Annotated in this window: 60 protein-coding genes and 6 tRNA genes (1 of these 66 running past the window's edge); 36 read left to right on the forward strand and 30 right to left on the reverse strand. The window is 67.3% G+C overall.

Features of this window, described 5'->3' with window-relative positions:
* Window positions 1-125 precede the first annotated feature (125 nt).
* Together B3611_RS01850 and B3611_RS01855 are read left to right on the forward strand one after the other, a co-directional pair.
* Window positions 126-890: an ABC transporter ATP-binding protein gene (locus B3611_RS01850; RefSeq protein WP_291313382.1), complete on the forward strand. Its 765-nt coding sequence runs from the start codon at window positions 126-128 to the stop codon at window positions 888-890.
* Window positions 891-903: 13 nt separating this feature from the next.
* The gene (locus tag B3611_RS01855; protein WP_414646285.1) at window positions 904-3,447 is read left to right on the forward strand and encodes an ABC transporter permease; all 2,544 of its coding nucleotides are present in this window, start codon (window positions 904-906) and stop codon (window positions 3,445-3,447) included.
* Window positions 3,448-3,472: 25 nt separating this feature from the next.
* Here the strand turns inward: B3611_RS01855 and B3611_RS01860 are convergent, their stop codons facing one another.
* Together B3611_RS01860 and B3611_RS01865 are read right to left on the reverse strand one after the other, a co-directional pair.
* Window positions 3,473-3,835 carry a FluC/FEX family fluoride channel gene (locus tag B3611_RS01860; protein WP_291313384.1) on the reverse strand — a complete coding sequence of 121 codons (363 nt, stop codon included), beginning with the start codon at window positions 3,833-3,835 and terminating at the stop codon, window positions 3,473-3,475.
* Entirely contained in the window at window positions 3,832-4,170 is a 339-nt protein-coding gene (locus tag B3611_RS01865) for a CrcB family protein (RefSeq protein ID WP_291313385.1), read from the reverse strand. Before B3611_RS01865 ends, B3611_RS01860 begins: the two co-directional genes overlap by 4 nt.
* A gap of 126 nt (window positions 4,171-4,296) precedes the next feature.
* Here B3611_RS01865 and pgm point away from each other — a divergent pair, with 126 nt between their 5' ends.
* From pgm to B3611_RS01900, 7 genes are all read left to right on the forward strand, one after another.
* The gene (gene pgm, locus B3611_RS01870) at window positions 4,297-5,955 is read left to right on the forward strand and encodes a phosphoglucomutase (alpha-D-glucose-1,6-bisphosphate-dependent) (protein ID WP_291313386.1); all 1,659 of its coding nucleotides are present in this window, start codon (window positions 4,297-4,299) and stop codon (window positions 5,953-5,955) included.
* 82 nt (window positions 5,956-6,037) lie between these two features.
* Window positions 6,038-6,535 carry a MauE/DoxX family redox-associated membrane protein gene (locus B3611_RS01875; protein ID WP_291313387.1) on the forward strand — a complete coding sequence of 166 codons (498 nt, stop codon included), beginning with the start codon at window positions 6,038-6,040 and terminating at the stop codon, window positions 6,533-6,535.
* A gap of 72 nt (window positions 6,536-6,607) precedes the next feature.
* Complete coding sequence (locus B3611_RS01880; RefSeq protein WP_291313388.1) at window positions 6,608-7,357, forward strand: DsbA family protein; 750 nt, start codon at window positions 6,608-6,610, stop codon at window positions 7,355-7,357.
* Window positions 7,358-7,456: 99 nt separating this feature from the next.
* Window positions 7,457-7,529: transfer RNA gene (locus B3611_RS01885), tRNA-Ala, on the forward strand.
* Window positions 7,530-7,553: 24 nt separating this feature from the next.
* A tRNA-Ala gene (locus tag B3611_RS01890) sits at window positions 7,554-7,629 on the forward strand.
* A gap of 68 nt (window positions 7,630-7,697) precedes the next feature.
* Complete coding sequence (locus tag B3611_RS01895; protein ID WP_291313389.1) at window positions 7,698-8,186, forward strand: methylated-DNA--[protein]-cysteine S-methyltransferase; 489 nt, start codon at window positions 7,698-7,700, stop codon at window positions 8,184-8,186.
* Window positions 8,179-8,937 (forward strand): fructosamine kinase family protein, encoded by a 759-nt coding sequence (locus B3611_RS01900; RefSeq protein WP_291313390.1) that lies wholly within the window; start codon window positions 8,179-8,181, stop codon window positions 8,935-8,937. The genes B3611_RS01895 and B3611_RS01900 overlap by 8 nt, the downstream gene beginning before the upstream one ends.
* Here the strand turns inward: B3611_RS01900 and nadE are convergent.
* A complete protein-coding gene (gene nadE / locus B3611_RS01905) occupies window positions 8,934-9,779 on the reverse strand; it encodes an ammonia-dependent NAD(+) synthetase (protein WP_291313391.1) in 846 nt (281 codons plus the stop codon). The genes B3611_RS01900 and nadE overlap by 4 nt on opposite strands.
* Window positions 9,780-9,942: 163 nt before the next feature.
* On the opposite strand from nadE, the gene ykgO reads away from it, so the two are divergent.
* From ykgO to B3611_RS01945, 8 genes are all read left to right on the forward strand, one after another.
* Window positions 9,943-10,065 (forward strand): type B 50S ribosomal protein L36, encoded by a 123-nt coding sequence (ykgO, locus tag B3611_RS01910; RefSeq protein WP_012732041.1) that lies wholly within the window; start codon window positions 9,943-9,945, stop codon window positions 10,063-10,065.
* Between the two features lie 348 nt (window positions 10,066-10,413).
* Window positions 10,414-10,644: a glutaredoxin-like protein NrdH gene (gene nrdH, locus B3611_RS01915; RefSeq protein ID WP_115685923.1), complete on the forward strand. Its 231-nt coding sequence runs from the start codon at window positions 10,414-10,416 to the stop codon at window positions 10,642-10,644.
* 93 nt (window positions 10,645-10,737) lie between these two features.
* Window positions 10,738-11,280, forward strand: coding sequence for a class Ib ribonucleoside-diphosphate reductase assembly flavoprotein NrdI (gene nrdI, locus B3611_RS01920; RefSeq protein ID WP_291313392.1), 543 nt, complete (start codon window positions 10,738-10,740; stop codon window positions 11,278-11,280).
* A 13-nt stretch (window positions 11,281-11,293) separates the two neighbouring features.
* Window positions 11,294-13,468 carry a class 1b ribonucleoside-diphosphate reductase subunit alpha gene (gene nrdE / locus B3611_RS01925; protein WP_291313393.1) on the forward strand — a complete coding sequence of 725 codons (2,175 nt, stop codon included), beginning with the start codon at window positions 11,294-11,296 and terminating at the stop codon, window positions 13,466-13,468.
* 165 nt (window positions 13,469-13,633) lie between these two features.
* Window positions 13,634-14,626 (forward strand): class 1b ribonucleoside-diphosphate reductase subunit beta, encoded by a 993-nt coding sequence (gene nrdF / locus B3611_RS01930; protein ID WP_414646282.1) that lies wholly within the window; start codon window positions 13,634-13,636, stop codon window positions 14,624-14,626.
* A gap of 329 nt (window positions 14,627-14,955) precedes the next feature.
* The gene (ctaD, locus tag B3611_RS01935) at window positions 14,956-16,806 is read left to right on the forward strand and encodes a cytochrome c oxidase subunit I (RefSeq protein ID WP_291313395.1); all 1,851 of its coding nucleotides are present in this window, start codon (window positions 14,956-14,958) and stop codon (window positions 16,804-16,806) included.
* 146 nt (window positions 16,807-16,952) lie between these two features.
* A complete protein-coding gene (gene serB, locus B3611_RS01940) occupies window positions 16,953-18,206 on the forward strand; it encodes a phosphoserine phosphatase SerB (protein ID WP_291313396.1) in 1,254 nt (417 codons plus the stop codon).
* Window positions 18,203-18,928 (forward strand): aminoacyl-tRNA hydrolase, encoded by a 726-nt coding sequence (locus tag B3611_RS01945; protein WP_291313397.1) that lies wholly within the window; start codon window positions 18,203-18,205, stop codon window positions 18,926-18,928. Before serB ends, B3611_RS01945 begins: the two co-directional genes overlap by 4 nt.
* Here B3611_RS01945 and B3611_RS01950 read toward each other — a convergent pair.
* Window positions 18,925-20,886: an ATP-dependent DNA helicase gene (locus B3611_RS01950; RefSeq protein WP_291313398.1), complete on the reverse strand. Its 1,962-nt coding sequence runs from the start codon at window positions 20,884-20,886 to the stop codon at window positions 18,925-18,927. The genes B3611_RS01945 and B3611_RS01950 overlap by 4 nt on opposite strands.
* Window positions 20,887-21,197: 311 nt before the next feature.
* The gene (locus B3611_RS01955; RefSeq protein ID WP_291313399.1) at window positions 21,198-22,535 is read right to left on the reverse strand and encodes a nicotinate phosphoribosyltransferase; all 1,338 of its coding nucleotides are present in this window, start codon (window positions 22,533-22,535) and stop codon (window positions 21,198-21,200) included.
* A 198-nt stretch (window positions 22,536-22,733) separates the two neighbouring features.
* On the opposite strand from B3611_RS01955, the gene clpS reads away from it, so the two are divergent.
* From clpS to B3611_RS02000, 9 genes are all read left to right on the forward strand, one after another.
* Complete coding sequence (gene clpS, locus B3611_RS01960; RefSeq protein WP_291313440.1) at window positions 22,734-23,021, forward strand: ATP-dependent Clp protease adapter ClpS; 288 nt, start codon at window positions 22,734-22,736, stop codon at window positions 23,019-23,021.
* 44 nt (window positions 23,022-23,065) lie between these two features.
* On the forward strand, window positions 23,066-23,605 hold the full coding sequence (locus tag B3611_RS01965) for a DUF2017 domain-containing protein (RefSeq protein WP_291313400.1): 540 nt from the start codon (window positions 23,066-23,068) through the stop codon (window positions 23,603-23,605).
* Between the two features lie 3 nt (window positions 23,606-23,608).
* Window positions 23,609-24,556, forward strand: a complete 948-nt coding sequence (locus B3611_RS01970; protein ID WP_291313401.1) for a P1 family peptidase — start codon at window positions 23,609-23,611, stop codon at window positions 24,554-24,556.
* A gap of 139 nt (window positions 24,557-24,695) precedes the next feature.
* A complete protein-coding gene (locus B3611_RS01975) occupies window positions 24,696-25,316 on the forward strand; it encodes a rhomboid family intramembrane serine protease (RefSeq protein WP_291313441.1) in 621 nt (206 codons plus the stop codon).
* 58 nt (window positions 25,317-25,374) lie between these two features.
* The gene (gene murI, locus B3611_RS01980) at window positions 25,375-26,208 is read left to right on the forward strand and encodes a glutamate racemase (protein ID WP_291313402.1); all 834 of its coding nucleotides are present in this window, start codon (window positions 25,375-25,377) and stop codon (window positions 26,206-26,208) included.
* Window positions 26,209-26,279: 71 nt separating this feature from the next.
* Window positions 26,280-27,059 carry an MBL fold metallo-hydrolase gene (locus tag B3611_RS01985; protein ID WP_291313403.1) on the forward strand — a complete coding sequence of 260 codons (780 nt, stop codon included), beginning with the start codon at window positions 26,280-26,282 and terminating at the stop codon, window positions 27,057-27,059.
* Window positions 27,060-27,074: 15 nt separating this feature from the next.
* On the forward strand, window positions 27,075-27,809 hold the full coding sequence (rph, locus tag B3611_RS01990) for a ribonuclease PH (RefSeq protein WP_291313404.1): 735 nt from the start codon (window positions 27,075-27,077) through the stop codon (window positions 27,807-27,809).
* Entirely contained in the window at window positions 27,803-28,408 is a 606-nt protein-coding gene (rdgB, locus tag B3611_RS01995) for an RdgB/HAM1 family non-canonical purine NTP pyrophosphatase (protein ID WP_291313405.1), read from the forward strand. Before rph ends, rdgB begins: the two co-directional genes overlap by 7 nt.
* A 21-nt stretch (window positions 28,409-28,429) precedes the next feature.
* Window positions 28,430-28,807 carry a hypothetical protein gene (locus B3611_RS02000; protein WP_291313406.1) on the forward strand — a complete coding sequence of 126 codons (378 nt, stop codon included), beginning with the start codon at window positions 28,430-28,432 and terminating at the stop codon, window positions 28,805-28,807.
* A gap of 92 nt (window positions 28,808-28,899) precedes the next feature.
* Here B3611_RS02000 and B3611_RS02005 read toward each other — a convergent pair whose 3' ends face one another.
* Entirely contained in the window at window positions 28,900-29,268 is a 369-nt protein-coding gene (locus tag B3611_RS02005; protein WP_291313407.1) for a DUF3817 domain-containing protein, read from the reverse strand.
* Window positions 29,265-29,768, reverse strand: coding sequence for a hypothetical protein (locus tag B3611_RS02010; RefSeq protein WP_414646283.1), 504 nt, complete (start codon window positions 29,766-29,768; stop codon window positions 29,265-29,267). Before B3611_RS02010 ends, B3611_RS02005 begins: the two co-directional genes overlap by 4 nt.
* Before the next feature lie 136 nt (window positions 29,769-29,904).
* On the opposite strand from B3611_RS02010, the gene B3611_RS02015 reads away from it, so the two are divergent.
* Window positions 29,905-29,989: transfer RNA gene (locus tag B3611_RS02015), tRNA-Leu, on the forward strand.
* A gap of 27 nt (window positions 29,990-30,016) precedes the next feature.
* Here B3611_RS02015 and bcp read toward each other — a convergent pair.
* The gene (bcp, locus tag B3611_RS02020) at window positions 30,017-30,490 is read right to left on the reverse strand and encodes a thioredoxin-dependent thiol peroxidase (RefSeq protein ID WP_291313408.1); all 474 of its coding nucleotides are present in this window, start codon (window positions 30,488-30,490) and stop codon (window positions 30,017-30,019) included.
* 70 nt (window positions 30,491-30,560) lie between these two features.
* Between bcp and B3611_RS02025 the strand changes: the two genes are divergently transcribed.
* On the forward strand, window positions 30,561-30,836 hold the full coding sequence (locus B3611_RS02025; RefSeq protein WP_291313409.1) for a DUF3618 domain-containing protein: 276 nt from the start codon (window positions 30,561-30,563) through the stop codon (window positions 30,834-30,836).
* Window positions 30,837-30,897: 61 nt separating this feature from the next.
* Here the strand turns inward: B3611_RS02025 and B3611_RS02030 are convergent, their stop codons facing one another.
* Both B3611_RS02030 and B3611_RS02035 read right to left on the reverse strand, forming a co-directional pair.
* Entirely contained in the window at window positions 30,898-31,455 is a 558-nt protein-coding gene (locus B3611_RS02030) for an isochorismatase family protein (protein ID WP_291313410.1), read from the reverse strand.
* Window positions 31,456-31,540: 85 nt separating this feature from the next.
* Window positions 31,541-31,613 (reverse strand) — tRNA-Lys (locus B3611_RS02035).
* 231 nt (window positions 31,614-31,844) lie between these two features.
* Between B3611_RS02035 and B3611_RS02040 the strand changes: the two genes are divergently transcribed.
* Window positions 31,845-33,020: a L,D-transpeptidase gene (locus B3611_RS02040; RefSeq protein ID WP_291313443.1), complete on the forward strand. Its 1,176-nt coding sequence runs from the start codon at window positions 31,845-31,847 to the stop codon at window positions 33,018-33,020.
* 77 nt (window positions 33,021-33,097) lie between these two features.
* Here B3611_RS02040 and B3611_RS02045 read toward each other — a convergent pair whose 3' ends face one another.
* The 14 genes from B3611_RS02045 to B3611_RS02110 all read right to left on the reverse strand — a co-directional run bounded on the left by B3611_RS02045 (window position 33,098) and on the right by B3611_RS02110 (window position 40,842).
* Window positions 33,098-33,424: a hypothetical protein gene (locus tag B3611_RS02045; protein ID WP_291313411.1), complete on the reverse strand. Its 327-nt coding sequence runs from the start codon at window positions 33,422-33,424 to the stop codon at window positions 33,098-33,100.
* Window positions 33,425-33,650: 226 nt separating this feature from the next.
* A tRNA-His gene (locus B3611_RS02050) sits at window positions 33,651-33,726 on the reverse strand.
* Between the two features lie 49 nt (window positions 33,727-33,775).
* Complete coding sequence (orn, locus tag B3611_RS02055; RefSeq protein ID WP_291313412.1) at window positions 33,776-34,405, reverse strand: oligoribonuclease; 630 nt, start codon at window positions 34,403-34,405, stop codon at window positions 33,776-33,778.
* Complete coding sequence (gene cmrA / locus B3611_RS02060; protein ID WP_291313413.1) at window positions 34,406-35,212, reverse strand: mycolate reductase; 807 nt, start codon at window positions 35,210-35,212, stop codon at window positions 34,406-34,408.
* A gap of 13 nt (window positions 35,213-35,225) precedes the next feature.
* Window positions 35,226-35,459 (reverse strand): helix-turn-helix domain-containing protein, encoded by a 234-nt coding sequence (locus B3611_RS02065; protein WP_414646284.1) that lies wholly within the window; start codon window positions 35,457-35,459, stop codon window positions 35,226-35,228.
* The gene (locus B3611_RS02070; protein WP_291313414.1) at window positions 35,452-36,003 is read right to left on the reverse strand and encodes a hypothetical protein; all 552 of its coding nucleotides are present in this window, start codon (window positions 36,001-36,003) and stop codon (window positions 35,452-35,454) included. Before B3611_RS02070 ends, B3611_RS02065 begins: the two co-directional genes overlap by 8 nt.
* A 193-nt stretch (window positions 36,004-36,196) precedes the next feature.
* Window positions 36,197-37,261 (reverse strand): NAD(P)-dependent alcohol dehydrogenase, encoded by a 1,065-nt coding sequence (locus B3611_RS02075; protein WP_291313415.1) that lies wholly within the window; start codon window positions 37,259-37,261, stop codon window positions 36,197-36,199.
* 48 nt (window positions 37,262-37,309) lie between these two features.
* Entirely contained in the window at window positions 37,310-37,624 is a 315-nt protein-coding gene (locus B3611_RS02080; protein ID WP_291313416.1) for a transcriptional regulator, read from the reverse strand.
* Window positions 37,625-37,627: 3 nt separating this feature from the next.
* The gene (locus B3611_RS02085) at window positions 37,628-38,044 is read right to left on the reverse strand and encodes a hypothetical protein (RefSeq protein WP_291313417.1); all 417 of its coding nucleotides are present in this window, start codon (window positions 38,042-38,044) and stop codon (window positions 37,628-37,630) included.
* Window positions 38,045-38,083: 39 nt separating this feature from the next.
* Window positions 38,084-39,472 carry an MFS transporter gene (locus B3611_RS02090; protein ID WP_291313418.1) on the reverse strand — a complete coding sequence of 463 codons (1,389 nt, stop codon included), beginning with the start codon at window positions 39,470-39,472 and terminating at the stop codon, window positions 38,084-38,086.
* A 149-nt stretch (window positions 39,473-39,621) separates the two neighbouring features.
* The gene (locus B3611_RS02095) at window positions 39,622-40,053 is read right to left on the reverse strand and encodes a hypothetical protein (RefSeq protein ID WP_291313419.1); all 432 of its coding nucleotides are present in this window, start codon (window positions 40,051-40,053) and stop codon (window positions 39,622-39,624) included.
* Window positions 40,054-40,055: 2 nt separating this feature from the next.
* Window positions 40,056-40,211, reverse strand: coding sequence for a hypothetical protein (locus tag B3611_RS02100; RefSeq protein WP_291313420.1), 156 nt, complete (start codon window positions 40,209-40,211; stop codon window positions 40,056-40,058).
* Between the two features lie 71 nt (window positions 40,212-40,282).
* Window positions 40,283-40,549: a hypothetical protein gene (locus tag B3611_RS02105; protein ID WP_291313421.1), complete on the reverse strand. Its 267-nt coding sequence runs from the start codon at window positions 40,547-40,549 to the stop codon at window positions 40,283-40,285.
* A gap of 219 nt (window positions 40,550-40,768) precedes the next feature.
* Window positions 40,769-40,842 (reverse strand) — tRNA-Arg (locus B3611_RS02110).
* Window positions 40,843-40,975: 133 nt separating this feature from the next.
* Here B3611_RS02110 and B3611_RS02115 point away from each other — a divergent pair.
* The 5 genes from B3611_RS02115 to B3611_RS02135 all read left to right on the forward strand — a co-directional run bounded on the left by B3611_RS02115 (window position 40,976) and on the right by B3611_RS02135 (window position 46,678).
* A complete protein-coding gene (locus B3611_RS02115) occupies window positions 40,976-43,021 on the forward strand; it encodes a cytochrome c oxidase assembly protein (RefSeq protein ID WP_291313422.1) in 2,046 nt (681 codons plus the stop codon).
* 164 nt (window positions 43,022-43,185) lie between these two features.
* Window positions 43,186-43,746, forward strand: a complete 561-nt coding sequence (locus tag B3611_RS02120) for a single-stranded DNA-binding protein (protein ID WP_291313423.1) — start codon at window positions 43,186-43,188, stop codon at window positions 43,744-43,746.
* Between the two features lie 100 nt (window positions 43,747-43,846).
* Window positions 43,847-45,517, forward strand: coding sequence for an energy-dependent translational throttle protein EttA (gene ettA, locus B3611_RS02125; protein ID WP_291313424.1), 1,671 nt, complete (start codon window positions 43,847-43,849; stop codon window positions 45,515-45,517).
* Window positions 45,518-45,578: 61 nt separating this feature from the next.
* A complete protein-coding gene (locus B3611_RS02130) occupies window positions 45,579-46,049 on the forward strand; it encodes an acyl-CoA thioesterase (protein WP_291313425.1) in 471 nt (156 codons plus the stop codon).
* Window positions 46,046-46,678 carry a hypothetical protein gene (locus B3611_RS02135; protein WP_291313426.1) on the forward strand — a complete coding sequence of 211 codons (633 nt, stop codon included), beginning with the start codon at window positions 46,046-46,048 and terminating at the stop codon, window positions 46,676-46,678. The genes B3611_RS02130 and B3611_RS02135 overlap by 4 nt, the downstream gene beginning before the upstream one ends.
* Here the strand turns inward: B3611_RS02135 and B3611_RS02140 are convergent.
* From B3611_RS02140 to pepN, 4 genes are all read right to left on the reverse strand, one after another.
* Window positions 46,675-48,015, reverse strand: a complete 1,341-nt coding sequence (locus B3611_RS02140; protein WP_291313427.1) for a D-arabinono-1,4-lactone oxidase — start codon at window positions 48,013-48,015, stop codon at window positions 46,675-46,677. The two genes, B3611_RS02135 and B3611_RS02140, sit on opposite strands and share 4 nt — an antisense overlap.
* Window positions 48,012-49,217 carry an alanine racemase gene (locus B3611_RS02145; RefSeq protein ID WP_291313428.1) on the reverse strand — a complete coding sequence of 402 codons (1,206 nt, stop codon included), beginning with the start codon at window positions 49,215-49,217 and terminating at the stop codon, window positions 48,012-48,014. The genes B3611_RS02140 and B3611_RS02145 overlap by 4 nt, the downstream gene beginning before the upstream one ends.
* A 72-nt stretch (window positions 49,218-49,289) precedes the next feature.
* Window positions 49,290-49,712 (reverse strand): globin, encoded by a 423-nt coding sequence (locus B3611_RS02150; RefSeq protein ID WP_291313429.1) that lies wholly within the window; start codon window positions 49,710-49,712, stop codon window positions 49,290-49,292.
* A 17-nt stretch (window positions 49,713-49,729) separates the two neighbouring features.
* Complete coding sequence (pepN, locus tag B3611_RS02155) at window positions 49,730-52,144, reverse strand: aminopeptidase N (RefSeq protein ID WP_291313430.1); 2,415 nt, start codon at window positions 52,142-52,144, stop codon at window positions 49,730-49,732.
* A gap of 45 nt (window positions 52,145-52,189) precedes the next feature.
* Here pepN and B3611_RS02160 point away from each other — a divergent pair, with 45 nt between their 5' ends.
* Both B3611_RS02160 and B3611_RS02165 read left to right on the forward strand, forming a co-directional pair.
* Window positions 52,190-52,804 carry a DsbA family protein gene (locus B3611_RS02160; protein WP_291313431.1) on the forward strand — a complete coding sequence of 205 codons (615 nt, stop codon included), beginning with the start codon at window positions 52,190-52,192 and terminating at the stop codon, window positions 52,802-52,804.
* Between the two features lie 40 nt (window positions 52,805-52,844).
* Entirely contained in the window at window positions 52,845-53,318 is a 474-nt protein-coding gene (locus tag B3611_RS02165) for a ribose-5-phosphate isomerase (RefSeq protein ID WP_291313432.1), read from the forward strand.
* Window positions 53,319-53,321: 3 nt separating this feature from the next.
* Here B3611_RS02165 and B3611_RS02170 read toward each other — a convergent pair whose 3' ends face one another.
* Window positions 53,322-54,440 carry a glycosyltransferase gene (locus B3611_RS02170; protein WP_291313433.1) on the reverse strand — a complete coding sequence of 373 codons (1,119 nt, stop codon included), beginning with the start codon at window positions 54,438-54,440 and terminating at the stop codon, window positions 53,322-53,324.
* A protein-coding gene (locus tag B3611_RS02175; protein WP_291313434.1) for a glycosyltransferase family 1 protein crosses the window boundary here: on the reverse strand, window positions 54,425-54,920 show its 3' portion. Its footprint extends 416 nt past the window's final position; 496 of the gene's 912 nt are visible here — the last part of the coding sequence; the start codon falls outside the window, past its right edge — the gene reads right to left on this strand; its stop codon occupies window positions 54,425-54,427. The genes B3611_RS02170 and B3611_RS02175 overlap by 16 nt, the downstream gene beginning before the upstream one ends.

A 54,920-nucleotide genomic window follows, 5' to 3' on the forward strand; every position in this document is an offset into this window, starting at 1 on the left:
GAACACGGAGGGTGCGTTTTTTACGTTTTTATCCAGTCTTTATCCGCCCAGTGAATGCGGCTGGCCCCGGCAAGGTAGCGTGTATTGAGCATCTGTTTAATCGACACGGCCTGGGAGAAAAAAGTATGGGAAGTCACGCCTTGCGCGAGCCTGAGGAAGAGCAGCTCGAGCCCGCAGCGCGCGCCGTTGATCTCGTGAAGACGTACGGGGAGGGGGACACCAAGGTTGTCGCCTTGGACGGCGTCAACGTTGACTTCGCAGCTAACAGGTTCACCGCCATCATGGGTCCTTCCGGCTCCGGCAAATCGACCCTCATGCACTCCATGGCGGGGCTCGACTCTTTCACGTCCGGGTCTGCCTACATCGGCGGCACCGACCTCGCCGGCTTGAATGACAAGGCGCTCACCGCTCTGAGACGTGACCGGCTCGGTTTCATCTTCCAGTCCTTCAACCTGGTCCCGACGCTCACAGCGGCGGAGAACATAACGCTCCCGACGGACATCGCGGGGAAGAAGGTCGACGATGACTGGTTTGAGGAAGTCACCCGTCGTTTAGGGCTCGCGGACCGTCTGAAGCACCGGCCGAGCGAGCTCTCGGGTGGCCAGCAGCAACGGGTTGCGTGCGCCCGTGCCCTGGTGAGCCGTCCCGAGATTATCTTCGGCGACGAGCCCACCGGCAATCTCGACTCCAACGCCAGCGCCGAGGTGCTGAAAATCCTGCGCGATGCAGTGGACCATGACAACCAGACGGTCGTCATCGTCACCCACGACGCCCGCGCCGCATCCTACGCCGACCGTGTGATTTTTCTGCGCGACGGGCAAATCGTCGACGAGCTGTACGAACCGACGATGGAGGCCATCCTTCAGGTGATGTCCGGGATTGAGGGATAACGTGGCTTCAACCATGACGCGGGTGTCGCTGCGCAACATCGCCGCCCACAAGCTCCGCCTTGCCCTGACCGTTCTCGCGGTTGTTCTCGGCACCGCGTTCATCGCGGGTTCCCTCATGTTCACAAACATGCTCGGCAACACCTTCGACTCCGCGGTCAGCTCGCAGTTCCAGGATGTCGATGCCGTCGTGCAGACGGGGGAGGGCGGTGAGCCGATCACCCCGGAACTCGTCGAGACCCTTGAGGAGGATCCGCAGGTTGCCCGGGTCAATCAGGGCGGTTCGGCCACCGTCGTCGCGGCCACTGAGGACGAGACGGCCATTCAAACGGGCCAGGGAAGCGCCTCCACCCAGATTTATTACAGCCCCGACAAGTCGGTGAGCGAGGCGCCCTCCATCGTGGAGGGCCACGAGCCCAGCGCAGTCGGCGAGGCGATCCTGAACAAGAACGCCGCCGAGAAGTACGGCATCTCCCTGGACCAGAAGCTGATCGTGGTGGACCCGGCGGGACGGCACGACTACACGATCGTGGGTTTGTACGAAAACGAGCTGGCCCATGCCGCGTCCCTTTTGTTCCTGGTCACCCCGGAGATGTACAACGAGTTCTACACGGACGGCAGGACCATCCCGCAGCTCACCCTGACCGCGAAGGACGGGGTGTCCGCCGAGCAGCTTGTCGACGCCCTGCGCGCCGCCCACCCCGAGTACAAGGTCGACACCGGCGCCTCCCTCGCCGACGAGACCTCCAAGGCGATCAAGGAGGGCCTGAGCTTCGTCAGCTACTTCCTCATTGCCTTTGGGCTAGTCGGCCTCCTCGTGGGCACCTTCCTCATCGCCAACACGTTCTCCATGATCGTCGCCCAGCGCGCGAAGGAGTTCGCCCTCCTTCGCGCCCTGGGGTCCTCGCGGAGGCAGATCACCCGCTCCGTCACGGTGGAGGCGTTCATTGTCGGCCTCCTCGGGTCGCTCGCGGGCATCGTCGCCGGTGCCCTCCTCGTCGCCGCGATCAAGGCGGTCATGGGGGCAAACGGCATGGAGCTTCCCGACGGTGGGCTCGGGCTTTCCTTCAGGGCGGTCGCCGTACCCATCGTTGTCGGTGTCATTGTCACGATGTTCTCCGCGTGGGCGCCCGCCCGCCGCGCAGGGCGCGTTCGCCCCGTGGAAGCGATGCGTTCCAGCGAGTCCTCCACCCCGCAGCCCCTGCGCGGGCGCACCATCGCCGGTGCGATCCTCATCGCGGCGGGTATCGCGTGCGCCGTCGCCGGGATGCAGTGGGATGACGGGAGCACGTCACGCCGCGCCATCCTCGTGGGCGTGGCGGCGGTGGCCGTCATCGCCGGTCTCTTCCTCGCTGGCCCGGCGCTCAGCCTGCCCATCGTTCCCCCGCTGGGGAGGGTCATCGGCGCGCCCTTCGGGACCGTAGGAAAGCTGGCGTCCACCAACACCCGGCGCAACCCCCGCCGGACCAGCGCAACGGCGTTCGCCCTCATGCTCGGCATTGCTCTGGTGACGGTGATCGGGATGCTCGGTGCGACCATGAAGCAGTCTGTGGAGAAGGTCTCGGACAACGAGGTCACGGCGAACTACGTCCTCTCCGGCCCCTCGATGGGCGCGTTCCCCGTGCCCGCCGACGTCCCGGCGAAGGTGAAGGACACCAAGGGCGTGAAAGAGGTTGTAGCCTACAGCGAGGCCCCGATCACCGTCGACGGCGAGTACGCCTACAAGATGGGCCCGGTGGGCACGACGCCGGTCTTCGCGGGTGACCCCGCGGACCTGACGACCCTGACGATGGTGGAGGGTGAATCCTCCGTGGATGGGGACAAGATCATCGCGCCACGCGACTACGCTGAGAGCCGCGGCTGGCACGTGGGGGACAAGGTGACCATCGCCGCCCCGGGGATCTCCCAGGACACCGCCGAAGCGACACTGGGGGGCATTTTCGACCACTCCAACGTGATAAATGGAGTCGCGGTCGGCCACGACACCGCCGTGAAGGTCGTTCCGGAGAACACCCTGCAAATTCAGATGGCGGGTGTGAACGGCGACGGGTCCGTCTCCTCCGAGGAGCTGCGCAAGAACCTCGAGGACAGCGTGAAGTCGAACATCATCGTCCAGGTGCGTTCCACCGAGGACATGCGCGGCGAGGTCAGCGGAATGATCGACCAGATGCTCTTCATCCTCTACGCGCTCCTATCGCTGGCGGTGGTGATTGCCGTCCTCGGCATCATCAACACGCTGACCCTGTCGGTGATCGAACGCCGGCAGGAGATCGGCATGCTGCGTGCCGTCGGTACGCAGCGCGGGCAGATCCGCACGATGATCATCCTCGAATCGGTGCAGATGGCGGTTTTCGGAGCCCTGGCGGGCATCGCGATGGGGCTGGGCCTGGGGTGGGCCTTCCTCAAGGTCCTCAGCGGCCAGGGCCTGGACAACATCGAGATCCCGTGGCAGCTGATCGGAATCATGCTCGGCGGCTCCATCGTGGTCGGCGTGCTGGCGGCTCTCTGGCCCGCACAGCGGGCGACGGCGACTCCGCCTCTCGACGCCATCGCGGACTAGCCGGACGAAGCGGCCGGCGGGTGCCTCAGCCGAACACCCGCCGGCCGTAGCTCATGCCGACATAGGCGGCAACCACAGTCACCGCGGCGGTAATCAGCGCGGAGCCGGCCGCCTGCCGCCAGCGCCGGGCCTGGAGGTGCTGGCCGAGCTCCCTGGCCAGCGTGGACCACGTGGACAGGGCGCCCGCGAAGCCCGCACCCGCTGCGAGCGGCCACATTCCGGGCATGGCCAGCGAGAACCCGAGCACCGCGGAACCAACGACGTTCGCGGCCCACGTACCCGGGTGGCGGGTTCCGCTGTTCAGGTGGCTCAGCGCCCAGCGGCACACCCCGCCAACGAATCCCCCAGCAGCCACGGCGGCCAGGGTGAACACAGCGGCCGCGCTCACGCCCGCCCCCGCGCGGCGGATCGGGCTGCGTCGCCGGCGAACCACGCCCCGAGGCACGTCACCAGGCTGACTCCGAGGGTGGCGGCCGCACCGGCCGGGGTGGACTGCGCCGCGGCGAGGGAGACTGCCGAGAGCGTCGAAAAGCCTCCCAGCACCCCGGTACCCCAGAACCTGCCCGGCGCGAACGCGCCCATGGCGAAGCATGCGAGCGCGTTTACCACGGCGGTCAGCACGTGAACCTCGATGCCCGCGAGGGGAGCACCGAGGAACACCAGGTAGCGGGCGGAGGCGCCGAGGGAGGCGCCCAGGCCGACGAGGACGGGGTCTTTCCACACGGGAATCAACCCTAGACCCGGTCTGGCGCACGGCGCGTCGCGCCCCGGGCGGATTTCCGTGGCGGAAACGCCCCGGGGCGGGGAAGATGGGGGAGTAGACCGACAAGAACCACGAAGGAGCTACCCATGGCCCACGAACGCGCAGGCCAGCCTGCCCGCCCCGAAGACCTCATCGACGTCGCCGAGGTGGTCACCGCCTACTACACCCGAGACATCGACCCGCACGACCCGGCGCAGCAGGTGGTCTTCGGCACCTCCGGCCACCGCGGGTCCTCGCTCGACAACGCCTTCAACCAGCAGCACATCTGGGCCACCACCCAGGCGATCGTGGATTACCGGCGGGAGAACAGCATCGGCGGGCCCGTCTACATCGGGCGGGACACCCACGCGCTTTCGGAGCCCGCGATGGTGTCGGCGCTCGAGGTGCTCATCGGCAACGGGATCACGGTGCTGGTCGACGCCGCCGGGCGCTACACGCCGACCCCGGCCGTCTCCCACGCGATCCTGCGGCACAACGCCGCCCTCGCCGGAGGGGTGACGGGCAGCGCCCCGGAGCGGGCCGACGGAATCGTGGTCACGCCCTCCCACAACCCGCCGCGCGACGGCGGCTTCAAGTACAACCCGCCCAGCGGCGGGCCGGCGGATGCCGACGCGACGGACTGGATCGCCGAGCGGGCCAACCGCTACATCGCGAGTGGTCTGAAGGGCGTGCAGAGGACGTCGGTAAGCGGGGTGCTCGATGAGCGGGCGGAGAAGTTCGACTTCATGGGCTCGTATGTCGCGGATCTTCCCAACGTGGTCGACATCGGGGCCATCCGCTCCTCCGGCATCCGCGTCGGTGCTGACCCGATGGGCGGGGCGAGCGTGGACTACTGGGGCGCGATCGCCGATGCCCACGGGCTGGACCTCACGGTGGTCAACCCCGAGGTGGACGCGACCTGGCGGTTCATGACCCTCGACACCGACGGCAAGATTCGGATGGACTGCTCCTCGCCGAACTCCATGGCCTCGCTGGTGCACAACCGGGACAAGTACGACATCTCCACCGGTAACGACGCGGACGCGGACCGCCACGGCATCGTCACCCCGGATGCCGGACTGATGAACCCGAACCACTACCTCGCCGTCGCGATCGACTACCTGTTCTCGCACCGGACCGGCTGGGCCGATTCCACCGCGGTGGGCAAGACGCTCGTGTCCTCCTCCATGATCGACCGCGTGGTTTCCTCCCTCGGCCGCGAACTCGTCGAGGTGCCGGTGGGCTTCAAATGGTTCGTGCCCGGGCTCATCGACGGCACCATCGGCTTCGGCGGGGAAGAGTCCGCCGGCGCCTCCTTCCTGCGCACCGACGGAACCGTCTGGTCCACCGATAAGGACGGCCTGATCATGGATCTGCTGGCCGCCGAGATCACCGCCGTCACGGGTCAGACTCCCTCCCAGCGCTACGCCGAACTGGCGGAAAAGTTCGGTGCGCCCGCCTACGCACGTACCGACGCCCCCGCCACCCGCGAGCAGAAGGCGGTGCTGAAGAAGCTCTCGGCGGACCAGGTCAGCGCCACCGAGCTGGCGGGGGAGACGATCACCGCCAAGCTCACCGAGGCGCCCGGCAACGGCGCGGCCATCGGCGGGTTGAAGGTTGTCACCGAGAACGCGTGGTTCGCCGCCCGGCCCTCCGGCACCGAGGACAAGTACAAGATCTACGCCGAGTCCTTCCTCGGTGAGGACCACCTGCACAAGGTGCAGTCGGAGGCGCAGGAGCTCGTCTCCGGCGTGCTCGGGGAGTAAACCCGCAGGCGATAGTGAGGCAGACCCCAGCCCGGTGCGGTTCTCCCCCGCGCCGGGCTGGACTATCGTCTGGTAGGTGACGATGAAACGAAACGCTACGACTCGGGCCGCCTCGCCCGCCGCCCGCGCGGACGGCACGCGCGAAGTGGTGCTGGACGTCCTCTCCGCGGCGGCCCGCTTCTTCATGGCCTACATCTGGATCTCCGCCGGGATCTCCAAGATCGGCGTGCACATGGATGTCTCGCGGACCATCGCCGCCTACGAAATCTTCACCCCCGAGTGGTCGGACATGCTGGCCAACATCATCGGCCCGCTGGAGATCGCGGGCGGCCTGCTCCTGTTGCTCGGAATCAAACTGCGCCCCGCGGGGTGGGTGTCGATCGGGGTGCTGGCGCTTTTCATCATCGGCCTGACATCGGCGTGGGCCCGGGGACTCGGAATCGACTGCGGCTGCTTCAATCCCGGGCAGGAGGCTTCGGCGACGAACCTTCTGCGCACGATCGGCCGGGACGTCTTCTACGTCGCCATCACCCTGTTCATGATTTACCGCCCGTTTAAGAAATTCGCGCTCTACCCATAAAATCTGTTCATCCCGGTTTCCACCGCGGGAGGACACCCGCACGGAACACACCCAGAGAAAAGGTGCAGAAACGTGACCACACGCAAGGTGCAGAACCCCAACGCCAAGGGCGGCTCCGGATTCATCTTGGCGCTGCTGGCCATCATCGCCATCGCGGCCATCGTGATCGGCCTGGTCGTCTACAACGGCCGGACCCAGCGCAGCGAAGCCATCGCGGAAAAGATGATCCCGGTGGAGAAGCTCAAGGTGGATTACAACGAGGGTGACCCCTACTTCACGCTCTCCTCCACCGAGGGCGGGGACAACGCGCCGTCGGCGAGCCTCTTCGAGGACTTCTCCTGCTCGCACTGCGCGGATCTGGCGAAGAAGACCGACCAGGAGATGCTGGACAAGATCCAGTCCGGTGACATCTCCGTCAAGCTGCACCCGATGACCTTCCTCGACGGGCAGGGCGACAAGTACCAGCAGGGCCACTCCACCCGCGCCCTCGCCGCCGAGATCGCGCTGGTGGACCACCAGGACATTCCGGCGATGTGGAACCTGCGCACCATGCTCTTCGAGAAGCAGCAGAGCGTCTACAACAAGCTCGACAACAACGGCCTGGCAGACCAAGCCCGCGATTTCGGCGCGAGCAAGGAGGCCGTCCAGGACATCCGGGACGGCAAGTACCTGCCCGTTGCCGAGAAGATGGGCAAGGAGAACCTCGACTACCAGACCGAGAAGACCGGCGAGGCCTACTCCCCGCGCGTGATGCGCGATGACAAGGACCTCATCGAGGGCGGCGGGGACCTTTCCGGCTGGATGGACCAGCTGACCAAGTAGGTCGCGTTCACACCCGCACCGCCCGTGGAGGCGATTTGGTCGCGCCTGCGGGCGGTGTGTATATTTATCGGAGTTGCGGGGCCCCGCGGGGCCCACAACGGGGCTATGGCGCAGCTGGTAGCGCACCACACTGGCAGTGTGGGGGTCAGGGGTTCGAATCCCCTTAGCTCCACTCGCACAACTACATACCAATCACGGGGCTATGGCGCAGCTGGTAGCGCACCACACTGGCAGTGTGGGGGTCAGGGGTTCGAATCCCCTTAGCTCCACCATCACGGGCGGTAGGTCGACCTTCGGGTCGGTCCGCCGCCTTTTTTCGCGCCCGCCTACACTCGGCCGCATGGAGAGTTACACATGGTGCGAACTCGACTCGCCCGTCGGCAAACTCCTGGCCGTGAGATCCGACCGGGGCCTGGTGCGGGTGGTCTTCGAGCGCGAGGGCTTCGCGGAGGAGCTTGCCAAGCTGAGCGGGGAGCAACGCGAAGCCCTCGACGCCGAAGCGGCCGCGCAGTTCGCCGGGTACTTCGCCGGCGCGCGCAAGGAGTTCACCCTGCCGCTCGATTGGAGCCTCACCGGGGGATTCCGGGAAGAGGTTCAGCGCGCGATGCTGGGCATCCCCTACGGGTCTACCGTCTCCTACGGGGAGCTCGCGCGGCACCTGGGCCACCCGGGCGCCAACCGGGCCGTGGGCACCGGTTGCGCCCGGAACCCGCTGCCCATCGTTGTTCCCTGCCACCGCGTCACCCGTTCCGGCGGTGCCCCGGGCAACTACCTGGCCGGGCCCGACGTGAAGAAACACCTGCTCAACCTGGAGGCGGCACATGCCTGAGACGTTCACGAAGAAGGGCAGCGCGCCTCAGGCGGCTGCCGCCGAGGCCGCCTACCTGCGGTGGCTGCGCGAGGGCAGCGAGGCGGTGGTGGAGGTCTATTCACTTGACGACGCCTCCAACACCCTCACCATCGAGCGGGTGGACACCACCCGCCCCACGCCCGGGGCGGCCAGGCGCGCCGGCCGGGAGCTCGCGGCGATCCACCGGATGGGCGCGCGTGCCTTCGGCGCGCCGGCCGACGGGTGGGACGGGCCGAACTTCATCGGCCGTGCCCGGCAGGAGTGCACGCCCACCGCGCGGTGGGCCGACTTCTACGTCCACCAGAGGGTGCTCCCCTTCGCGGAAAAGGCCCGGGAGGCGGGGAACCTCGGAGGCGCGGAGTGGGACGTCGTCAAGCGGGCGTGTGACGCCCTCCTCGCCGAGGATGAGGATGCCCCGCTGGCGCGCATCCACGGCGACCTGTGGTCCGGAAACCTGCTCTTCTCAGCTGAGGGCCCGCGGTTCATCGACCCGGCAGCGCACGGCGGCCACCCCCTGACGGATATCGCGATGCTGGAGCTGTTCGGTGCCCCGCACCTCCGGTCCATCGTGGAGGGATACGGGGAAGTAGGTGATCTCGGGCAGGGCTGGGAGCGGCGGATCCCCATCCACCAGCTGCACCCGCTCGCGGTGCACGCCTACACGCACGGGCCGTCCTACGGTTCTGCGCTCGCCCGCGCCGCGGAGGAGTCGCTGGAGGCCGTGGGTTAACGCCACCAGGTGTCGTTCGGGCCCGGGGGCAGGTGGCGCTTGTGCTCGCCCACCCGCCACAGGTGCTCGAGGCGGTCGCGCTCGGCGGGTTGGATCGCCCGGCCCTCGAGGTAGTCGTCGATGGCGCCGTAAGGGAGGCCGAGGGCGGTCTCGTCAGGAAGCGAGGGGCGGTTGTCCTCCAGGTCGGCGGTGGGGACCTTCTCCCACAGGCGGCGTTCCGCGCCCAGGTGGGCGAGCAGCGCCGCACCCTGGCGCTTGTCCAGACCGGCGAGGGGCAGGAGGTCAGCGGCGCCGTCGCCGAACTTGGTGAAGAACCCGGTGACGTTCTCTGCCGCGTGATCGGTGCCGATGACCAGCATGCCCCGCTCGCCCGCGATGGCGTACTGCGCGATCATGCGCATCCGCGCCTTCACGTTGCCCTTGTTGAAGTCACCCAGCGACTCCGTCCCGAGGGCACGGGAGACCTGCTCGGACAGCGCGGCGGTTGCCGGGGCGATGTCCACGGTGACGCGCTCGTCGGGGGCGATGAACTCCAGCGCGGCCTGCGCGTCCTCCTCGTCGGCCTGGACGCCGTGAGGCAGGCGGACCGCGATGAACGCCGCCTCGGCCCCCTCCGCGCGCCGCTTCTCCACGGCCAGCTGGGCCAGCCGGCCCGCCAGCGTGGAGTCCTGCCCGCCGGAGATGCCCAGGACGAACCCGTGCGCCCCGGAGTGTGCCAGGTAGTCCGCGAGGAAGGTTACGCGCCTGTCGATCTCGGCCTTCACGTCGATGGCGGGGGCCACGCCGAGAGCGCCGATGATGTGCTGCTGCAGGTCTTCGCTGTTGGTCGACATGGCTGCCATCGTAGCGCGGGGCGGGTGCGCGCCAACCGGGGTGAGTTCCGGGCAGGTTTTGAACGGGGCCCTTTATCAGGTAATATGAACCGCCGTGTCGCGACCCGGCCGGTTTCCGCGCCGGGGTCGGGTCGCCGTAAGAGATCAAACCCCACTAAGAAAGGAGCGCCCGATGAAGGTCCGCAAGTCGCTTCGGTCGCTGAAGAACAAGCCGGGCGCTCAGGTTGTGCGCCGCCACGGCAAGGTTTTCGTGATCAACAAGAAGGATCCGCGCTTCAAGGCCCGCCAGGGTTAGTCGCGTCCGGGCCGGTTCCGCCGGCCCGCCAGCACCCCGTCTCTCCCACCCGGAGGACGGGGTGTTCCGCATTTCCCTGGCATTCGCTGGCCCCTCTGAAGGGGCCGGGACGGTGGCGCCGGCCACGTTTTCCCGCGTTCCCTCCGGGCCGCGGGGAAGCGAGTGGTTATAGCGAACTACATGTGGGTGATTACGCTGGGTCATCCTGGGAATATCACCGCTGTAACTACTACATGTAGTATCAGTTGCCTAAATTGCCCACAAAGTATAGTGTTTACTGGTGTCGCCCCGGGAGGGAACGGGGGCCGCGAAAGAACACCCACGTCGGAGAGAAAGAGCCAACAGGTTATGTCCATCACCGTTTACACCAAGCCCGCCTGCGTCCAGTGCACCGCCACCAAGAAGGCCCTGGATAAGGCCGGACTCGAGTACAACCTCGTGGACATCTCCGTCGACGACGAGGCCCGTGACTATGTCATGGCCCTCGGCTACCTCCAGGCGCCCGTTGTCGAGGTCGACGGCGAGCACTGGTCCGGCTTCCGCCCCGACCGCATCCGCGGCCTCCAGGCCGCCGCCTAGGTCTGGCTCCCTACGCAACGGGTGCGCCCGCCGCACCCGAACCATCCCCAGCCGTCGCATCGCCGGCGGCTTTTTCAGTGAGGCACTACGTCGATGCTCATCGTGTACTTCTCATCCGCCACCGGAAACACGAGGCGGTTCGTGGAAAAGGTCGGCCTGCCCGCTCAGCGGATTCCGCTCCGCCGGGGTGAGGGGGAGCTCCGCGTGGAGGAGCCCTACGTCCTCATCTGTCCCACCTACGGCGGGGGAGCGTCCATCTCGCACCAGAACACCCGGCCCGTGCCCGCCCAGGTGATCCGGTTCCTCAACGACGAGCACAACCGCGGCCTGCTGCGGGGGGTCATCGCCGCCGGCAACTCCAACTTCGGCACGGACTTCTGTCGGGCCGGTGAAGTAATATCGGCCAAGTGCAACGTGCCCTACCTCTACCGCTTCGAGCTCATGGGGGCGGAGGGGGATGCCAGCCACGTCCGTGAGCAGCTCATCGCCCACGCCGGCCGGCTGGGCCTGTCCCCGCTGGCCGCGGAGGACGTCGAAAAGCTCGAGCAGCTCGACAACGAGGTCGAGCACGAAAGCGCCGACCGCCTCGCGCGGCTGCGTGACAAATACAGCAACAAATACAGCAGATCAGCATAGGAGCGTTTTGCCAGTGAGCACCCCCACCACCGAGAAGCGCGGCAGGAACGTCCCGGAACCCGCGAACCAGGCCGACCAGCTCGATTACCACGCGCTCAACGCACTGTTGAACCTGTACGACGAGCACGGTGAGATCCAGTTTGACAAGGACCGCGAGGCCGCGAACCAGTACTTCCTGCAGCACGTCAACCAGAACACCGTCTACTTCCACGACCTGGAAGAGAAGATGAAGTACCTGGTGGACAACAAGTACTACGAGCCGCACGTGCTGGACAGGTACGACTGGGACTTTGTCAAGGAAACCTTCAAGCGCGCCTACGCCTTCAAATTCCGCTTCCGGTCCTTCCTCGGTGCGTACAAGTACTACACCTCCTACACGCTGAAGACCTTCGACGGCCGCCGCTACCTCGAGCGTTTCGAGGACCGCGTCGCCATGACCGCCCTCTTCCTCGCCGACGGCAACGAGGATGTCGCGAGCGCGCTTGTCGACGAAATCATGACGGGCCGGTTCCAGCCGGCGACGCCGACCTTCCTCAACGCCGGAAAGGCCCAGCGCGGCGAGCTGGTGTCCTGCTTCCTGCTGCGCATCGAGGACAACATGGAGTCGATCGGCCGCGCCATCAACTCCTCGCTGCAGCTGTCCAAGCGCGGCGGCGGCGTGGCCCTGCTGCTGTCCAACATCCGCGAATCGGGCGCCCCCATCAAGCACATCGAGAACCAGTCCTCCGGCGTCATCCCCGTGATGAAGCTTCTCGAGGACTCCTTCTCCTACGCCAACCAGCTCGGTGCGCGCCAGGGCGCCGGCGCGGTATACCTCAACGCCCACCACCCCGACATCCTCAGCTTCCTGGACACGAAGCGGGAAAACGCGGACGAGAAGATCCGCATCAAGACGCTCTCCCTCGGTGTGGTCATCCCGGACATCACCTTCGAGCTGGCCAAGCGCAACGACGACATGTACCTCTTCTCGCCCTACGACGTCGAGCGCATCTACGGCCTGCCGTTCAGCGACATCTCCGTCACTGAAAAGTACGACGAGATGGTTGAGGATCCGCGCATCCGCAAGACAAAGATCAACGCGCGGCAGTTCTTCCAGACCATCGCCGAGATCCAGTTCGAGTCGGGCTACCCCTACATCATGTTCGAGGACACGGCGAACAGGGCGAACCCCGTCAAGACCGGCCGGATCAACATGTCCAACCTCTGCTCGGAGATCCTCCAGGTCAACTCGCCCTCCGTGCTCAACGAGGACCTGACCTACGCCGAGATCGGCCACGACATCTCCTGCAACCTCGGCTCGCTCAACATCGCGATGACGATGGACTCCGACAACTTCTCCCGCACCGTCGAGACGGCCATTCGCGGCCTGACCGCCGTGGCGGACAAGACCTCCATCGACTCCGTTCCCCCGGTCCGCGAGGGCAACGACGCCTCGCACGCCATCGGCCTGGGCCAGATGAACCTGCACGGCTTCCTCGGCCGCGAGCACATCGAGTACGGCTCCGAGGAGGGGCTGGACTTCACCAACGCCTACTTCGCCGCCGTCATGTACGAGGCCATCAGGGCCTCCCACAAGATCGCCGTGGAAAAGGGGACGGCCTTCGCGGACTTCGACAAGTCCGAGTACGCCAGCGGCGCATTCTTCGACCGCTACGATCCCGCGGATTTCCAGCCGAAGACGGAGAAGGTCAAGGCGCTCTTCGCCAACTCCTCCGCCGCGGTTCCGACAGCCGAGGAATGGGCGCAGCTCAAGGCGGACGTCGCCCGGGACGGCATCTACAACCGCTACCTGCAGGCGGTCCCCCCGACCGGTTCAATCTCCTACATCAACAACTCGACCTCGTCGATCCACCCGATCGCCTCGAAGATCGAGATCCGCAAGGAAGGCAAGATCGGCCGCGTCTACTACCCGGCGCCGCACATGAACAACGAGAACATCTCGTACTTCAAGGACGCCTACGAGATCGGCTACGAAAAGATCATCGACACCTACGCCGTGGCCACCAAGTACGTGGATCAAGGCCTGTCGCTCACGCTCTTCTTCAAGGACACCGTGACCACCCGCGATCTCAACCGCGCCCAGATCTACGCGTGGCGCAAGGGCATCAAGTCCCTCTACTACATCCGCCTGCGCCAGATGGCTCTCGAGGGCACCGAGGTTGAGGGCTGCGTGTCCTGCATGCTGTAGTGCCCCGCGGTGCCGCGCTTGACGCCGCCGGCCGCGTACCTCCACCACGGGGGCGCGCCGGCGGTGCAGCCGTTTTCGGGCGGGGCGGGGGAGGGGGCGTCGAGAAGCGAAGGGCGCACTCCCCGGGGGATAGACGAATTTTTGACGACGGATAGGATGGTTCGCGTGACCGACAACGATTATGACAAGTACCTCGACGAGCACCCCAGCTCGGTGAAGGCCATCAACTGGAACGACATTCCGGACGAGAAGGACCTCGAGGTCTGGGAACGGCTCACCGGCAACTTCTGGCTGCCGGAGAAGATCCCGGTGTCGAACGACATCCCCAGCTGGAAGACGCTGACGGAGGACGAGAAGCTCGCGACGATGCGCGTGTTCTCCAACCTCACACTCCTCGACACCCTGCAGAGCACCGTGGGCGCGGTCTCGCTGATCCCGGATTCGCGCACCATGCACGAGGAGGCCGTGTTCACCAACATCGCCTTCATGGAGTCGGTGCACGCGAAGAGCTACTCCAACATCTTCATGACGCTCGCGTCGACCCCGCAGATCAACGACGCCTTCCGCTGGACCGAGGAGAACGAGGAGGTGCAGCGCAAGGCAAAGATCGTCAAGAGCTACTACCGCGGCGGCGATCCCCTGAAGAAGAAGATCGCCTCGGTCATGCTGGAGTCCTTCCTTTTCTACTCCGGTTTCTACCTGCCGCTGAACTGGTCGGTGCACTCCAAGCTGACCAACACCGCTGACATCATCCGCCTCATCATCCGCGACGAGGCGGTCCACGGCTACTACATCGGCTACAAGTACCAGGTGGCGCTGCGCGACGAGCCGCAGGAGCGCAAGGACGAGCTGAAGGAATACACCTTCGACCTGCTCTACGACCTGTATGAAAACGAGATCCAGTACACCGAGGACATCTATGACCCGCTCGGCTGGTCCGAGGATGTGAAGCGCTTCCTGCGCTACAACGCCAACAAGGCGCTGAACAACCTCGGTTACGAGGGCCTCTTCCCGGCGGATGAGTCGCGTGTCTCGCCGGCCATCCTCGCGTCGCTGTCGCCGAACGCCGACGAGAACCACGACTTCTTCTCCGGATCGGGTTCGTCCTACGTCATCGGCAAGGCAGAGGAGACGCTGGACGACGACTGGGACTTCTGATCCCGGGGAGTTTCTTCGCGGCAGCTCGCCGAAGTGGGGGAGCCGCGCCGCGGCGGAACTAACCCAGTGGAGCCGGATCACCTCGAAAGGGGTAGTCCGGCTTTTGCCGTGTTGCCGGCACCCCGGGCCGTGGACTGGCACAACGCGGCGGCCCCCCACCAGCGCCCCCGGGGTCTAGTGTGATCGGTGTGGCAATTGCTTGTGCTCGCCTGTAATGGCTGGCAATTCCATGTACCGATCCCTTATGATGATTCGGTACCGGTTGTGGCACAAGTGACTTCTCTGACGGATTCAGTGAAGGGGCGAGTGCCGTAAGTCAGGAGGATCAAATGACCGCAGTGGCGCCAAGGCTGGACAGTTACGTCCCGCCAACACGTCCCGAGCCGACGGGCCACGCCCGTAAAGGCACCAAACTCTATTCCGTGCTGACGACGACTGACCACAAGACCCTGGGCATCTACTACATCATCATGTCCTTCGTCTGGTTCTTCGTCGGCGGCCTCATGGCACTTCTCATCCGTGCGGAGCTCTTCCACCCGGGTCTGCAGTTCCTGTCCAACGAGCAGTTCAACCAGCTCTTCACCCTGCACGGCACCGTGATGCTCCTCGCGTTCGGTACCCCTGTGGTGTGGGGCTTCGCCAACTTCATCCTGCCGCTGCAGATCGGCGCGCCGGATGTGTCCTTCCCCCGCCTGAACGCCTTCGGCTTCTGGATCACCCAGGTGGGCGTCCTTGCGATGCTCGCGGGCTTCCTCACCCCGGGCGGCGCGGCGGACTTCGGCTGGACCATGTACATGCCGCTGGCTGACGCGACGCACACCCCGTCCGTCTCCGCGAACCTGTGGATCGTCGGCGTCGGTGCCACCGGTGTCGGCACCGTGGCCTCCGCCATCAACATGATCACCACCGTGCTCACCCTGCGTGCGCCGGGCCTGACCATGTTCCGCATGCCGGTGTTCACCTGGACCGTCTTCGTCACCTCGATCATCGCCCTGATGATCTTCCCGCTGCTGCTCTCCGCGGCGATGGGTGTTCTGTACGACCGCCTGCTGGGCGGCCACATCTACGACACCGCCAACGGCGGTGCCATCCTGTGGCAGCACCTCTTCTGGTTCTTCGGCCACCCCGAGGTCTACGTGCTCGCGTTGCCGTTCTTCGGCATGATCTCGGAGATCATCCCGGTGTTCTCCCGCAAGCCGATCTTCGGTTACATCGGCCTCGTCTTCGCGACTCTCGCCATCGCCGGCCTGTCCATGGCCGTGTGGGCGCACCACATGTTCGCCACCGGCGCTGTCCTGCTGCCCTTCTTCTCCTTCATGACGTTCCTCATCTCCGTTCCGACGGGCGTGAAGTTCTTCAACTGGGTCGGCACCATGTGGAACGGCCACATCACCTTCGAGACCCCGATGCTCTGGGCGATGGGCTTCCTGTTCACCTTCCTCTTCGGCGGCCTCACCGGCATCATGCTGGCCTCCCCGCCGCTGGATTTCCACCTGCACGACTCCTACTTCGTCGTCGCGCACTTCCACTACACCCTCTTCGGCACCGTGGTTTTCTCCGCGATCGCCGGCGTGTACTTCTGGTTCCCGAAGATGACCGGCCGCATGCTCGACGAGCGCCTGGGCAAGATCCACTTCTGGTTCACCTTCATCGGCTTCAACATGACCTTCCTGGTCCAGCACTGGCTGGGCAACATGGGCATGCCGCGCCGCTACGCCGATTACCTCGACAGCGACGGCTTCACCCTCCTGAACCAGGTCTCCACCATCGGCGCCCTCATCCTGGGCATCGGTATGCTGCCGTTCATTTGGAACGTGTTCAAGTCCTGGCGCTACGGTGAGATCGTCACCGTCGACGATCCGTGGGGCTACGGCAACTCCCTCGAGTGGGCGACCTCCTGCCCGCCGCCGCGCCACAACTTCACCTCCCTGCCGCGCATCCGCTCCGAGCGCCCCGCGTTCGAGCTGCACTACCCGCACATGGTGGAGCGCCTCCGCCGCGAGGCCCACACCGGCCACAGCTCCGACACCCCGGCCACCTGGAAGGGCGACTCGCACGAGTTCGACGATTCCGGCGACCAGGCCGAGTCCCGCCGCAACGCGCGCGAGCTTGGCGGCCAGGAATCCGCATCCACGACCACCATGGTCAAGGAGCGTACCGAGTACCGCCAGAAGGACTAGAAGCTTCATCCGGGACCGGGCCTAGATAGCCCAGCCCCCTGATCCTCCTGACGAAGGAACCCCCCCACCGCAACGGTGGGGGGTTCCTTGCGCGTGGAGTAACATAACTGCCCGTTAAGCGCGCCACGGACGAAAGGACCCCCGCGATGGCTGTCTTCGAGGTCGAGCTCCAGGAGGGGCTGAAACACGCGGTAGTATCCACCACCGGCCCCGACCGTCCCGGCGTATCCGCGGCCTTTTTCAAGGTGCTCGCCAACCACGGGGTGCAGCTTCTCGACGTCTCACAGGTGGACTTCCGGGGTCGCCTCATGCTCGCTGCCTTCGTGGGGATGGACCCCCTGGCGCTGACGGATGTGGAACGCGAGCTGCGCGCGGGCCTGTGGGAGTACGGGCAGCGCGTCACCATCGAGACAGGGGCCGAGGTGCAGTCCGTCTCCCGCCCGCGTTCGACGCACGTTCTCGTCGCCCTGGGCAACCCTGTCACGGCCGACCAGGTCTCCCGCCTGGGCCAGGCTCTGGCCGGTTACGGGGCGAACATCGACCGTATCCGCGGCATCTCCAATTACCCCGTGACGGGACTCGAGTTCCGCGTGACGCTTCCCGACTACAGCCCCGGCGACGGGCGGGAGATCCGCAAGACTCTGGCGGAACTCTCGGCGGAAATGGGTGTCGACCTGGCCATCGAGCATGCCGGGCTGCACCGCCGGGCCAAACGCCTCGTCTGCTTCGACTGCGACTCCACGCTCATCACCGGTGAGGTGATCGAGATGCTGGCAGCCCACGCGGGAAGGGAGGCCGAGGTCGCGGCCGTCACCGAGCGTGCGATGCGCGGCGAGCTCGACTTCGAGCAGTCCCTCCGCGAGCGCGTCGCCACCTTGGAGGGCCTCGAGGCCTCCGTCATTGACGAGGTCGCCGCCAGCATTGAATTGACCCCGGGTGCGAGGACCACCATCCGCACCCTGAATTCCCTGGGATACCGCACCGCGGTGGTCTCGGGCGGGTTCATCCAGGTTCTCGAGGGCCTTGCGGAGGAGCTGGAGCTGGACTACGTGCGCGCCAACACCTTGGAGATCGCCGACGGGAGGTTGACGGGCCGCGTGGTGGGCAAGATCGTCGACAGGCGGGCCAAGGCGGAATTCCTCGGGGAATTCGCGGCGGACTCGGGGCTGGCGATGAGCCAGACGGTGGCGGTCGGTGACGGAGCGAACGACATCGACATGCTCTCCGCCGCCGGCCTCGGCATCGCCTTCAACGCCAAGCCGGCGCTGAAGGAGATCGCGGACGCCTCCGTGAACCACCCCTTCCTGGATTCCGTGCTGTACATGCTTGGCATTCCCCGCGAGGAGATCGATTCCGCCGACGAGGTAAACGGCCAGGGGCACAGGGTGGCGCTGGCGTGACGGATGCGCTGGCCAGCGCGCACGCGCTTCTGGCCGACCGGCTCGCCGACGGCGGCAGCGGAGGCGAGGACCCGGCCGACCCGTCGGCGGTTCAGGCGATGCAGATGGCGCTGAACATCCCCCGGGACAACCCGCCGGAGCGCCTCGAGTTGCTGGGTGACGCCGCGAGGGCCGTCGTCAAGCTGTGCCTCGACCCCCGCGCCGCCGAGGACGGGCCGTGGAGCGACGCGCTCGACCGGTGGTACTCGCACCGCATCCGCAAGGTCGCCCGCCGAGCCCGCAACAAGGCGTGGCTCGATGTCCAGGGGCTTCCGGGTGTGACGGAGTCGAGCGTGCGCGCGTTCGTTCCCTCCGCGGTGGGGGACGTGCCGCGGGAGATCCGCAAGCTCCAGGTCAGGGGCACCGAGGTGGAGCATAGCGGCCCCGCGCCGCTTATCGACGCCACCTGGCCCACCCTCCACATCAACGCGGGGCTGGGGATGTCCGCGGGCAAGGCCGCGGCCCAAGTGGGACACGCCTCGATGCTCCTGGCGGCGGCGCTTCCGCTTGAGTGGGTCAGGGTGTGGGCCGCTGGGGGCTACGGGGTGAACGTCCGCGAGGTCCCGGCGGGGGAGTTCGAGCGCCTCGCCGCCGTGCCGGGCGCGGTGGCCGTGCGCGACGCCGGTTTCACGGAGATCGCCCCGGGATCCCTGACCGTCGTGGCGGTGCGGGGGGCACCTTAACCCTGCGCGACGAGGCGCTTGAGCGCGCCGCGGACCACGGTGGGGTCGGTGGTCTCCCAGAAGGCGGGGAGTGACCTGCGCAGGAAGGAGCCGTAGCGTTTGGTGACCAGGCGATTGTCCAGGACCGCGACAACGCCCCTGTCGTTCACCGAGCGCAGGAGCCGACCTGCGCCCTGCGCCATGAGCAGCGCCGCGTGGGTCGCCGAGACCTCCATGAAACCGGAGCGCCCCGCGGCGTCGGCCGCCTTGGAGCGGGCCTGAAGCAGGGGGTCGTCTGGGCGGGGGAACGGGATCCTGTCAATGAGCACAAGGGACAGCGAGCGCCCCGGCACGTCGACGCCCTGCCAGAGGGTGAGGGTGCCGAAGAGGCAAACGTTTTCGCTGGCCGCGAATTTCTCCACGAGGGCACCTGTGGAGTCCTCCCCCTGGACGAGGATGTCGAAGGGGAGGCGCTTCTTCATCTCCTCGGCGGCCTGCTCCGCGGCGCGGCGCGACGAGAAGAGCCCCAGGGTGCGCCCGCCTGCTGCGGTGATGAGCTCCGCGATCTCATCAAGCGTTTCCGGGGCCAGGCCTTCGCGCCCCGGCGCGGGCAGGTGCCGGGCGGTGTAGAGGATGCCGGCGGCCCGCGGGTTGAACGGGGTGCCCGCGTCGAGGCTGTCCCACGTCTTGTCGGGCAGGCCCCACGCGGCGGCCATCGCGTTGAAGTTCCCGCCGATGGTGAGGGTGGCGGAGGTGAGGATGACGGTCTGCTCGGCGAAGAGACGCTCTCGCAGGAACCCGGAGACCGACAGAGGGGCAACGGCCACGGAGTCGCCGTTGCGCTCCGAGCGCGTCAGCCACACCACATCGGTGTGCTTGGACGGGTCATCCTCGTCGAAGACTCCGAGGATGCGCACGACGGCGTCGTGCAGGTCCTCGAGGTGGTTCTTCAGGTTTTCCCGCTCGGCGTAGGTCTCGGGCTGGTTGGCGGCCTCTCCCTCGGGGGCGCGGGCTATGGCCTCGCGGGTGCGCCACAGTGCGTCGCGCACGGCGATGAACGCCGCGCGGGCTGGCTGGGAAATGTTTTCCCAGCGGCCGGGCTCCTCCAGGTCGATGGCGGCGGTGAAGTCGTCGACGACGCCCTCGAGATCGCCCTTCTTCCCGCCGAGCTTGTCCGCGCGTCGCGACGCCAGCGTCAGCGCGCGGGCGGAAATTTCGCTGGTGGCCACGGAGGTGATGCGTCCGTCGAGCTCGTGGGCCTCGTCGATGACGGTGACGCTGTGCTCCGGGAGGATGTCGGCGTCGGAGAGGGCGTCGATGGCGAGGAGGGCGTGGTTGGTGACCACGATATCTACGTCGCGGGTGCGCTCGCGCGCAAGCTCGGCGAAACAGTCCTCGCCGTGCGGGCAGCGGTTCGCCCCCAGGCATTCGTTCGAGGTGACGGAAACCTGGCGCCAGGCGAGATCGGGCACACCGGGGTCGAGGTCGTCGCGGTCGCCTGTCCCCGTTTCCTGCGCCCACTCGTTGACCCGCTTGACGTGGCGCCCGAGCCAGGAGATGTCGTCCTCCTCGATCAGCGCCTCCGGGGTGGTCTCCGGCACGGAAAGCTTGTGCAGGCAGACGTAGTTGTTGCGGCCCTTCTGGATCGCGAAGGTCGGACGGCGTTCCAGGAGGGGCTCGAGGGCGTCGGCAAGCCGCGGGAGATCGCGCTCCACCAGCTGGCGCTGGAGCGCGATGGTGGCGGTGGAGACCACCACGCTAGAACCGGTGGCCTGCGCGTGGCGGATGGCGGGGACGAGGTAGGCGAGGGATTTACCCGTGCCCGTCCCAGCCTGCACGGCGAGGTGGCGCTCTGAGTCCATTGCCTTGGTCACGGCTTCCGCCATCGCCACCTGGCCCGGTCGCTCGGCACCGCCCAGGGCTTCGACGGCGGCCGAAAGGAGTTCGGTCGTGGACGGGCTCAGGGGTTGGTCACTCACGGGTGCCAAGTGTATGCGGTGGGGCGGGGAAAGCCGCAACGGAACGGGGACGCGGGGCTCCCGGGTCAGGGGGTGGCCGGGGCAGCTGGGTGCGATATCACGTTTCGGGCGGGGCCGCAGGGGGTGACCTGGGCGAACGCGGGGGCTCAAACCGCAAACCGTGATATCACGTTTCGGACGGTGCGGCGGTCGGCGACCTGGGCAAACGCGGGGGCCCAAACCGCAAACCGTGATATCACGCGCCGCCGCGACGGCCCGCCCCGCCACCCGGCAACGTCGGCCCGCCCCGCCACCCGGCGACGTCGGCCCGCCTACTCGGCCGGCTCCGGGAACCCGATGAAGCGCGTCGGGATCGCCGGCTCGTCACGGGAGAGGGCCAGGCCCTCCCACGGCAGCGTCTTGCGCGCCGCGGCCAGGTGGGCCCGGCTTTCCTCGAGGTCGTGCTGCCCGCCGACGACCTCCCCGTCGCGCATCAGGGGGACATCCATGCGCTGGTAGTCGAGCTTGGGGCTGCGGCGGATGTCCGCCTCGAAGGGGCACACGATCTCGCCGACGGCCACGCCCGAACCCCTGTACGCGCGCACGCCGCTCTTTGTCCCGCCGTAGGTGACCTTGCCGCTCGATCGCTTGGCGACGGGGTGCCCCTCCACCTCCACAAGCTTGTACACCATGCCGGCCGTGGGAGTGCCGGAGCCGGTGACCACCGAGGTCCCCACGCCGAAGCTGTCCACGGGGTCACCGCGCAGGCCGGCGATGGCAAATTCGTCGAGGTCCGAGGACACGACGATCTTGGTGTCAAAGGCCCCGGCGTCGTCAAGCTGCTTGCGCACCCGGCGGGAGACGATGCCGAGGTCTCCGGAGTCGATGCGCACCGCGCCGAGCTCGGTGCCGGCGACCTCGAGGGCGCTCTCCACGCCGCGGGTGATGTCGAAGGTGTCCACGAGCAGGGTGGTGCCCGGGCCGAGGGAATTGATCTGGGAGCGGAAGGCGGCCTTTTCGTCGGGCACCCCGTTTTCGTCGAGGTGGAGCAGCATCCACGCGTGCGCCGACGTGCCCGCGGCCGGGATGCCGTACTGCTTCGCGGCCTCCATGTTCGAGGTGGAGGCGAAGCCGGCGATGTAGGCGGCGCGCGCGGCGGACACCGCGGCGCGCTCGTTCGTGCGGCGCGAACCCATCTCCATGATCGGGCGGCCATCGGCGGCGGTGACCATGCGCGAGGCGGCGGAGGCGACGGCCGAGTCGGAGTTGAGGATGGAGAGAATGATCGTCTCCAGGATGACGCACTCGGCGAACGTGCCGCGTACGGTCATGATCGGCGAGTAGGGGAAGTAGAGCTCGCCCTCGCGGTACCCGTCGATCTGCCCGGAGAAGGAGTAGTTGCAGAGGTATTCCCTCGTCTCCTCGGAGAGGAAGTCCGCGACAGCGATCTGCTCCTTGGTGAAGCGGAAGCGGGAGATCGCGTCCAGCACACGGGCCGTTCCCGCCACCACGCCGTAGCGGCGTTCCCCGACGAGTTTGCGGGAAAACACCTCGAAGGAGCAGCGCCGGTGCGCGGTGCCGTCCTTGATCGCGGCGTCCAACATGGTCAGTTCGTACATGTCGGTGAGAAACGCCGTGGAGTGGTGCGGGTGTGCCTCGAAATCTGTCATGCCGTCCAAGAGTACCTGGGACACCGGTGAATCGGGGGCTGACGTGCACCGTAGCGCGCAGAGGCCCGGCCCGGCCCGGGCTGCGTTCCGGGGCGGGCAGTGGGTAGGGTGTAGGCCATGATGAGTTCAGCTAGTGGGCCCTGCCCGGGCCGTGGCGGTGCCGCCGCAGTGCGGGGCGCCAGCGTGATGGGTTCGCCCATGGCCACCCCGGAGCTCGACGAGCAGATCGATGTCGACGTGGTGGTCAGCGAAAACCTGCCGTGGTTGTGCATCGTGTGGGACGACCCGGTCAACCTCATGAGCTACGTCAGCTACGTCTTCCAGACGGTGCTGGGTTACGACAGGAAGCGCGCCACCGAGCTGATGATGCAGGTCCACACCGAGGGCAAGGCCGTCGTCTCCTCGGGTGAGAAGGACAAGGTCGAGGGCGACGTGAAGAAGCTGCACACCGCCGGCCTGTGGGCCACGATGCAGCAGGCCGGGTAAGCGGCCGGCAACCCCCAGCACACCCAGGAAAAGGGATCCAACATATGCAACCGTGGCGCCGCAAGAAGGGCATCATGCGCTCCAGCGCGAAGTTCACCACCCGCTTCGACCCGCTCGAGCGCGAGGTGATCGGGGACCTCACCGCGACCGTGTCCGAGGCGCTCATCGCGCGCGCCCAGTCGGCGCCGAAGGATGAGTTCGCCGAGATGATGGGCCTGGCCTCTGGTCACTCCGAGGCCCCTAAGGACCCGAAGCTGCGTCGGCTCCTGCCGGACTTCGAGATGGAGGGTGACGAGGAGTTTGACGGCGACGCCGGCCTGCTGCGCAGCCTGCACGAGAACGACATCATCAGGGCGAAGCTGCTCAACCTGCAGGTGGTCAACGAGGCGCTCGGCCCCACCGGTGGAGTGGATGTCGCGATTGAGGAGGAGGACGCGCAGCGCTTCGTTGCCGCCCTCAACGACATGCGCCTCTACGTTTCCGAGGATGACCGCGGCGGGGAGGCCGCCCAGCAGGACCGCGAGCGCCTCCTGGAGTGGCTCGCCTTCTGCCAGGAGTCCCTGCTCGAAGCCATGATGGGCTGAGCCGTGCTTGTCGACGTCCCCGGCATCCGCCTCGGGCACCGCAGCATGGGGGACACCGGCGTGAGCGCCGTCGTCTCGGCCGACCCGGCCGGGATGGTCGCGGCCGTCGACGTGCGCGGAGGGGGGCCCGGCACCCGCGAAACCGACCTTCTGGCACCCCACAACACCGTCGAGCGCGTCCACGCCATCGTGCTCACCGGCGGGTCCGCCTTCGGCCTCGCCGCCGCGGACGGCGCGATGCGCGAGTTGGAGAGCCGCGGCGTCGGCTTCCCGGTATTCGGGGAGGGCAACCCAGGGCCGCGCGTGCCCATCGTGCCCGCGGCGGTGATCTTCGATCTGGTTGTGGGCTCCCCCGACCACCGCCCCGCCGCCGACGACGGTGCAGCCGCGGTGGCCCGGGCTCTGGACGGGCCCGCCGGACCCGCCTCCGGGAGCGTCGGGGCGGGATGCGGGGCTACCGCCGGTGTTTTGCGCGGGGGATTCGGCCAGGCATCGCGGCGGGTGGGGGAGCACACCGTCGCCGCCGGTGTGGTGGCCAACCCCGTCGGCGAGCTCATCGACCCCGCCACCGGGCTTCTCTTCGGCGATCCCGCACGCCCCGCCGTGGATCTCGGGCGGTACTCGGCGCTGGAGAGGCCCACCCCCAAGCTGAACACCACCATCGGGGTCATCGCCACGGACGCGCCGGTGCCGCCGGCCCAGCTGCAGCGCCTCGCCATGACCGGCCACGACGGTCTGGCCCGCGCCGTGCGGCCCGCCCATTCGCCGCTCGACGGGGACACGCTGTTCGCCGTCTCGACCGCGGGTGAGGTGGGCGCCGGGGTGGACGTCGAGAAGCTCGCGGCGCTGTGCTCCGCTGCCGCGGAGGCCGTGCAGGCGGCGATCGTCGACGCGGTCGCCGCTGCCGAACCCGGGTTCGGCATTCGGGCCTGGAGTGAGCTCACGCACTAGAATTCGGGCGGTGTTCAATTCCCAGTACCCGCCGCAGCAACCGCGCCCCTACGGGCAGGCCTACCAGCCCGGATATCAGCCGGGTTACCCGCCCCCGGGCCCCGTCGGACCCGGGTTGCAGCCTGTGAGCACGCGGCAGATGGGCAAGTCGGCGAAGGAGAAGCGCCACACCGCCTTCCGGTACGCACTCGGATACCTGGCGGCGATCTGGTCGGTATTCCTGGTGAACTTCATCTTCTTCACCGGAAACCTCAACTACCTGGGTATACATCCGCTGGACGAGCACGCCTTCTGGCACATTTTCACCGCGCCGCTGCTGCACGCCGACGTCAACCACATCATGTCCAACAGCATCCCCGGCGCGATCTTCTGCTTCCTCATCGGTTACTCCGGGTCCAAGGTGTTCTGGGAGGTCACGGCCTTCGCCACGTTCAGCGCGGGGTTGGGGACGTGGTTGTTCGGCGGGGTGGGGACCAACCACATCGGCGCCTCCGGGCTCGTGTACGGGTGGCTGACGTACCTCATCGTCCGCGGGGTGTTCAACCGCTCCGGCCGGCAGATCCTGCTGGGGGCGGTGCTCGGCTTCTTCTACTCCGGGCTGATCTGGGGCGTGCTGCCCGTCAACCCGGGGATTAGCTGGCAGGGCCACCTCTTCGGGGCGATCGGCGGCATCCTGGCGGGAATGATCATCACCTCCGACGATCCGCCCGAGCTGGTGGCGCGCCGGGCCCAGCGCAGGGCCGCGCGGCACCCGCGCTGATCCGGCGCCGGCCGTCCGTGCGGGGAGCGGCCGCCGCCGGACGGTAGTATCGGGACCCGTGCTGACCAACGAGGAACCCAACGCTGCCGGAACGGGCGATACCAGGCCGATCGGCCTGTTTGACTCGGGGGTCGGCGGGCTCACCGTGGCCCGCGCAGTGATGGACCAGTTGGGCGAGGAATCCATCCTCTACATCGGTGACACCGCGAACGGGCCCTACGGCCCGCAGCGCATCGCCGACGTGCGCCGCCACGCCACCCGCATCGCCGACGAGCTCGTGGACCGGGGCTGCAAGATGCTCGTCATCGCCTGCAACACCGCCTCTGCGGCGTTCCTGCACGACGCCCGGGAGCGCTACGACATCCCCGTGGTGGAGGTGATCAAGCCGGCCGTGCGCCGGGCGATCGCCACCACCCGCAACAACCGCGTCGGGGTGATCGGCACCCAGGGCACCATCACCTCCGGGGCGTACCAGGACCTCTTCCGCCTCGCGCCCGGCCTGGAGGTCCAGGCCGCGGCGTGCCCCGCCTTCGTGGAATTCGTTGAGCGGGGGGTGACCTCCGGCCGCCAGATCCTCGGCGTGGCGCAGGGTTACCTCGAACCCCTGCAGGCGGCCGGGGTGGACACACTCGTGCTCGGTTGCACCCATTACCCGCTGCTCTCCGGCGTGATCCAGCTGGCCATCGGCGACGATGTCACCCTCGTCTCGTCGGCGGAGGAAACCGCCAAGGACGTGCTCCGGGTGCTCACCGAGCGCAACATGCTCGCCCCCGGCGGCCATGCCCCGACACGCACATTCGAATCCACCGGCGACCCGGAAGTCTTCAACCGTCTGGCATCTCGCTTCCTCGGCCCCAGCGTTACCGCGGTGGGCAGCGACATGCCCGCCTAGCCCCGTATTCCGCCTGCGCGTTTCGGCGGTGGCGTTTCGGTTTCCCCCCTGTTTCGTGGCACAGTTGACCCATGAGGTTGACCATTCTCGGGTGTTCCGGGAGCCTGGGCGCGCCGGGCAATCCCGGGTCTTCCTACCTGATCACGTCGCCGGAGCGCCCAGAGGCCCCCGGTATCCTGATGGACTTCGGCCCCGGCGCCCTCGCGGCGCTGCAGGAGGTCCACGACCCCGCCGACGCCCACGTTATGTTCACCCACCTCCACGCGGACCACTGCTCGGACCTGCCGTCCCTGCTGGTGTGGCGCCGCTTCCACCCGACGGCACCCGCGCCGGGCCGGAACCTGCTCTATGGCCCGTCCCATTCTGCGGCGCACTTCGGGCGCATGAGCGCCGACGGCCCCGATGATGTCGACGATATCTCCGACACCTTCGATGTCCGCGCGTGGCAGCCTGGCGTCCCCGCGGACATCGAGGGCGTCACCGTCACCCCGTTTCCCGTGGCCCACCCCGCTTCCGAATCGCACGCCCTGCGGGTGCAGTGCCGCGACACCGGCCGCGTGCTCACCTTCACCGGGGATTCCGGGCTCACCCCCTCGCTTGTCGACGCCGCCCGCGGCGCCGACCTTTTCCTCTGCGAGGCCGCCTGGGGCCCGTCGTCGGAGGGCAAGGCTGAGGGGATGCACCTCTCCGGGGAGGAGGCGGGCCGGATCGCGCGGGAGGCGGGTGTCGGAAAGCTCGTGCTCGTGCACATCCAGCCGTGGAGCGACTTCGATGCGACGCTTGAGGCCGCGCGCGGCGAGTTCGACGGCGAGGTCGTCATCGGCCGGGCGGGGGACGTGTTCGACCTGTAAGTTACGCTGGAGGACATGACTGAATCTGTTTTCCGGCGCGCCGACGGTCGCGCCGTCGACGAGTTGCGCCCCGTCCGTATCACCCGCGGTTTTACCTCGAACCCGGCGGGCAGCGTCCTCGTGGAGTTCGGCAACACCCGCGTCATGTGCACCGCGTCGGTGGAGCTGGGGGTGCCGCGCTTCAAGAAGGATTCGGGGGAGGGCTGGCTCACCGCCGAGTACTCCATGTTGCCCTCCGCCACGCACGAGCGCATGCCGCGCGAATCGATGAAGGGCAAGGTCAAGGGGCGCACCCACGAGATTTCGCGCCTGGTCGGCCGCTCGCTGCGCGCCGCGGTGGACCTGAGCCAGCTGGGGGAGAACACGATCCAGCTCGACTGCGACGTGCTCCAGGCCGACGGCGGAACCCGTACCGCGTCCATCACGGGTGCCTACGTGGCGCTTGCCGACGCGATCAGCTTTCTCACCGAGCGCGGTGTCGTGCCCGGCCAGCCCCTGCAGCCGCCCGTGGCGGCCGTCTCCGTCGGGTTGCTCGAGGGCAACGTCATTCTCGACCTGCCCTACGAGGAGGACTCGCGCGCCGAGGTTGACCTGAACGTGGTGATGCAGGAGGGCGACAACTTCGTCGAGGTGCAGGGTACGGGCGAGCACGGGTTGTTCGGCCGGGAGGAGCTCAACCTCATGCTCGATTCCGCGCAGAAGGGCTGCCGCGAGCTCATCGAGGTGCAGAAGGCGGCGCTCGGGTGGTAGGTGCGGTCAAGGTCCTGGTCGCCTCGAACAACCCGAAGAAGCTGGTTGAGCTGGAGCAGGTGCTTTCTGATCTCGGCATCGGGGGAATCGAGCTCGTCTCTCTCCGCGACGTCGAGCCCTACCCCGAGCCCCGGGAGGACGGGCTAACCTTCGAGGACAACGCCTTGATCAAGGCCCGTGCGGGTGCCGCAAAGACGGGTATGCCGTGCGTGGCCGATGACTCCGGTCTCGCCGTCACCGCCATGAACGGGATGCCGGGGGTGCTGTCCGCGCGGTGGTCCGGCCGGCACGGTGACGACGAGGCGAACAACCGCCTCCTGCTCGCCCAGATGGAGGACATCGACGTCCGCGATGCCGCGTTCGTGTCCTGCTGCGCGCTGGTCACCCCGGCGGGGGACGAGTTCACCGCCACGGGCCGGTGGGAGGGCACGCTGCTGCGCGAGCCGAGGGGCGCGAACGGCTTCGGCTACGACCCGCTCTTCGAACCCGCCGACGCGCCGGGGCGCTCCTCGGCGGAGCTCAGCGCCGAGGAGAAGAACAGCCGCTCCCACCGCGGGGCAGCCTTGCGCGAGCTTGCACCGCACCTGGCACTTCTCTGACAACTTCTTTAAGCTGGTTGCATGATGAAGAACAAGACGATCGCCGCCGCCACCACTGTCCTGCTCTCCGGGGCCCTGCTTGCGGGCTGCGGCTCCGACAAGGATTTCAAGGGAACCTGGACAGGTCATGTCACATCCGCCCAGGGGGAGGCTGCCGCCAGCTCCGCCTCCGTCACCGTCAAGGGCGGCGACTGCAAGTGGGAGCTCACCGAGACCAACGGCAAGACCAACGATGCCCGCTGCGAGCGCGACAACGACAAGTTCAAGATGGCCGACCCGCTCACCGGCCGCGACCTGGAGTACAAGGGCACCGTCAGCGGTGACACCCTCACCCTGACCCCGGACAACGACCGCGCCAAGGAAATGGGCACGATGGTCCTGACGAAGTCGGGCAAGTAATACGTCCGGCCCGATACGGCGAAACCTGACAGAGCGAAACCCGGCACCGCGGTGCCGGGTTTTCTCGTTGGTGGGGGCGTGGCCAAGCGGGCCTACGCCAGCTGGAACTTCGCGTTGACCTCGTGGCGGCGGCGATTCTCCACCCAGAAGGAGAGGAAGGGGACGACACCGGAGATCGCGGTGATGAACCAGGTCATCGCGGGCCAGCGGGCCTTGAGACCGAGGTTCATGGATGCGATGAGGAAGGCGATGAAGGCGAGGCCGTGCACGCGGGCGACCCACTCGAGGTAGTGGACATCCATGCCCAGTCCGTACTGCATGATCATGCGCACGCACAGCAGAAGCAGGAGGGTACCGGTGATCCAGGCGGTCGCGGAGAAGGCCCGCAGGGCGGTGCGCACGCGGCGCTGGCGCTCCGGGTGGATGCGCGGGGCCTCGGGGGTGGGGTTGGTGGTGGTCATGATGTCCTCTCTTGGCTGCTGGGGGTGCCGTCTTCGCCGGTCTCCCGCAAGCGGCGGCGCTGGACGTTCAGGGCGTTGAACTCGTCGATGTCCAGTTCGGGTCGGGCGGGGAGGATCTCCCCCAACGAGGCCTCCTCCTGCGGAGTTCCGCCGAACCGGGCGAGGTCCGCCTCGTAGAGGTCGTCCAGCGTCGTGCCGGCGTTGAGGGCGTCGATCTTTTCGTTCTCCATCTTGATGCCCATGCGGTAGGCGTAGACGAAGAACGCACCGAAGAACGGCCACTGCAGGGCGTAGCCCAGGTTCTGGAAGGTGCCGCTGCCCGATTTGAAGCGGGTCCACTGCCACCATGCCAACAGGAAGGTGGTGATGACGGCGAGGATGAGCAAAACGATGTGCCACGCCCGCACCCGTACGCGGGCCCGGGGCTCACGCGGGGCCTCACCGGGCGTGCCGGGGCCCGGCCCCGCGGCGGGGTTCACCTGGCTCGTCGGCTCGCTCACACCCGCATATCCTAGCAACTCAAACGAAAGGTGGATAACCCGCTCACCGCGCCCGAATGCGCCCTCTGCCGGTTACCGGGGCGCGGCGGGGCCCATGTAAAATGACGCGTGCTCCGCTGACCAACGGGCGGGGCGGGCGCCCGTGGCGGAATTGGCAGACGCGCTGGATTTAGGTTCCAGTGCCCTAGGGCGTGCGAGTTCAAGTCTCGCCGGGCGCACCACGATTAACCAGCGCCGGCCGCTGCCGGTTACACGAGCCAGTCGCGCAGGATTCGGCCCACGTGCCCGGAGGCGCGCACGTTGTACTGCGCTTGGGCGATGGTGCCGTCGGCGTCGACAAGGAACGTCGAGCGGATCACACCCTGGACCGTCTTGCCGTAGTTCTGCTTCTCCCCGAAGGCGCCCCACGCCCTCATCACCTCGCGCGAGGTGTCGGAGAGCAGGGTGATCTTCAGGTCGTGGTCGGCACGGAACTTCGCCAGCTGCTCCGGGGTGTCGGGGCTGATGCCGATGACGTCGAGGGAGGCGTCGTTGAACTCCTCCAGGCGGTCAGTGAAGTCGCAGGCCTCTGTGGTGCAGCCCGGGGTGTTGGCGCGGGGGTAGAAGTAGACGATCACGCGCTTGTCCGCGTAATCGGAGAGGGAAACCGTGCGTCCCCCGTCGTCGGGCAGGCTGAATGCGGGGGCGATGTCGCCCTTGTCCAAGCGGATGTTTTCGGTCATGCCTGACCGTTTTACACTACTGTTGTAACGGACACGTTTTAGTACAAATTCACCGTAGGAGTTCACCACCGTGGCACGAGACATTCACGATATCGAGCGCGACATCGAGCGCACCCGCGGCCAGCTTGCGAGCACCCTGGACGAGCTCGCGTTCCGCGCCAACCCCTCCACCCTCGCGGACAACGCGAAGGGCCAGGCCGCCGGCCTGCTGCAGGACGAGATGGTGCAGAAGGTCATCGCGGGCATCGGCGTGGGCATCGCGGCTCTCGTTGCCGTGAAGTTCATGAACGGCCGTAAGCGCAAGAAGGAGCTCAAGGAGCTGCAGAAGCTCCTCGCCCGCCGCTGAGCTTGACGACGCCCCACCCCCGCCCCGGCACACCGTCGCCGGCCCGGGGGTGTCGTGCGTTCTAGGCGATCTTCGCGCCAGCCTGCTCCATTTCGCGCAAGGCGCGTTCCCCGCGCTCCTCGTCGACGGGGGAACAGAGATCGCGCAGTACCCGGACGGTGAACTCCTCCTTCAGCCCGTCGAGCACGGTGGCGCGCACGCAGTGGTCGGTGGCGATGCCGCAGATGTCGAGGGTGTCAATGCCGCGGTCGCGGAGCCATGCTGCGAGGGCGGTTCCGTCAGAATCACCCTCGAATCCGGAGTAGGCGGCCTTGTACGCACCTTTGCGGAAGGTGGCGTCGATGAGCGATGTGTTGATGGGCTGTCGGATCGAGGCTCCATCGGTCTCCGCCACGCAGTGCACGGGCCAGGAATCGACGAAGTCGGGGGTGTCCGAGAAGTGGCTGTCCGGGTCGATGTGCCAGTCCTGAGTGGCAAGGATGTGGGAGTAACCGCGCGCCTCGGGCCCCGAGATGAGGTTCGCGACCCTCCCGGCAACCTCGTCGCCGCGCGTCGTGGCCAGCGTGCCGCCGGGGCAGAAATCGTTCTGGACGTCAACGATGAGTAGTGCCGTGCTCATGCCGGCTCATGTTACCGGGGGAGGGCGGTCTGCAACGCGAAAAAGACCGGAACGTAGAAAATACGCTCCGGCCTGTTATCGATTGTGCGCCACCAGGGACTCGAACCCCGAACCCACTGATTAAGAGTCAGTTGCTCTACCACTTGAGCTAGTAGCGCTTATTCTTTTGTGTCATGCTGCCCTCTCGGCAACGAAGAAAAATATAGCACTGTTGTGTGGGGTGCATGAAATCGGCAGTTCAACGGCCCTTTTGGGCAGTTGCTGACCGATACCGAATTGTTGTCACGCTAACTAGATTTTTGCCCGGAGTGCACGATACAGTGAGAGCCGTTGTCAGTGACGGGGCGCGTGTGCCGTCCGGTGTGCGTGTAGCGAGGTAGAACAATTTGATGAAGTCGCGTGGGTTGCGCCAGTCGATGGCCGCTGTGGCCGTGTTTGCCGCGGGTATGACGCTCGCCGCGTGCACTGTCGGGGGATCTGAATCCGGCTCCGCCCACGGATCGAGCTCCGCCACCAGTGAAGCCTTCGATCCGCCCACCGTTTCCGTCGAAGACGGGGAGACGGGCGTGGGCCCCAACGACCCCGTGAAGGTCACCGCGCCCGCTGGCCTGGAGTCGTTGGAACTCACCAACGACGCCGGAAAGAGCGTCGAGGGCACCTTCAACGCCGACCGCACTGAATGGGTCCTCGCTGAGCCGCTCGGTTACGGGCGTACCTACTCATTCGAGGGGTCGGACAAGGCCGGCAACAAGATTGAGTCCGCGTTCACCACCGTCTACCCGGATGCCCAGACCAACGCGTACCTCGGCCCCGTGGACGGGGCGCAGGTGGGCGTGGGTCAGGCGGTCAACATCCGCTTCTCGACGCCCCCGCAGGACCAGAAGGCCGTGGAGAAGGCGATCACGGTGACCACGTCCAACAACACCGAGGGCGCCTTCTACTGGCTCGACCCCTACGAGTTGCGCTGGCGGCCGAAGGACTACTGGCAGCCCGGAACCTCCGTGACCGTCAAGGCCGCCCTGTACGGCAAGAACCTGGGTGGGGGAGTGTACGGTGCCCAGGATGTGGAGACAAGCTTCACCATCGGCGACGCCGTCGTGAGCAAGGTGGACAACGCCACCAAGACGCTCACCGTCTACCGCAACGGCGAAGTGGTCAACTCCTTCCCCGTCTCGCTGGGCAAGGACGGGCAGTTCGACACCCCCAACGGCGTCTACGTGGTCGGCGACCGCAACGAGACGCTGCGCATGGACTCGCGCACCTACGGGCTGAGCCTCGACGCCGGGGGGTACGTCACCGACGTCAAGAACGCCACTCAGCTGTCCTACTCCGGCATCTACGTGCACTCCGCGCCCTGGGCGCTGTGGGCCCTCGGCTCGGTGAACCAGTCCCACGGCTGCATCAACGCCAGCCCCGCCGATGCCGCCTGGTTCCTGCAGAACTCCACAATCGGGGACCCTGTAGAGGTGGTCAACACCTACGGCGGGACCATGAGCGGCATTGACGGTCTCGGCTACTGGAACATCCCCTGGAGCGAGTGGGAGGGCGCGACCGGCGGGCAGTAGGGGCGCAACCGGTGTTCGCATCCGGTAAGGATCAGAGCCCCTCCCCCATGCAAACTTGGGTGAGGGGCTCGTGGCGTTTAGATGTACCAGGTGTTTGTCCCGATGCCTCTCCCGAACAGGGCAGAAAGTCCGAGACCGTCACGGATGATGATCTGGAACCACTTTCCGGCACCAGTCGGGACAGTCAGGAGATTGAACAGCGCTTCGCCGTTGTGGGAAGGATGTACTGAACTACCGGATTCCAAAGGACGGCAGTTCCCAGTGGCATTCTGGACCGTCACGGGGCCGAACGTGGCAATGTCGGCCCAGCCGGTGCACCCTTCTGCGTTGGCGGTGCCAGCGCCAGCAGTCATGAGTCCGGCAGCCAAGGTGGTTGCCACCACAATCGAAGGAATGCGTTTCATTATATGCTCCTTATCTCATGGACAGTGATTGCACAGTCGATCCAAAGCTATCTTAAAATATTTTAAGTTGATTTGCGTCGCAAACTTTTGGCGTATTTGGTGCCCCCTGCAGAGCGGCAGCAATTCTGGGCGTGCAAGTCCGCCCACCGGGCGGAGAGAGGGCGCGACATAGGCTAAATGAGAAACCCCCTCCGCGCTTCCCTAACGCGCTGAGGGGGTTTCTCTCTGGGGTGGCTGACGGGACTCGAACCCGCGACACCCAGGATCACAACCTGGTGCTCTACCAGCTGAACTACAGCCACCATTGCTGCTTTTCAGCAGCGGGAACTACATTAGTACGGTGGCCGAACTTTACAAAAACCGCTGGTAGGAGTCGGTGGCTTCCCCGGCAAATCCGGCCGCTTCCTCGGACTCGGGGCCCGGCGCAGCGACGAAGACGGCGCGGCGGTAGTAGTCGAGCTCGCGGATCGATTCGACGATGTCGGCCAGCGCGCGGTGCGCCATTCCCTTGGCGGGCTGGTTGTAGTAGGCCTTCGGGAACCAGCGGCGAGTCAGCTCCTTTACTGTGGAGACGTCGATCATCCGGTAATGCAGGGTGGCATCGAGCCGCGGCATCTGCGCGCGGATGAAGGTGCGGTCGGTCGCGATGGAGTTGCCGGCCAGCGGCGCGGGGTGCGCGGGGTCGCAGTGCTTCTCGACGAGCCCGAGAACCGCCTCCTCCGCCTCGGCGAGGGAGACGGTGGAGGCCCTGATGTCGTCGAGGAGCCCGTTGTCGGAGTGCATCTTCTCCACGAAGTCATCCATTTCAGCCAGCTCAGCCTCCCTGGCGTGGACAACGAGGTCGACTCCCTCGTCGAGGATGTTCAGGTTCGCGTCGGTGACGAGGGCGGCGACCTCGACGATGACGTGGCGCGACGGGTCGAGGCCCGTCATCTCCAGGTCGACCCAGACGATCCGGTCATTCTTGGCGGGGATGTCCATTTATGCCTCTCCCATCTGTGCGTAGAACTTGCCCACGATCGGGGCGATCACACCGCGCGGTCCGTAGGTGGAGACCACGTCCATCGCCTTTGACAGGGGGCCTGGGACGACGCGGCGCTTGTTGCGTCGTAAAGCTGCGAGCGTGTCGCGGGAACAGGATTCGTAGGTGGTCCAGAGGAAATCGGGGACGACCCTGTCCACGATCGTCTGCTCGTCTTCGGGAATGTGCGCCTCGCGGACCGGGCCCGGCGCGAGGAGGGTGACGTGCACGCCGGAGTCCTTCAGCTCGAAGTGGAGGGCTTCGGTGAAGGTGTTCACGCCGGCCTTGGTGAAGACGTAGGTGGCGTTGTTGGGAATGGGTATGTTGCCCGCGGCCGAACCGACGTTGCACAGCGCACCCTCGCGGCGGGGAACCATCTGGTCCAGGACCGCCTTGGTGATGCGGAAGACCGCGGTGGCGTTGAGGTTGTACTGGTTGGTCTCGTAGTCCCAGTCCTGCTTCATGAAGGGTCCGAAGGAGGCGATGCCCGCGGAGTTGACGCAGATGGAGATCTTTCGCTGCGCGATGTGGTCGAGCAGCGCGGTGACGTCGCGCTCCTTGGACAAGTCCGCGGCGAAGACCTCGACGTTTACACCGTGGCGGGAGCTGAGATCGTCCGCCAGGCGCATGAGGACGTCCTCGCGCCGGGCAACCACGATGAGGTTGTACCCCGCGGAGGCGAGGTCCCGGGCGATGGCCTCGCCGATGCCCTGGGACGCGCCCGTGATCAGCGCGTAAGAGTCGATGTGTGGGGAGGGAAAACTCATGCGCCCCAGGGTACTAGTCGTAGGCCACCGTGAAGAGGTCGCCGGGCTGGCAGTCGAGGGCGCGGCACAGCGCCGTGAGCGTTGAGAAACGAACGGCTTTGGCGCGGTTGTTGCGCAGCACGGAGAGGTTCACCGGGGTGATGCCCACCTCTTCGGCGAGCGCCGCTCCCGTGATGCCGTGTTGCTCGATGAGCTCGTCGAGGTGGCACACCACTCGGGGCTCCCCGGGGCGGGGTTGCTCAGACAAGACCGTCCACCTCATCCTCGAGGGCCATGCCGCGCTTCACGACGGTGGAGAGTACGCCCAGGGTGATGGAGAGGATGAAGGCGGGTGCCATGTCCGACAGGGGAGTCCCCGCCCCGGGGCTGGTCCACCACGAGTCGATCCCGAGCTCGTGGGCCGCGAAGTTGTTCGCCAGACCCTCGGCACCGAGGCGAACGAGGATCCATGCCATCGCCGCCCAGCTGGCGTACTTCAGGGACTGCGCGTTGCGGGCGGTGAAGACGTTTCCGCGGATCATGGGGATGACGGCGCGCGCGATGAAAATTCCGGAGGCGGCCAGGAGCAGGTACTTGACCCCGAGGGCCGCGATGTACGAGGCGGTCAGGCCCCGGGAAAGGTCGGCGACCTGAATGCCCTCGGGGAGCGCGGGGGAGAGGCGGGTGGTGAACGCTCCGTGTTTGATCATTCCGGCAATCTCCGGTGTGCACCAGAGAGCGATGACGGTGAAGATGCTGGCGATGGCGCTTGTGAGGTCTTTCCGGGTGGGGTCCTTGGTGGGCGCGTTCACGGTGGCTCCTTAAGTCGGCGGAGTATCGATTTTCGATACCCTCGAAAGTCGATAATACCGAAATTCGATATGCCTGCAAGCGGTATGCATAAACCCCTAAAACTAAACCGGTAAAACCCCAGGTCGCTGTTTCGGCGATCTGTGACGAGCTGGGCCTTTACCGGTTTGGTTTTAGGGGTTTGTGGGGTGGGGTTTATCGCCCACCGTGGGGGACGATTACCGCGCGGCCCGACACCTTGCCCTCCATGAGGAGGCGGTAGGCCTCCAGGCCGTCCTCGAGGGGGTAGGTGGTGTACTTCGGGGCGACCTGCCCGTTGCGTAGCATCGCCACCAGCTCGAACAGCTCGTCGCGGGAACCCCAGTAGGTGCTGTAGAGGTGCGCCTCGTAGGGGACGGAAAGGAAGGACCAGGAGGAAGGGCTTCCGTTGCCCAGGCCGACGATGACGACCCGCGACCCAGGGGTGGCACTGTGCAGCGCGAGGTCCACGGTGGCGGACACGCCCACGAAGTCGAACGCGGCATCCACGCCGCGCCCGCCTGTGAGCTGGAGGATCGCTTCCGCCTGGCCCTCCCCGCCCGGCACGGTGAGCGCACCCAGGTTCTCCGCCTCGCGCAGCGCGTCTTCCTTGGAATCGGTGGCGATGATGGTCGCGCCCGTCAGGGCCTTGAGAATCTGCACTCCCATCAGGCCCAGCCCGCCGAGCCCGATGACCAGTGCGAACTTCCCGCCCCCGTCGAGGGAGGGCAGGGCGGTCTTGATGGCGTGGTACGGGGTGAGTCCGGCGTCGGCAAGCGCGGAGGCGGCGATCGGGTCGACATCCCCGAGGGGGACGAGGTTGCGCGCCGGGACGAGGACGTACTCGGCCATCCCCCCGTCGCGCCCGAGGCCCATTGCGCTGGCGCCGGCCTCCTCGGGGTGGCGGCAGTACGTTTCCGCACCCTTGGCGCACCAGTCGCAGCGCCCGCATCCGGTGGGGCCGTAGACGAGGTACGCCTCACCCTTCTCCAGGCCGGTGACCCCGGCCCCGACTTCCTCGACCCAGCCGGAGATCTCGTGGCCGAGGGTGTATTCCGGGTCGAGGACGGGGAGCATGCCCTCGTCGAACTCGTTGAAGATGGCGACATCGGAGTGGCACGCGCCGGAACCGGCCACCTTGAGCAGAACCTCGTTGGGGCCGGGCGAGGGCTTGGGCACCTGCTTCAGCTCGGGAAAGGTGTGGTAGCCGACGTGGCGGATGGCCTTCATGGTTTCGGTCATGGCTGTGTCCTTGGGTTGGGGGTGGGGACACTAGTTAGCCTACGGAAATCAGTCGCCCGCCTCCGCTAATCGACGCAGCGCCGCGACGTGGCCCTCGAAGGCTTCGACGCCGCGGGCGGTGAGCGTGACCCACACGGTGTCCTTCGCCCGCGTCGACCCGTACTCGCGGAAGCGGGTGATGTAGCCGTTCTGCTCGAGGACCGTGAGTTGCTTGGAGAGGGTGGAATCCGACAGTTCGGTGAGCTCGCGGAGGCGCCGGAAGCTCATTTCACGGCGCGTTTCACCCTCGGTGGAACCGGCAGCGTTGAGGGCGGCACAGACCTTCAGGCGCGCGATGGGATGGATGACGGGGTCGAGATCCACGGGTCAGCGCCATTCCCTTGAGAGGAGCCAGGCCATTCCGGCGGTGACGGCAATCCCGGTGCAGACGGAGACGGCGACATTGTCGCGGGGGAGGAACATTAGGAGGGGAACTGCGACCAACCCCGGCAGCGTCGGTATCCACGACGGGTCGGGATCGGGTCGCACTTCCTGTTTCAGCGCGGGACGCACCGCTGGCAGCCGGCGACGCTCCACCACGAGGGTGAGCACGAGGGTGAGAAGGCAGACCCCGGCGATGAGGAGAAAGCCCGCGAGTTGGCGGTGGAGGGTCAGGCCGACGGAGGCGCCCATTGCCGCGCTCAGCAGCGCGATCCAGACCCACGACACCTGCCGGCCCCCGGCGGCCCGCATCTCCGTCTCCCTGACCGCCTCCAGGGCTTCCCGCGCCTCCATGCTTTCCATAAGAGAAAGTGTAGCGCGGGAGGGGGCGCGGTCAAGTCCCTAGATTTCGTGCATCTCCGCGTGCTTGGTCTCGGGCGCCCACAGGATGGCGGCGAGCGAGATGGCGCTGACGATCATCAGGTAAATGCCCACCGCGCCGGGCCCGTGCTTGGCGTTCAGGGCCGTCGCGATGAAGGGCGCGATGGCAGCACCCAGGATGGAGGCGACGTTATAGGAGATGCCCGATCCGGTGTAGCGCACGTTGGAGGGGAAGAGCTCGGGGAGGATGGCGGACATGGGGCCGAAGATCAGGCCCATGAGAAGCATGCCGATGAAGAGGAAGACACCGAGGGAGACCATCGTGAAGGACTCGGGGTTGAGCAGCCAGTGGAAGCTCGCGCCGTAGACGATGATGGCCACCGAGGTGAGGGTGAGCACGGGGCGTCGGCCGAAGGTGTCGGCGAGGTGGCAGGAGACGGGGATGCCGATCATGAAACCGAAGATGCAGACCAGCTGCAGCTTCAGGAAGGACTCGTACGCGATGCCCAGGCCGGCGCCCTCGGCGGCGGAGCCGATGCCGTAGGAGAGGAACCACGTGGTCACGATGTAGAACAGCGTGTAGCAGCCGACCATGATGAACGTGCCCTGCAGGAGGGGTCGCCACGCTTTTGCGATGACCTCGGAAAGCGGGGAGGACACCTTGGCGTCGTTGTCCACGACCTGCTGGAACACGGGGGTCTCCTCGATCTGCAGGCGGACCCACAGGCCGACGGCGACCATGATGGCGGACATCAGGAACGGGATGCGCCAACCCCAGGACATGAACGCGCCCTCCACGTCACCGCGGGTGTGGCCCAGCCACGTCACGAGGATGAGAAAGAGCCCGTTGGCCAGCAGGAACCCGAACGGGGCGCCCAGCTGGGGCCACATGGCAGCCCAGGAGCGCCGGCCCTTCGCGGCGGTCTCGGTGGACAGCAGGGCCGCACCGGACCACTCTCCGCCCAGGCCGAGGCCCTGGGAGAAGCGCATCAGCGCCAGCAGGGCGGGGGCCCAAATGCCCACCTGGGCGTACGTGGGGAGGATCCCGATGACGAAGGTGGCGATGCCCATGGTCAACAGGGCACCCACGAGGGTGGCCTTGCGTCCGACCCGGTCGCCGAAGTGGCCGAAGACGACGGAACCGAGCGGACGGGCGATGAACGCCAGGCCGAAGGTGGCGAAGGACTGCAGCAGGGCCACCGTCGAGCTCTCCGCCTTCGGGAAGAAAAGGAAGGGGAAGACCGCCACGGCCGCCGTTGCGTAGGCGTAGAAGTCGTAGAACTCGATGGTGGTGCCGATGGTGGAGGCAAGACGCACGCGGCGGCGTTCCTCCGGGCTGGTGGCGCGCAGGGCGGGCGCTTCTGCCGGCGGCGCCACGGGCTGCGCCGCGGCCTGGACGGATGAAGTCATGGCTGGCTCCCTCTCACTCGGTGTTTCAACGTGTGGGACAATATTTTTACACAGTGAGACGAGCGGCGCAGCAAAAAGGCCGCAGAAAATAAAAAACCGCCCGTCCTCGCCTGATGGGCGAGGACGGGCGGTTCGTGTCTTGGGCCCGGTTACCGGCGCGGTTCGTCGGTGCCGAGGTCGCCACTGTTAGGGCGCTGCTCGGCATCGAGGAAATCGGTGCGCTCGTCGAGGCGAGCGTCCCGATCCACGTCGCGGCGGATGCCGCTGGCATCGTGGTCCGCCCCCACGTCGCGGGAGCTCTCCTCCAGACCGGTGCCCGCCGTACCCGGGGTTCGTCCCGCGGCGCGGGCATCGTCGGCGTTGTCGACGCTGGCGGGGTCGCGGGTGGTGCCGTCCTCGCTGTGGTCGGGATCGCCCACGCGGTCGGTGTCCTCCTCGGCCACCTCGTCGTAGGAGCCCATCGAGCTCGGGTCCTCCGGCTCATTGCCGATGCGGTGCACGCTCGCCTCGAGCAGGCGGTCGAGCTCACCCGAACCGGAGCCCGCGGGGTTGGCGCCGTCGTTGCGGTTCCTATCGGCCATTTCTACTTCTCCTCGTCGTCGGACACTTCGCGCTGGAACTGGCCGTCGGCATCCGGATCACCGAGGTTGTCGATGCTGTCCTCGTTGTTCGGGGAATCGCTGGCGCGGCCCTTGGACTTGTCGTCGGCAGGGGTGCCGGACTTCGGATCGATGCTCATTGTGGCCTCCTCGAATTGTTGGTAACGAACGCCCACAAGCTTAGCGACGTTTCCGCGGGCGCTCCGGGAAATCAGTGGCGCGGGAAATCGGCCCACGCCAGCTGGGCACCCGCGTGACCGAAGAGAATCACCGTGATCAGAGTCGCGGCCCCGGCCAGCACCACCACACCGCACAGGGCGGCAGGGCTCCACGGAGGTGTTATCTCTGCGAGGCTCCCGCCGCCCGCCGTGTAGAACGCGGCCACGGCGGCAAAGAGGACGAAGGCGGCGATGGTCGAGGCGTCGGCAAGCTGAGCGTGCCGGGTGGCGGCGCCCAGGTTGCCCTCGCTCAAGCCCATGGGGCGCAGCAGTGCTTCACCGGTCGACCGGGTGATGGGTGGGCTGGAAGTCCGCCGAAAATCGTGTCCATGGCGGAAAGTATCGCGTGCGGTGCTCCGGGGACGCTGGCGGGGAACCTGCAGGCGGGAGGGGGTTTGTCGCCGATATCCTGCCTCGGGATAGGGTATCCTGCCTGCGTTGAAGCGTCCCAAGGATGCCCATGGAAGGGTGAAACGAAGCGCCCCCGGCAGGATTCGAACCCGCGACCAGCCGGGTAGAAACCGGATGCTCTAATCCACTGAGCTACGGGGGCATGGTACTGCGGCGCACCGGGCGCCGCGACAGCGGAAACAGTGTAGCGCACGGTTGGTTCAGGCTAGCCTTTTCCCCGGTCGCCGGGTGTGACCGGTTAGGCCACCATGTCCATCGAAAGTAGGGTGGTGGCCATGGCGGAAGCAAGGTCGGAAGCAGCGACGGAGACAACGGATGGGGCACCGGCCGGACGGGCCCGGGCGGTACGCGCCGCGTGGCCTTTCTACGTCGCCGCCGTGGCGCTGGGTGCCCTGGTGGCTGGAGCGGTTTCGCAACTGTTCCTCAGCGACTCCCTCGCGGCGCTCGGCATCCCCGATCCGGGCGCGGTGACCACCTTCGGGCTGCCCGCGCTGCGCGGCACGGCCTGGATGCTCATCGCGCTGGCCGCGGGGTCGTTCATGTTCTCCGCGTTCCTAATCGCGCCCACGAAGGCGCCGGGCAGAGCGGACCTGAACGGGGCGCGGCTGACCGTGGACGGGCACCTTGCGGCGAGGACGGGTGCGTGGGCGTCGTTAGGCGTTGCCCTGATTGCCCTCGCGATGATCCCCCTCGTGCTCTCCGATGTCTCCGGGACGCCCTTCTCCCAGGTCGTGCTGCAACCGTCTTCTTGGGAGCTGGCGCTGCGGCAGGTGTCCGACGCACGCACCTGGCTCATCGTCGCCGGGCTCTCGCTCGTGGTGGCCGTCGTCGCGTTCGTCAGCCACTCCTGGTGGTCGCAGGTGGCGCTGTTTATCGGGGCGATCGTGGCCATCATGCCCCTGGGGTTGACCGGCCACTCGGCCACGGGCGGCGACCACGATTACGGCACCAACTCGTATCTTTGGCACCTGACGTTCATGCTCATCTGGGTCGGCGCGCTCATGGCGCTCATTGCGCACGGCCGCAGGCTCGGGCCGGGGTTGCCGATGGCCGTCGAGCGCTACTCGCGCATCGCTCTATTCGCCTTTGTGGTGATGCTGTTTTCGGGTGTGATCAACGCCGCCATCCGCGTGCGCATCAGCGACCTGACCTCCTACAACTACGGCTGGGTGCTGGTGGCCAAGACTGTCGGGCTGCTCGTGCTGGGCTTGATGGGATTCGCGCACAGGCAGATCGTGATCCCGCAGCTGCGGCGCGACCGGAGGGCGTTCACCCGCCTGGCGACGGTGGAGGTGCTCGTCATGGCCGCCGTCACCGGGCTCGCCGTCACGCTCGGGCGCACGCCTCCGCCCCCGCCGCGCGACCCGAACCTGACTGAAATGCAGCTGAAGATGGGGTACAACCTCTCCGCACCGCTGACCACCTGGAACTGGGTGGACGAGTGGCGCCCCGAGCTGCTCTACAGCGTCATCGCGATTCTGCTGGCCGCCTACTACCTGCATCTGACGCGCAGGGTGAAGGACTGGCCGGTGGCCCGCACCGCCTGGTGGCTGGTGGGCTGCGCAATCATCGTGGTCACCCTGTCCTCCGGCATCGGCATGCACATGACGGCGGCGTACTCGGCCCACATGGTGGTCCACATGATCCTGTCCATGGGCGCGCCCGTCGGCCTCGTCCTCGGCGCGCCCCTGAGCCTGGTTAAGCGGGCCTACCCGGAAGGCGAGTTCAATCCCCGGATGTGGGCCGAGTCCTTGGAGCGCTCCCGGTTCCTGCGCGTGATCAGCTGGCCACCGGTGTCGCTGGCGCAGTTCGTGTTCTTCTTCTACATCCTTTACGTGGCGATCCCGCTCTACGAGCTGATGATCTCCGAGCACGCCGGCCACGTGATCATGAACGCCGTCTTCCTCGTGTCGGGTTACTTATACTTCTGGGAGCTCATCGGCCCCGACCACATCGAGGGACGCGCCTCCGCCAAGGCCCGGCTCGCGTGGTTGTGGGTGTCCATGCCGATCCACCTGTTCATGGGCGTCTACCTCATGCAGCTCAACATTGTCATGGGCGAGGAGTTCTACCGCTCCCTCGTGCTGCCGTGGAACCCCGACCTGCTCGCCGACCAGAAGGTCGGCGGCGGCATCGGCTGGGCTGCCGGTTCCTTCCCGCTGGTCATCGTCTTCGGTGTTCTGTTCCGCGCCTGGCTCGCGGAGGACCGGGAGGAGACCCGCGAGGTGGACCGCCGCGCCGAGGAAACCGATGACGAGGAGTGGAAGCGCTACAACGAGATGCTCGCCCAGTACACGCAGGCCGGAACCTCCCGCAAGTAAACGGGCCCCTTTAATTCCGCCTGTGGACAGCCCGACAGCGTTGTCCACAGGCTTTTCGCTTTCCCCTTTCGCACCTTGCTTTTCGACGGCACCATTGAACCCGCTGGGGCACACCGCCCGCAGCCACCCACCGCCATGGAGAACGACACAAAAGGGGGCCATCCATGAGCCAGATGCCGATCACCGTCAGCGGCAACCTGACCGCAGACCCGGAGTTCCGTACCTTCGACGGCAGCGGAGCCAAGCTGTGCAAGTTCCGGGTCGCCACGTCGCGCCGCTACCCGACCAGCGAGACCGACTCCAGCAACAACCCGGTGTGGCAGGACACCGACAACCTCTACATCGACGTCGAGTGCTGGGGCCAGCTCGCCGTCAACGCGGCCGCCTCGCTGCGCCGCGGCTTCCCCGTCCTGGTCGCCGGCTACCTGGTCACCGATGTCTGGGACCAGGAGATCGCCGACCACGTCGGGGAGATGAAGACAGTCTCCCGCTACAGCACGAAGATCAAGGCCGGAAAGGTCGCTTTCGAGCTGAGCAACTACCAGGTCTCCTCGATGCGCAGCAGCGCCTCCGGCAACACGCTGGCCGGACAGCAGCCGGTCACCGTGCGCACCCCGGAGGACCTGGCCACCGGGGTGGCGGAGCCGCGCGTGAGCGCCGAGGACGCCGTGGCCGCCGGCGCGCAGCAGGATGCGGAAAGGGAGGAGGCGGGAGCCCCGTTCTAGGCCTTCACTAGGGAAAACGACTGTTTGCGCGCGTGGTGTAGCGCTTCAGCCGGTGATGTACCCTGAGTGGAGAATTCTTTCGACTCAAAGGGGAAAACACGTGGCTGAGTTCATCTACACGATGAAGAACGTACGCAGGGCCATCGGTGACAAGGTCATTCTGGACAATGTCACCATGGCCTTTTACCCCGGCGCCAAGATCGGCGTCGTGGGCCCCAACGGCGCCGGTAAGTCGTCGTTGCTCAAGATCATGGCGGGCATCGACCAGCCCAACAACGGCGAGGCCTTTCTCGACCCCGGCGCCTCCGTGGGCATCCTCCTCCAGGAGCCGCCGCTGAACGAGGAGAAGACCGTCCGCCAGAACGTCGAGGAGGGCTTGGGCGACATCTTCGAGAAGAAGCAGCGCTTCGAGGAGATCGCAGAGGAGATGGCCACCAACTACTCCGACGAGCTGATGGAGGAGATGGGCAAGCTCCAGGAGGCGCTCGACGCCGCTGACGCCTGGGAGGTCGACTCCAAGATCGATCAGGCGCTCGATGCCCTCCGCTGCCCGCCGGCTGACGAGCCCGTCACCCACCTCTCGGGTGGAGAGCGCCGCCGCGTCGCACTGGCCAAGCTGCTGCTCCAGGAGCCGGACCTGCTGCTTCTCGACGAGCCCACCAACCACCTGGACGCCGAGTCCGTGCTCTGGCTGGAGCGTCACCTGCAGGATTACAAGGGTGCCGTCCTGGCCATCACCCACGACCGCTACTTCCTCGACAACGTCGCCGAGTGGATCTGCGAGGTCGACCGCGGAAAGCTCTACCCCTACGAGGGCAACTACTCCACCTACCTGGAGAAGAAGGCCGAGCGCCTCGAGGTCTCCGGCAAGAAGGACCAGAAGCTGCAGAAGCGCCTCAAGAACGAGTTGGACTGGGTCCGCTCCTCACCCAAGGCCCGCCAGGCGAAGAACAAGGCGCGCCTGGAGCGCTACGAGGAAATGGCGGCCGAGGCCGAGCAGTACCGCAAGCTCGACTTCGAGGAGATCCAGATCCCGACCCCGCCGCGTCTGGGCAACAAGGTCGTGGAGGTCGATCATCTGGACAAGGGCTTCGACGACCGCGTCCTGATCAAGGACCTCTCCTTCACGCTGCCACGCAACGGTATCGTCGGCGTGATCGGGCCGAACGGCGTGGGCAAGACCACGCTGTTCAAGACGATCGTCGGGCTCGAGCAGCCGGACGACGGAACTGTGTCCGTCGGCGAGACGGTGCAGCTGAGTTACGTGGACCAGAACCGCGCCAATATCGACCCGGAGAAGACGGTGTGGGAGGTCGTCTCCGACGGGCTCGACTACATCCATGTCGGCCAGAACGAGATGCCCTCCCGGGCCTACCTCTCCGCCTTCGGTTTCAAGGGCCCGGACCAGCAGAAGCCGTCCAAGGTGCTCTCGGGCGGTGAGCGCAACCGCCTCAACCTGGCGCTGACCCTGAAGCAGGGAGGCAACCTGATCCTCCTCGACGAGCCGACCAACGACCTCGACGTGGAGACGCTCGGCTCGCTGGAGAATGCCCTGCAGAACTTCCCGGGTTGCGCCGTGGTCATCTCCCACGACCGCTGGTTCCTCGACCGTACCTGCACCCACATCCTCGCCTGGGAGGGAAACATCGAGGAGGGCAAGTGGTTCTGGTACGAGGGCAACTTCGGCGACTACGAGAAGAACAAGGTTGAGCGGCTGGGCGAGGAGGCCGCAAAACCCTCCCGCGTCACCCACCGCCGCCTGACCCGCTAAGAGCCCGCCAGCACCGGTCCACACAGCCGCGCCATTCAGGCCGCACAAGGAGCATGAGTTCATGGCTGAAAACAACGGCGCCGCCAACCTGACAGACGAAGTCACCCTGCCCGTGCGGTGGGGCGACTTCGACAGGTTCGGCCACGTCAACAACCTCACCTACATCGAGTACGCCCAGGAGGCGCGCATCGCCTTCGGCAACGAGCACTTCGGGGGCGGAACGGGCCTTCCGGTGTTCGTCCGCCACATCGAGGCGGACTACACCCGCCCGCTGCTGCCGGACACCACCGAGGTGACGGTGCGTACCGAGGTGACCAACGTGGGCAACACCTCGTTCACCACACGCCAGGACATCCTGGACAGACAGGGACGCGTGTGCTGCACCGTCACCAGCATCCTCGTGGTGGTCGACACGGCCACCGCCACCCCCCGCGCGATCACCAAGCGGGAGATGGGCATTCTCATGCGCGCCTCCGACACCGGGGATGCCGGCTCCGGGGAGGCGGAGCAGTCAGGGGAGAGAGGGGAGTGAGAACCGAATCCCTCCGCGTCTACCGTGGCGTGGCGGGTCTCACCGCACTCGTCGGGCGGGCCACCCGGCTCGACGCGGCCGCCTCGGCGCGCTTCTCCCAGTTGGGAGACATGCTCGTCGATGTCTTCGTCACCACGCCCTTCGAGTGCGTCGCCTCCCGCCGGGTGGAGGCGATTGCCTCGCGCGACGGCGCGGTTGTGGCCGCGAGCGATCTGTTCGCCGCGCTGGGTGAAAACCGTTCGGAGGTGGGAAGCCCCCGTGACCCGAACTGGCCGGGAGCCCTGCCGCCCAAGGAGGGCTTCATCGAGCGCGACACTATACCCGTCGGGGTGGTGCGCCAGCTCGCCGAGGAGGGCCGCTCCCTCGCCCGGCAGTTCTCCGGCCCTCTCGGGCCGCCGTCGTCCCTGCTCAATCAGACAGTTCTCACCGCAGACGCGGATTCCGCCCACCCGGTGGAGATCCCGATGCGCATGATCTTCACGTGCACCTCCCTCGGCCTCATCCCCGGGTTCGCCGCGCCGGTGGAGGTGCCGCGCCACCTGCGGGTCTCCACCGCCGGGCGGTGGGTGCGCGTGGACGCTCCCTTCGGCAGCGTCTACCGCTCCACCTCTCTGGGCCTGTTCACCTAGCCGAAGAGCCGGCGCAGGTAGTCGGAGCCGAAGCGCCGCTGTGGATCCATCTCCTCGCGCAGCGCGCAGAACTCGTTGAAACCCGGGTAGATGGCCGCGAGGTCCTCCCGCTCCAGGGTGTGCATCTTTCCCCAGTGCGGCCGGCCGCCCGCCGCGCGGAGGATGGATTCGAGCGGGGGGAAATACTCGGCCGGATTGGCCGACTTGGGCACGTGCACCGCGATGTACATGGACTCCCTCCCCGTCGACGTGGACAGCGCGACATCGTCCGCGGCGGTCGAACGCAGCTCGAGGGGGAAGGGGATGCGCCAACCGCGCCGCTCGACCTCCGCGCGGATTTCCCGCACGGCCGCGGGGCCGTCGGCAAGCGGAACCGCGTACTCCATCTCGTGGAAGCGCACCCGCCGCGGGGTGGAGAACACCTCGTGGGCGGGGGAGCGGTAGGCGCTGGCCCCCATCGCGCCGACCGCGACGTTGTTCAGGAAAGCGACCGTCCCGGGCACGGCCCGGCCCACGAGGAGTGAGGCGGCGAAGACCCCGTTGCCCAGCACCTCGTCCTCGAGCGTGCGGGTGAGCCAGGTGCGGGTCTTCGGCTCCCCGCCCGGGGCCGGGGCGCCCGGGGCGAGGCGGGTGTTGCGCTTCACCATCGCGCGGTCGGTGTGAGGGAACCAGAACGCCTCGAAGTGGTCGACGGAGCGGGTGCGTTCCTCCCAGGTGTCCAGGACGTCATCGATGTTGTCGGTGCCCTCCACGGCCAGGAGGTCGAAGGCATCGACGCACTGCATCTCCACCTCGGTAACAATGCCGAGAGCTCCGAGGGAGACGGTGACCAGCCGCAGGAGGTCGGCGTTGTCATCGAGGGAGTACTCCCGGGCGGTGCCGGAGGCGTCGACAAGCGAAAGGGCGGTGACGGTGCCCGCGAAACCCGTCCACTCGATGCCGGTGCCGTGGGTCGAGGTGGAGATTGCCCCCGCGAGGGACTGGACGTCGATGTCGCCCTGGTTCGCCAGTGCGAGCCCGAAGGGGGCGAGCAGGCGCGGGACGTCGCGGAGGCGGGTGCCGGCGAGGAAGCGGACGCGCTTGCGTCCCCTGTCCACGGAGACGATGCCGGAGAGGCGGTCGAGACTCACCATGTCCCGGTCCCCGGCGGCGCACGGGGTGAAGGAGTGCGCCCCGCCGAAGGGGCGGAGGCTGCGGCCCGCCGGCAGGTCGCGCACCAGCTCGGAGAGCGCGGCGACGGATCCCGGGTAGTGGATCGCGTCGGGGGTGGTGGTCACCGAGCCGGACCAGTTGCGAAAGGTCGCTTGACGACGGGTGCGCGGGGAATGCAGTTTCATCGGAGGGTCCATCCTTTTCCTCGGTAGGTGTCCCAGACCTCGTGGGAGCCGTCCGGGTGCACCGCGATCATGCGGTCGACGTTCTCGGTCATCTCGCCCGCCTTGGCGTGGCGGAACCAGACGAGGTCTCCCACGCAGAGCTGGCTGGCGGCAGGACCGCGCAGTGGGGTCTGCACCTCGCCGGGCCCCTCGGTGGGGGAGTAGCGCAGGCCCGGCGGGTGGGTGGGCGCGGGGGCGCGGTCGGCCGCCGGCGGGCCGGAGGCGATCCATCCGCCGGAGTTCACGGTCACCCAGCCGTCGCCGGGAATGCGGGAGACCTGACAGGCGAAGTAGGCGGCGGGGACGTGGTCGATGTCCGCGAAGCGGTCGAAAATGACGGGGGTGTAGAACCCGGAGCCGGCCGCGAGCTCCGTCAGCGATCCGTCCAGCGCGCTGACCCCGAGCGATCCGGTGCCGCCGCCGTTGACGAATTCGAGGTCCGCCACCTCCCGGGCGGCCGCGACGCACTCCGCGCGGCGCGGGCTGAGCTGGCGCATGGAGCTGACGCGCAGACGGCGCTTCACGGCGCCGACAACGCCCGTTTCCGCGTCCGCGACTGAGGCGACCTGGCCCTCGTACCCCATCAGACCCACCAGGCGGAGCTGGGGGCGGCGGGTGATCTCGCGGGCGAGGTTGCGGGTCTGCTCCGGCGTGCGGACGGGCGAGCGGCGGGGGCCGATCGTAGCACCGGGCAACCGCAGGGCGCAGTCGATGTCGATGGCGACGCGCACGGGCCCGCCCCCGGCCGCGGAGCTGCACAACAGGTCGAGGTGCGGGGAGGAATCGACCATCACAGTGATCTCGCGGCGCAACCGGGGGTCGCCGGACAGCTTCCGCAGCGCGGGGAGGTTGACCGAGGGGTAGGCGACCAGGATGTCACCGAAGCCCTCGCGGACCAGGTTGATCGCCTCCGGAACGCTGTAGGCCAGGATCCCGCGGTATCCCTCGTGGTCGAGCACCCGCCTCAACGCGGCGGTGCTGCGCAGGGACTTCGAGGCCACGCGTATCGGCAGGCCGAGGGCGCGCTCGCGCATCCGGCGGGCGTTGTGGTCGAAGGCGGCCACGTCCACCGCCGCACACGGTGCGGTGAGCTCGCCGCCGGCGATGAGGCCGGGAATGACCTCGAGCAACTGCGGGGACGGGGCGGTGCGGATGGTCGACATACGCACATATTAGTGTTGCGAAACTATCCCCGCCGTGTTTTCGCCCGCGTAAGGGCGGTGACCGGGGGCGCCCTACTGCCTGTTGATCATCATGTAGGCCACGCGCTGCATGTGGTTCCACAGCTGGGCGCGGGCCGGCCCCGGCAGCCGGTGTTCATCGAACTGGTCAAGCGAACGCTCCATCAGCTGCAGCCACCGCTCCGCCTCGGGCTCGCCGATGGAGAAGGGGAAGTGCCGCTTGCGCAGCATCGGCCGCCCGCGCTCCTGCTGGAAGGTGTGCGGTCCGCCCCAGTACTGCACGAGGAACCACCGCAGCCGGTTCTCCGCGCCCTCCCAGTCATCGCTCGGGTACATGGGGCCGAGCAGGTCGTCGACCTTCACCTGCTCGTAGAACCCGTGGACGAGGTCGCGGAAGAACTCCTCCCCGAGTGCGTCGTAGACGCTGGGATGCGGCTCGCCGCCGCCCGTTTCGCGGGGGCTGAGGGGCAGGTTCATCGGCTACCAGGTCCTTCCTACTTCACCGCGCCGGCTTCGGCATCGACGATCCGGTTGCGCAGGGCGCGCGCGGCGCGGTCCTGGCCCTCGGAGACGATGCGGCGCAGCCCGTGCGGCAGGTCCTCGCGCGCCAGCAGCTCGTCCGCCTTGCCCAGCGCGAGCTGGTCGATGTCCCAGGAGGGGTAGATGCCCTCCAGGGTGCGCTGCGCCATCTCGTTGGTCAGCTTGCCCCACAGCTCCGGGGCCACGGCGAAGTACTCGTCGGTGAGCCCCTCCAGGCCCTCATCGGTGAAGGTCAGGCCGTCCATGAGGTAGCGGGCCTCGAGGTTGGAGCGCTCGCCGCTGATGATCTCGGACCACGCCCAGCGCTTATCGACGCTCGCCCGCGCGCGCAACCGGGACACAGCCCCCTCCGAGGAGGTGTCCTTCTCGGCGTCGATCGCGCTCAGCTCCGCCTCACCGGCGGCGATGAGGCTGGTCAGGGCGAGCCAGCGCACCTCCTGGTTGTCCGAGGTCTCCAGCAGCTTCCTGAGGTAGGCGACCGTCTGCTCGTTGGGCGTCAGCCGCGCCAGGGCGCGGTCGAAGATGGCGGCGGGGGCGGTCCCCCGGAAGGCCTCGTTGAGCAGGTCCATGCCTTCATCCCGCCAGGCGGGGTCCACGTACTGTCGCACCGCCAGGGTGGCCTGGGCGAGGACACGCTCCTGTACGGAGGGCTGGTCCTCCGCCGGGGCGAAGCGGGCGACCAGCCGGACGAACTCGCGGGCGGGCAGCTCACCGCCGCGGACGGATTCCCAGATGCTGGACCAGCACAGGGTGCGCGCCAGCGGATCCTCGATGGCACCGAGGTTGTCCAGGACGAAGCGCTGGTGCTCCGGGGTCAGGCCCATGAGGCAGTAGGTGAGGTCGTTGTCGTTGACCAGGGCGAGGTCGTGCTCGACGCCGGCGAAGTCGGGAACCTCCGTCCGCGGGCCCTCGATGTCGGTCTCGACGTAGTGGGTGCGGGTGAGGTGGCCGTCGCGAAGCGAGTAGAGGCCGACGCCCACCCGGTGCGTGCGCTGCACGTCGGAGTCCTGGACGATGGTGAAGGAGTCCCCGGTGATCTCGGGGTAGAGGCGCGACACGCCGGTGGTGCGCAGCCACTGCTCGGACCAGTTGGACAGGTCGCGGCCCGAGGCCTTCTGCAGGGCGGCGAGGAGGTCCGCGAAGGTCGCGTTGGAGAAGGCGTGGTTGGCGAAGTGCTCGCGCACGCCGGCGAAGAACTCGTCCCGGCCGACGTAGGCCTGCAGCTGCTTGAGCACCGAGGCGCCCTTGGCATAGGTGATGCCGTCGAAGTTCTGCTCGGCGGTCTCGATGTCGGGGGCGTCCGCGGCGATCGGGTGGGTCGAGGGCAGCTGGTCCTGGGAGTAGGCCCAGGCCTTCTCCACGGCGGCGAAGGTCACCCAGGCGTGGGGGTACTCGCCGATCTCCGTCTGCGCGATGGCGGCGGACCAGGTGGCGAAGGACTCGTTGAGCCACAGGTCGTCCCACCACTGCATGGTGACCAGGTCGCCGAACCACATGTGCGCCATCTCGTGGAGGATGGTGTCGTTGCGCCGCTCCACGCGGTGGGGGGTGGGCTCGGATGTGAAGACGTACTCGTCGCGGAAGGTCACGGCGCCCGCGTTCTCCATCGCGCCCATGTTGTACTCGGGGCAGAAGATCTGGTCGTACTTGCCGAAGGGGTAGGGCTGGCCGAAGTTGGCGTGGAAGTACGCGAAGCCGTCCTTGGTCTGCTGGAAGAGGCGCTCCGCGTCGAGGTGCTCCATGAGGGAGGCGCGGGCGTAGAGGCCCAGCGGGATGGTCTTCTGTTCGTCCTCGTAGACGTCGGTGACGTGCTCGTACTCGCCAGCGCACACCGCGATGAGGTAGGTCGACAGCGGGTAGTCGATCGTGCAGGACCAGGTTGCGGTTCCCGCCGCGCCGTCGGTGGTGCGGGTGGTTTCCTCGTTGAGCACAACGACGTAGCGCTCCGGGGCGGTGACGCTCACGGAGTAGGTGGCCTTGATGTCGGGCTGGTCAAAGCAGGCGAAGACCTTCATCGCCATCGCGGGCTCGAACTGGGTGTAGAGGTATTCCTTGTGGTCCGCCGGGTCGACGAAGCGGTGGAGGCCCTCACCGGTGTGGCTGTACCCGATGGTGGCGTCGACGACCAGCTCGTGGGTGCCGTCGGCAAGCGAAAGCTCGCGCCCCTCAACCTTCTGCCCGTCGAGGGTGGCCGAGAAGCTGTCGGCCACGAGGTCGAAGGAGGTCTCGCCCGCACCGGAGGAGAAGGAGACGGTGGTGCGGGAGGTGAAGGTGTCCCCGCCCGTGATGTCCAGCTCGATGGAGTAGTGGACGTCGCGGATGAGTTTCGCGCGCTCGCGCGCGTCGGTGCGCATCAGGTTAGTTTTCATGCGGACCAATCTACCCGCCGGCCAAAGTTGTTTAGTCTGGATCACATGACTGAAAAAGTAACGTTCTGGTTCGACGTCTCCTGCCCCTTCTGCTGGCAGACCTCCCGGTGGATGAAGGAGGTGGAGAAGGTCCGCGACATCGAGGTGGAGTGGACCCCCATGTCGCTTGCCGTGCTCAACGAGGGCGCCGACATCCCCGAGGACTACGCCCGCAAGATGGAGGCGAACTGGGGCCCCGCCCGGGTCTTCGCCAAGGTGAAGCAGGAGCAGCCCGGGAAAATCGACGAGCTGTACACCGCGATGGGGACGATGGTGCACACCGAACACAACGGTGGCAGGGAGGGGTACGGCGCATACGACGACATCATCGCCGCCGCCCTGGACAAGGTGGGTCTCCCCGCCACCTACGCCGAGGTGGCCAACACCGGCGAGCTCGACGACCTCCTGCGCGGCTACCACTCGACCGCGATGGACGCGGTGGGCGATGACGTGGGAACGCCCGTGGTCAAGCTGGGCGACACCGCATTCTTCGGCCCCGTGATCACCCGCGTACCCACCGGCGAGGAGGCGGGTGCCCTGTTCGACTCCGCCGTGGGATTGGCCAGCTACCCCTACTTCTTCGAGCTGAAGCGCTCCCGCACCGAAAACCCCCAGGTGTAACTGCGCGGTGCCCCGCGGCGGGGACGCTAGAGTGGTGCGCATGCGTATTTACCTTGGAGCAGACCACGCCGGATTCGAGCGCAAGAACCAGATCGCCGAGCACCTCAAGGCCCTGGGCCACGAGGTGATTGACTGCGGCGCGTTCGAGTACGACGCCGCCGATGACTACCCCGCGTTTTGCATCGCCGCCGCCGAGAAGACCGTCGCCGACCCGGGCTCCCTGGGCATCGTGCTCGGCGGGTCCGGCAACGGCGAGCAGATCGCCGCGAACAAGGTCAAGGGCGCCCGCTGCGCCCTCGCCTGGTCGGAGGAGACCGCGCGTCTCGCGCGCGAGCACAACAATGCCCAGCTCATCGGTATCGGCGGGCGGATGCACAGCGAAGAGGAGGCGCTGCGCATCGTCGACGCCTTCGTCTCGCAGCCGTGGAGCGACGAGGAGCGCCACCAGCGCCGCATCGACATCCTCAGCAGGTACGAGGAGACCGGCGTGGCCCCGGAGGTTCCGGGGGCCTGACCTCTACCACCCGGCGAAGACGCGCTCGAGGCGCTGGGGCCCCTCGAGCAGCCGAAGCCCCGCCAGCTCGCCGCGCGAGCGCACGCTTGGCGACGTCAGCGCCCGCGCCCTGGCCGAGACGATTGCCGTCCCGTCGCCGAGGCGCAGGTGCCGGTCGGTGGCCCGACGGTAGAACGCGTCCGCGTCATCCAGCGCCCAGGCACGGGCGAGGGTGACGCGGATTCGCGCATTAGGGGCACCCGAAGGCGCGGTGTCGACGACCCGCGGGTCGGTGGCGAAGAGCTCGGGCACCCGGGTGACGTGCACGCGGGCGTCGATGCGCAACCAGGACGCGACGACGGCTTCGAGCGCGCCGGGTTCGTCAAGCTCGGGAACGGCGACGCTGACGTCGGGGGTGTCGAAGACGACGCCGGACGGGCGGGCGAGGGGGTGGGTGATGCGCCGGGCGAGGGCGACGGATTCGCCGTTTTTCACCCGTGCCTCCTCGCGCGCGTCGCTGTGGCGGGACCCGAAGTCGCTGGCCGGGTGAACCGCCACCGCCGCGGGCTCGTGCACCAGTTCCGCGCCGCTGTTCCAGGCGCGGAAGCCGAACTCCCAGTCCTCGCCGCCGTAGCCCACCAGAGTGGCGTCGAAACCGCCGATGTGGCGGAAGAAGTTCGCCGAGCACGTGAGCGCCGCGGAGATGATGAAGCGCCACGAGGCGGAATCGGCTCGACGGAGGTGGTCCGTGGTGCGCCAGGCTTGCGCGAGCCACTCGGGTTCGGCGCGTTCCGGGCCCGTGAGGCGGCTGCCCACGACCACGGCGCGGCGGTTGCGCTGGATGTGCGGAACCACCGCGGAGAGGTAACCCGGCTCGGGGACGGTGTCGCCGTCGAAGAAGGCGAGGACTTCCCCCTTGGCCGCCGCGGCACCCAGGTTCCGTGCGGCGGCTGCGCGAAACCCCCGGTCCTCCTGGGTGACCACCGTGGCGCCGGGGACGGCGGGGACGGTGTCGGAGCCGTCGTCGGCGACGATGATCTCCACCGCGCCGGGGTAGTCCTGGGCGCGCACGGCGGCAACCACATCGGCCAGTGCGGAGGGGTTGTTGTAGTGGGGGATGATGACGCTTACGTCAGGCCACACGCCGACCACTCCCTGCGCCACGCCTGCGCGACCTCGGCCCAGCCGTAGCGGGGCGGCTCCACCACGAGCGGCTCGAAGCCCTCGACCGCCTCGCGCCACCCCCCGGGGCTGACGAGGGTGATGCGCCCGGGCAGCCAGCGGTCGATTTCGCGGGTGTACGGGGAGTCGCTCGCCAGCACGGTGCGGCCCGCGCCGAGCCACGCCATGAGCGAACCCGATGCGGAGAAGTGCCGGTGGGCACAGACCGGCACTTCGATGCGCGCCATCTCCCGGGCGAGTTCCGCGTCGCTGAGCCAGCCTGTGATCTCCGCGTGCCCGGTGAGGGTCTCCGCCCACTCTTCGTGCCCGGCGGAGACGGAGCCGAGGAAGCGCAGCGTGCGCCCGCTGCCCTCCAGCTCGGCGATGAGGTCCTCGTGGCCCTTGCCGGGGTAGAGGTAACCCAGCACCCCGACGGTGCCGGGCACGGGGTCGAAGGGCGCG

Source organism: Corynebacterium sp. UBA2622 (genome assembly GCF_002339505.1).
In the GTDB taxonomy this organism is placed as follows: Bacteria; Actinomycetota; Actinomycetes; order Mycobacteriales; family Mycobacteriaceae; genus Corynebacterium.

Excerpts from the sequence above, each read along its gene's own strand:
- B3611_RS01955 (WP_291313399.1), bottom strand. The coding sequence starts at position 22,535 with ATGACAGATTTCGAGGCACACCCGCACCACTCCACGGCGTTTCTCACC.
- B3611_RS02115 (WP_291313422.1), top strand. The coding sequence starts at position 40,976 with ATGGCGGAAGCAAGGTCGGAAGCAGCGACGGAGACAACGGATGGGGCA.
- B3611_RS02140 (WP_291313427.1), bottom strand. The coding sequence starts at position 48,015 with ATGAAACTGCATTCCCCGCGCACCCGTCGTCAAGCGACCTTTCGCAAC.
- B3611_RS01965 (WP_291313400.1), top strand. The coding sequence starts at position 23,066 with ATGCAACCGTGGCGCCGCAAGAAGGGCATCATGCGCTCCAGCGCGAAG.
- B3611_RS01895 (WP_291313389.1), top strand. The coding sequence starts at position 7,698 with ATGGAGAGTTACACATGGTGCGAACTCGACTCGCCCGTCGGCAAACTC.
- B3611_RS02075 (WP_291313415.1), bottom strand. The coding sequence starts at position 37,261 with ATGACCGAAACCATGAAGGCCATCCGCCACGTCGGCTACCACACCTTT.
- rph (WP_291313404.1), top strand. The coding sequence starts at position 27,075 with ATGACTGAATCTGTTTTCCGGCGCGCCGACGGTCGCGCCGTCGACGAG.
- B3611_RS02100 (WP_291313420.1), bottom strand. The coding sequence starts at position 40,211 with ATGAGCATCGATCCGAAGTCCGGCACCCCTGCCGACGACAAGTCCAAG.
- B3611_RS02145 (WP_291313428.1), bottom strand. The coding sequence starts at position 49,217 with ATGTCGACCATCCGCACCGCCCCGTCCCCGCAGTTGCTCGAGGTCATT.
- pepN (WP_291313430.1), bottom strand. The coding sequence starts at position 52,144 with ATGAAAACTAACCTGATGCGCACCGACGCGCGCGAGCGCGCGAAACTC.
- B3611_RS01900 (WP_291313390.1), top strand. The coding sequence starts at position 8,179 with ATGCCTGAGACGTTCACGAAGAAGGGCAGCGCGCCTCAGGCGGCTGCC.
- B3611_RS02000 (WP_291313406.1), top strand. The coding sequence starts at position 28,430 with ATGATGAAGAACAAGACGATCGCCGCCGCCACCACTGTCCTGCTCTCC.
- B3611_RS02120 (WP_291313423.1), top strand. The coding sequence starts at position 43,186 with ATGAGCCAGATGCCGATCACCGTCAGCGGCAACCTGACCGCAGACCCG.
- B3611_RS02130 (WP_291313425.1), top strand. The coding sequence starts at position 45,579 with ATGGCTGAAAACAACGGCGCCGCCAACCTGACAGACGAAGTCACCCTG.
- ctaD (WP_291313395.1), top strand. The coding sequence starts at position 14,956 with ATGACCGCAGTGGCGCCAAGGCTGGACAGTTACGTCCCGCCAACACGT.
- nrdH (WP_115685923.1), top strand. The coding sequence starts at position 10,414 with ATGTCCATCACCGTTTACACCAAGCCCGCCTGCGTCCAGTGCACCGCC.
- B3611_RS02085 (WP_291313417.1), bottom strand. The coding sequence starts at position 38,044 with ATGGAAAGCATGGAGGCGCGGGAAGCCCTGGAGGCGGTCAGGGAGACG.
- B3611_RS02090 (WP_291313418.1), bottom strand. The coding sequence starts at position 39,472 with ATGACTTCATCCGTCCAGGCCGCGGCGCAGCCCGTGGCGCCGCCGGCA.
- B3611_RS01975 (WP_291313441.1), top strand. The coding sequence starts at position 24,696 with ATGGGCAAGTCGGCGAAGGAGAAGCGCCACACCGCCTTCCGGTACGCA.
- B3611_RS02165 (WP_291313432.1), top strand. The coding sequence starts at position 52,845 with ATGCGTATTTACCTTGGAGCAGACCACGCCGGATTCGAGCGCAAGAAC.
- nrdI (WP_291313392.1), top strand. The coding sequence starts at position 10,738 with ATGCTCATCGTGTACTTCTCATCCGCCACCGGAAACACGAGGCGGTTC.
- B3611_RS02040 (WP_291313443.1), top strand. The coding sequence starts at position 31,845 with ATGAAGTCGCGTGGGTTGCGCCAGTCGATGGCCGCTGTGGCCGTGTTT.
- B3611_RS02095 (WP_291313419.1), bottom strand. The coding sequence starts at position 40,053 with ATGGCCGATAGGAACCGCAACGACGGCGCCAACCCCGCGGGCTCCGGT.
- B3611_RS01985 (WP_291313403.1), top strand. The coding sequence starts at position 26,280 with ATGAGGTTGACCATTCTCGGGTGTTCCGGGAGCCTGGGCGCGCCGGGC.
- B3611_RS02030 (WP_291313410.1), bottom strand. The coding sequence starts at position 31,455 with ATGAGCACGGCACTACTCATCGTTGACGTCCAGAACGATTTCTGCCCC.
- serB (WP_291313396.1), top strand. The coding sequence starts at position 16,953 with ATGGCTGTCTTCGAGGTCGAGCTCCAGGAGGGGCTGAAACACGCGGTA.
- B3611_RS01850 (WP_291313382.1), top strand. The coding sequence starts at position 126 with ATGGGAAGTCACGCCTTGCGCGAGCCTGAGGAAGAGCAGCTCGAGCCC.
- nadE (WP_291313391.1), bottom strand. The coding sequence starts at position 9,779 with ATGGCAGCCATGTCGACCAACAGCGAAGACCTGCAGCAGCACATCATC.
- B3611_RS02150 (WP_291313429.1), bottom strand. The coding sequence starts at position 49,712 with ATGAACCTGCCCCTCAGCCCCCGCGAAACGGGCGGCGGCGAGCCGCAT.
- B3611_RS02160 (WP_291313431.1), top strand. The coding sequence starts at position 52,190 with ATGACTGAAAAAGTAACGTTCTGGTTCGACGTCTCCTGCCCCTTCTGC.
- B3611_RS02105 (WP_291313421.1), bottom strand. The coding sequence starts at position 40,549 with ATGGGCTTGAGCGAGGGCAACCTGGGCGCCGCCACCCGGCACGCTCAG.
- bcp (WP_291313408.1), bottom strand. The coding sequence starts at position 30,490 with ATGACCGAAAACATCCGCTTGGACAAGGGCGACATCGCCCCCGCATTC.
- B3611_RS02005 (WP_291313407.1), bottom strand. The coding sequence starts at position 29,268 with ATGACCACCACCAACCCCACCCCCGAGGCCCCGCGCATCCACCCGGAG.
- cmrA (WP_291313413.1), bottom strand. The coding sequence starts at position 35,212 with ATGAGTTTTCCCTCCCCACACATCGACTCTTACGCGCTGATCACGGGC.
- clpS (WP_291313440.1), top strand. The coding sequence starts at position 22,734 with ATGGCCACCCCGGAGCTCGACGAGCAGATCGATGTCGACGTGGTGGTC.
- ykgO (WP_012732041.1), top strand. The coding sequence starts at position 9,943 with ATGAAGGTCCGCAAGTCGCTTCGGTCGCTGAAGAACAAGCCGGGCGCT.
- B3611_RS01855 (WP_414646285.1), top strand. The coding sequence starts at position 904 with ATGACGCGGGTGTCGCTGCGCAACATCGCCGCCCACAAGCTCCGCCTT.
- orn (WP_291313412.1), bottom strand. The coding sequence starts at position 34,405 with ATGGACATCCCCGCCAAGAATGACCGGATCGTCTGGGTCGACCTGGAG.
- B3611_RS02045 (WP_291313411.1), bottom strand. The coding sequence starts at position 33,424 with ATGAAACGCATTCCTTCGATTGTGGTGGCAACCACCTTGGCTGCCGGA.
- B3611_RS01875 (WP_291313387.1), top strand. The coding sequence starts at position 6,038 with ATGAAACGAAACGCTACGACTCGGGCCGCCTCGCCCGCCGCCCGCGCG.
- pgm (WP_291313386.1), top strand. The coding sequence starts at position 4,297 with ATGGCCCACGAACGCGCAGGCCAGCCTGCCCGCCCCGAAGACCTCATC.